General features: G+C 69.2%; 54 protein-coding genes and 1 riboswitch (2 of these 55 only partly in view). Of the genes, 25 read left to right on the forward strand and 29 right to left on the reverse strand.

What is annotated here, in order from left to right:
* On the reverse strand, positions 1-287 hold the 5' portion of the coding sequence (tcuC, locus tag AC1DYK_RS02990; RefSeq protein WP_478164904.1) for a tricarballylate/proton symporter TcuC. The gene continues 1,021 nt to the left of window position 1, outside the view; only the first 287 of its 1,308 coding nucleotides appear in the window; its start codon is at positions 285-287; its stop codon lies beyond the left edge, outside the window.
* Positions 288-579: 292 nt separating this feature from the next.
* On the opposite strand from tcuC, the gene AC1DYK_RS02995 reads away from it, so the two are divergent.
* From AC1DYK_RS02995 to AC1DYK_RS03065, 15 genes are all read left to right on the forward strand, one after another.
* Positions 580-1,563 (forward strand): Bug family tripartite tricarboxylate transporter substrate binding protein, encoded by a 984-nt coding sequence (locus AC1DYK_RS02995; RefSeq protein WP_478165004.1) that lies wholly within the window; start codon positions 580-582, stop codon positions 1,561-1,563.
* A 16-nt stretch (positions 1,564-1,579) separates the two neighbouring features.
* Positions 1,580-2,395 carry an SDR family oxidoreductase gene (locus AC1DYK_RS03000; protein ID WP_478164905.1) on the forward strand — a complete coding sequence of 272 codons (816 nt, stop codon included), beginning with the start codon at positions 1,580-1,582 and terminating at the stop codon, positions 2,393-2,395.
* Positions 2,396-2,420: 25 nt separating this feature from the next.
* Entirely contained in the window at positions 2,421-2,966 is a 546-nt protein-coding gene (locus AC1DYK_RS03005) for a cupin domain-containing protein (RefSeq protein ID WP_478164906.1), read from the forward strand.
* A gap of 106 nt (positions 2,967-3,072) precedes the next feature.
* Entirely contained in the window at positions 3,073-3,945 is an 873-nt protein-coding gene (locus AC1DYK_RS03010; protein ID WP_478164907.1) for an alpha/beta fold hydrolase, read from the forward strand.
* Positions 3,946-3,975: 30 nt separating this feature from the next.
* Complete coding sequence (locus AC1DYK_RS03015; RefSeq protein WP_478091651.1) at positions 3,976-4,821, forward strand: IclR family transcriptional regulator; 846 nt, start codon at positions 3,976-3,978, stop codon at positions 4,819-4,821.
* A gap of 19 nt (positions 4,822-4,840) precedes the next feature.
* The gene (locus AC1DYK_RS03020) at positions 4,841-5,680 is read left to right on the forward strand and encodes an SDR family oxidoreductase (protein ID WP_478164908.1); all 840 of its coding nucleotides are present in this window, start codon (positions 4,841-4,843) and stop codon (positions 5,678-5,680) included.
* Positions 5,673-7,370 carry a thiamine pyrophosphate-binding protein gene (locus AC1DYK_RS03025; RefSeq protein WP_478164909.1) on the forward strand — a complete coding sequence of 566 codons (1,698 nt, stop codon included), beginning with the start codon at positions 5,673-5,675 and terminating at the stop codon, positions 7,368-7,370. The genes AC1DYK_RS03020 and AC1DYK_RS03025 overlap by 8 nt, the downstream gene beginning before the upstream one ends.
* 14 nt (positions 7,371-7,384) lie before the next feature.
* On the forward strand, positions 7,385-8,194 hold the full coding sequence (locus AC1DYK_RS03030) for an aspartate dehydrogenase (protein ID WP_478164910.1): 810 nt from the start codon (positions 7,385-7,387) through the stop codon (positions 8,192-8,194).
* Positions 8,195-8,209: 15 nt separating this feature from the next.
* Positions 8,210-9,688: an aldehyde dehydrogenase gene (locus tag AC1DYK_RS03035; RefSeq protein WP_478164911.1), complete on the forward strand. Its 1,479-nt coding sequence runs from the start codon at positions 8,210-8,212 to the stop codon at positions 9,686-9,688.
* A 124-nt stretch (positions 9,689-9,812) separates the two neighbouring features.
* Entirely contained in the window at positions 9,813-10,784 is a 972-nt protein-coding gene (locus AC1DYK_RS03040) for a VOC family protein (protein WP_478164912.1), read from the forward strand.
* An 11-nt stretch (positions 10,785-10,795) separates the two neighbouring features.
* A complete protein-coding gene (locus AC1DYK_RS03045) occupies positions 10,796-11,794 on the forward strand; it encodes a Bug family tripartite tricarboxylate transporter substrate binding protein (RefSeq protein ID WP_478164913.1) in 999 nt (332 codons plus the stop codon).
* Between the two features lie 85 nt (positions 11,795-11,879).
* Positions 11,880-12,098: a recombinase-like helix-turn-helix domain-containing protein gene (locus AC1DYK_RS03050; RefSeq protein ID WP_478090574.1), complete on the forward strand. Its 219-nt coding sequence runs from the start codon at positions 11,880-11,882 to the stop codon at positions 12,096-12,098.
* A gap of 23 nt (positions 12,099-12,121) precedes the next feature.
* Entirely contained in the window at positions 12,122-13,144 is a 1,023-nt protein-coding gene (locus AC1DYK_RS03055; protein ID WP_478164914.1) for a Rieske 2Fe-2S domain-containing protein, read from the forward strand.
* A 67-nt stretch (positions 13,145-13,211) separates the two neighbouring features.
* Entirely contained in the window at positions 13,212-14,180 is a 969-nt protein-coding gene (locus AC1DYK_RS03060) for a PDR/VanB family oxidoreductase (RefSeq protein ID WP_478164915.1), read from the forward strand.
* 38 nt (positions 14,181-14,218) lie between these two features.
* The gene (locus AC1DYK_RS03065) at positions 14,219-15,520 is read left to right on the forward strand and encodes an MFS transporter (RefSeq protein ID WP_478164916.1); all 1,302 of its coding nucleotides are present in this window, start codon (positions 14,219-14,221) and stop codon (positions 15,518-15,520) included.
* Here the strand turns inward: AC1DYK_RS03065 and AC1DYK_RS03070 are convergent.
* The gene (locus AC1DYK_RS03070) at positions 15,488-16,255 is read right to left on the reverse strand and encodes a class II aldolase/adducin family protein (RefSeq protein WP_478164917.1); all 768 of its coding nucleotides are present in this window, start codon (positions 16,253-16,255) and stop codon (positions 15,488-15,490) included. The two genes, AC1DYK_RS03065 and AC1DYK_RS03070, sit on opposite strands and share 33 nt — an antisense overlap.
* Before the next feature lie 24 nt (positions 16,256-16,279).
* A complete protein-coding gene (locus AC1DYK_RS03075) occupies positions 16,280-16,873 on the reverse strand; it encodes an HD domain-containing protein (RefSeq protein ID WP_478164918.1) in 594 nt (197 codons plus the stop codon).
* A 112-nt stretch (positions 16,874-16,985) separates the two neighbouring features.
* Between AC1DYK_RS03075 and AC1DYK_RS03080 the strand changes: the two genes are divergently transcribed.
* The gene (locus tag AC1DYK_RS03080) at positions 16,986-17,708 is read left to right on the forward strand and encodes a Crp/Fnr family transcriptional regulator (protein WP_478164919.1); all 723 of its coding nucleotides are present in this window, start codon (positions 16,986-16,988) and stop codon (positions 17,706-17,708) included.
* A 12-nt stretch (positions 17,709-17,720) separates the two neighbouring features.
* Here the strand turns inward: AC1DYK_RS03080 and AC1DYK_RS03085 are convergent, their stop codons facing one another.
* A complete protein-coding gene (locus AC1DYK_RS03085; RefSeq protein WP_478164920.1) occupies positions 17,721-18,890 on the reverse strand; it encodes an ABC transporter substrate-binding protein in 1,170 nt (389 codons plus the stop codon).
* A gap of 225 nt (positions 18,891-19,115) precedes the next feature.
* Here AC1DYK_RS03085 and AC1DYK_RS03090 point away from each other — a divergent pair, with 225 nt between their 5' ends.
* Entirely contained in the window at positions 19,116-19,553 is a 438-nt protein-coding gene (locus AC1DYK_RS03090) for a hypothetical protein (protein WP_478164921.1), read from the forward strand.
* A gap of 203 nt (positions 19,554-19,756) precedes the next feature.
* On the opposite strand, the gene trmB is transcribed toward AC1DYK_RS03090, so the two are convergent.
* The 4 genes from trmB to AC1DYK_RS03110 form a co-directional block, all read right to left on the reverse strand.
* Positions 19,757-20,548 (reverse strand): tRNA (guanosine(46)-N7)-methyltransferase TrmB, encoded by a 792-nt coding sequence (gene trmB, locus AC1DYK_RS03095; protein WP_478164922.1) that lies wholly within the window; start codon positions 20,546-20,548, stop codon positions 19,757-19,759.
* Positions 20,506-21,420, reverse strand: coding sequence for a tRNA glutamyl-Q(34) synthetase GluQRS (gluQRS, locus tag AC1DYK_RS03100; protein WP_478164923.1), 915 nt, complete (start codon positions 21,418-21,420; stop codon positions 20,506-20,508). The genes trmB and gluQRS overlap by 43 nt, the downstream gene beginning before the upstream one ends.
* Before the next feature lie 191 nt (positions 21,421-21,611).
* Positions 21,612-22,682, reverse strand: a complete 1,071-nt coding sequence (locus AC1DYK_RS03105; RefSeq protein ID WP_478164924.1) for an NAD(P)/FAD-dependent oxidoreductase — start codon at positions 22,680-22,682, stop codon at positions 21,612-21,614.
* Between the two features lie 60 nt (positions 22,683-22,742).
* A complete protein-coding gene (locus AC1DYK_RS03110; protein ID WP_478156654.1) occupies positions 22,743-23,696 on the reverse strand; it encodes a LysR family transcriptional regulator in 954 nt (317 codons plus the stop codon).
* Positions 23,697-23,841: 145 nt separating this feature from the next.
* On the opposite strand from AC1DYK_RS03110, the gene AC1DYK_RS03115 reads away from it, so the two are divergent.
* From AC1DYK_RS03115 to AC1DYK_RS03130, 4 genes are all read left to right on the forward strand, one after another.
* On the forward strand, positions 23,842-24,543 hold the full coding sequence (locus AC1DYK_RS03115; RefSeq protein ID WP_478164925.1) for a pirin family protein: 702 nt from the start codon (positions 23,842-23,844) through the stop codon (positions 24,541-24,543).
* Between the two features lie 43 nt (positions 24,544-24,586).
* Positions 24,587-25,027 (forward strand): DoxX family protein, encoded by a 441-nt coding sequence (locus AC1DYK_RS03120; RefSeq protein WP_478164926.1) that lies wholly within the window; start codon positions 24,587-24,589, stop codon positions 25,025-25,027.
* Positions 25,028-25,192: 165 nt separating this feature from the next.
* A complete protein-coding gene (locus tag AC1DYK_RS03125; RefSeq protein WP_478164927.1) occupies positions 25,193-25,744 on the forward strand; it encodes a flavodoxin family protein in 552 nt (183 codons plus the stop codon).
* A 142-nt stretch (positions 25,745-25,886) separates the two neighbouring features.
* A complete protein-coding gene (locus AC1DYK_RS03130; RefSeq protein WP_478093276.1) occupies positions 25,887-26,774 on the forward strand; it encodes a pirin family protein in 888 nt (295 codons plus the stop codon).
* Between the two features lie 4 nt (positions 26,775-26,778).
* Here AC1DYK_RS03130 and AC1DYK_RS03135 read toward each other — a convergent pair whose 3' ends face one another.
* The gene (locus AC1DYK_RS03135; RefSeq protein WP_478093274.1) at positions 26,779-27,564 is read right to left on the reverse strand and encodes a sulfurtransferase; all 786 of its coding nucleotides are present in this window, start codon (positions 27,562-27,564) and stop codon (positions 26,779-26,781) included.
* A 62-nt stretch (positions 27,565-27,626) separates the two neighbouring features.
* On the opposite strand from AC1DYK_RS03135, the gene dnaE reads away from it, so the two are divergent.
* Positions 27,627-31,127, forward strand: coding sequence for a DNA polymerase III subunit alpha (gene dnaE, locus AC1DYK_RS03140; protein ID WP_478164928.1), 3,501 nt, complete (start codon positions 27,627-27,629; stop codon positions 31,125-31,127).
* Between the two features lie 13 nt (positions 31,128-31,140).
* Positions 31,141-31,683, forward strand: a complete 543-nt coding sequence (locus AC1DYK_RS03145; protein WP_478164929.1) for a phosphatase PAP2 family protein — start codon at positions 31,141-31,143, stop codon at positions 31,681-31,683.
* Between the two features lie 16 nt (positions 31,684-31,699).
* Here AC1DYK_RS03145 and tolA read toward each other — a convergent pair whose 3' ends face one another.
* The 19 genes from tolA to AC1DYK_RS03240 all read right to left on the reverse strand — a co-directional run bounded on the left by tolA (position 31,700) and on the right by AC1DYK_RS03240 (position 47,486).
* Entirely contained in the window at positions 31,700-32,665 is a 966-nt protein-coding gene (gene tolA, locus AC1DYK_RS03150) for a cell envelope integrity protein TolA (RefSeq protein WP_478164930.1), read from the reverse strand.
* Positions 32,665-33,102: an ExbD/TolR family protein gene (locus AC1DYK_RS03155; protein WP_478091327.1), complete on the reverse strand. Its 438-nt coding sequence runs from the start codon at positions 33,100-33,102 to the stop codon at positions 32,665-32,667. The genes tolA and AC1DYK_RS03155 overlap by 1 nt, the downstream gene beginning before the upstream one ends.
* A 15-nt stretch (positions 33,103-33,117) precedes the next feature.
* Positions 33,118-33,834, reverse strand: coding sequence for a protein TolQ (gene tolQ / locus AC1DYK_RS03160; protein ID WP_478091329.1), 717 nt, complete (start codon positions 33,832-33,834; stop codon positions 33,118-33,120).
* A complete protein-coding gene (ybgC, locus tag AC1DYK_RS03165) occupies positions 33,831-34,292 on the reverse strand; it encodes a tol-pal system-associated acyl-CoA thioesterase (RefSeq protein ID WP_478164931.1) in 462 nt (153 codons plus the stop codon). The genes tolQ and ybgC overlap by 4 nt, the downstream gene beginning before the upstream one ends.
* A complete protein-coding gene (locus AC1DYK_RS03170; protein ID WP_478164932.1) occupies positions 34,292-35,479 on the reverse strand; it encodes a pyridoxal phosphate-dependent aminotransferase in 1,188 nt (395 codons plus the stop codon). Before AC1DYK_RS03170 ends, ybgC begins: the two co-directional genes overlap by 1 nt.
* Positions 35,480-35,495: 16 nt before the next feature.
* Positions 35,496-36,029, reverse strand: coding sequence for a transcription antitermination factor NusB (gene nusB, locus AC1DYK_RS03175; protein WP_478164933.1), 534 nt, complete (start codon positions 36,027-36,029; stop codon positions 35,496-35,498).
* The gene (ribH, locus tag AC1DYK_RS03180; RefSeq protein ID WP_478091335.1) at positions 36,026-36,490 is read right to left on the reverse strand and encodes a 6,7-dimethyl-8-ribityllumazine synthase; all 465 of its coding nucleotides are present in this window, start codon (positions 36,488-36,490) and stop codon (positions 36,026-36,028) included. The genes nusB and ribH overlap by 4 nt, the downstream gene beginning before the upstream one ends.
* A complete protein-coding gene (gene ribBA, locus AC1DYK_RS03185) occupies positions 36,490-37,650 on the reverse strand; it encodes a bifunctional 3,4-dihydroxy-2-butanone-4-phosphate synthase/GTP cyclohydrolase II (RefSeq protein ID WP_478164934.1) in 1,161 nt (386 codons plus the stop codon). Before ribBA ends, ribH begins: the two co-directional genes overlap by 1 nt.
* Entirely contained in the window at positions 37,647-38,300 is a 654-nt protein-coding gene (locus AC1DYK_RS03190; RefSeq protein WP_478164935.1) for a riboflavin synthase, read from the reverse strand. The genes ribBA and AC1DYK_RS03190 overlap by 4 nt, the downstream gene beginning before the upstream one ends.
* 44 nt (positions 38,301-38,344) lie before the next feature.
* The gene (gene ribD, locus AC1DYK_RS03195; RefSeq protein WP_478164936.1) at positions 38,345-39,493 is read right to left on the reverse strand and encodes a bifunctional diaminohydroxyphosphoribosylaminopyrimidine deaminase/5-amino-6-(5-phosphoribosylamino)uracil reductase RibD; all 1,149 of its coding nucleotides are present in this window, start codon (positions 39,491-39,493) and stop codon (positions 38,345-38,347) included.
* Positions 39,494-39,507: 14 nt separating this feature from the next.
* Positions 39,508-39,936: a type IV pilin protein gene (locus AC1DYK_RS03200; RefSeq protein ID WP_478164937.1), complete on the reverse strand. Its 429-nt coding sequence runs from the start codon at positions 39,934-39,936 to the stop codon at positions 39,508-39,510.
* Positions 39,933-42,098: a pilus assembly protein gene (locus tag AC1DYK_RS03205; protein WP_478164938.1), complete on the reverse strand. Its 2,166-nt coding sequence runs from the start codon at positions 42,096-42,098 to the stop codon at positions 39,933-39,935. Before AC1DYK_RS03205 ends, AC1DYK_RS03200 begins: the two co-directional genes overlap by 4 nt.
* A 3-nt stretch (positions 42,099-42,101) precedes the next feature.
* Entirely contained in the window at positions 42,102-42,707 is a 606-nt protein-coding gene (locus AC1DYK_RS03210; protein WP_478164939.1) for a pilus assembly PilX family protein, read from the reverse strand.
* Between the two features lie 9 nt (positions 42,708-42,716).
* Positions 42,717-43,499, reverse strand: coding sequence for a PilW family protein (locus AC1DYK_RS03215; RefSeq protein WP_478164940.1), 783 nt, complete (start codon positions 43,497-43,499; stop codon positions 42,717-42,719).
* Complete coding sequence (locus tag AC1DYK_RS03220; protein ID WP_478164941.1) at positions 43,486-44,028, reverse strand: type IV pilus modification protein PilV; 543 nt, start codon at positions 44,026-44,028, stop codon at positions 43,486-43,488. The genes AC1DYK_RS03215 and AC1DYK_RS03220 overlap by 14 nt, the downstream gene beginning before the upstream one ends.
* On the reverse strand, positions 44,022-44,582 hold the full coding sequence (locus AC1DYK_RS03225) for a GspH/FimT family pseudopilin (RefSeq protein WP_478164942.1): 561 nt from the start codon (positions 44,580-44,582) through the stop codon (positions 44,022-44,024). The genes AC1DYK_RS03220 and AC1DYK_RS03225 overlap by 7 nt, the downstream gene beginning before the upstream one ends.
* A 161-nt stretch (positions 44,583-44,743) precedes the next feature.
* Positions 44,744-45,187: a transcriptional regulator NrdR gene (nrdR, locus tag AC1DYK_RS03230; RefSeq protein ID WP_442282704.1), complete on the reverse strand. Its 444-nt coding sequence runs from the start codon at positions 45,185-45,187 to the stop codon at positions 44,744-44,746.
* Positions 45,188-45,203: 16 nt separating this feature from the next.
* Positions 45,204-46,448: a serine hydroxymethyltransferase gene (glyA, locus tag AC1DYK_RS03235; protein ID WP_478164943.1), complete on the reverse strand. Its 1,245-nt coding sequence runs from the start codon at positions 46,446-46,448 to the stop codon at positions 45,204-45,206.
* 41 nt (positions 46,449-46,489) lie between these two features.
* A riboswitch (ZMP/ZTP riboswitch) is annotated at positions 46,490-46,618 on the reverse strand.
* A 37-nt stretch (positions 46,619-46,655) separates the two neighbouring features.
* Positions 46,656-47,486 carry a lytic transglycosylase domain-containing protein gene (locus AC1DYK_RS03240; RefSeq protein ID WP_478164944.1) on the reverse strand — a complete coding sequence of 277 codons (831 nt, stop codon included), beginning with the start codon at positions 47,484-47,486 and terminating at the stop codon, positions 46,656-46,658.
* Between the two features lie 592 nt (positions 47,487-48,078).
* On the opposite strand from AC1DYK_RS03240, the gene AC1DYK_RS03245 reads away from it, so the two are divergent.
* On the forward strand, positions 48,079-51,906 hold the full coding sequence (locus tag AC1DYK_RS03245) for a DUF748 domain-containing protein (RefSeq protein WP_478164945.1): 3,828 nt from the start codon (positions 48,079-48,081) through the stop codon (positions 51,904-51,906).
* A 90-nt stretch (positions 51,907-51,996) separates the two neighbouring features.
* Positions 51,997-54,828 (forward strand): DUF349 domain-containing protein, encoded by a 2,832-nt coding sequence (locus AC1DYK_RS03250; RefSeq protein ID WP_478164946.1) that lies wholly within the window; start codon positions 51,997-51,999, stop codon positions 54,826-54,828.
* A gap of 36 nt (positions 54,829-54,864) precedes the next feature.
* Here the strand turns inward: AC1DYK_RS03250 and AC1DYK_RS03255 are convergent, their stop codons facing one another.
* On the reverse strand, positions 54,865-55,168 hold the end of the coding sequence (locus AC1DYK_RS03255; RefSeq protein WP_478164947.1) for a M90 family metallopeptidase. 491 nt of this gene lie beyond the right edge of the window; only the last 304 of its 795 coding nucleotides appear in the window; its start codon lies beyond the right edge, outside the window; it ends in the stop codon at positions 54,865-54,867.

The following is a 55,168-nucleotide window of genomic DNA, read 5'->3' on the forward strand; positions in this document are numbered from 1 at the left end:
ATCAGCCCCTTGCGCCGGCCCACCTCGTCGATATAGGCGCCCAGGACGATGGCGCCCAGGGGCCGCATCAGGAAGCCGGCGCCGAAGACCGCGAAGGTCAGCATCAGCGAGGCGAAGTCGCTGCTGGCCGGGAAAAAGACCTTGGAGATGGCGGTGGCGTAGAAGCCGAACAGGAAGAAGTCGAACTGCTCGAGAAAGTTGCCGCTCGTGACGCGCAGCACGGCGCCGAGCTTGGAAGTGCTGGCCGAGGGCGCCGGGTGGCCGCTGGCGAGGGTGGCTGTGCTCATGGGTGTCTCCTGCGAATGTGCGGCCCGCGGCCGCACGGTCCGTCCATCGTAGGAAGGCAAGCTGTCGATCCGCCGTCGGCGCGCTCGGGGTATGTCCCGCCCCTGGACGTCAGGTCTTGCTCAGCGCAGCAGGTGTATGGACGGCCGGCTCCGCAGCAAAACTAAGGGTTACCACCTATGTTTTGCAGGCGCTTCACCTACTATTCTTCCTTCCATCGTTTCATTAATAAATCAGTGTTTTATTAGCGAAACAAAGCGAGTTCTCCCTCCCTTCAAGGAAGCGCCTCCCATGATGAAGAAGACACGCCGCCACGCCCTGGCCTTCGCGCTCTGCACCGCAGCCGCCTGCCTGGCCGGCCCGACCTGGGCCCAGACCTGGCCGACCAAGCCGATCACCCTCGTGGTCGCCTATCCTGCGGGCGGCGATACCGACGCCCTGGCCCGGCTCTTCGCGGAGAAGCTCTCGACCCGACTCGGCCAGCCGGTGGTGGTCGACAACCGGCCCGGCGCCAGCGGCGTGATCGGCAGCAGCTATGTGGCCAAGGCGCCGGCCGACGGCTACACGCTGCTGGTGGCGCCGAGCACCTTCTCGATCGCGCAGATCGTGCTCAAGACCGGCGCGGGCGCCGGCTACGACGTGGTGAACGGCTTCACGCCCATCATCCAGACCGCGCTGATGCCGCTGTTCCTGGTCTCGGGGCCGGCCAGCGGGGCGAAGAGCCTGAAGGACGTGGTGGTCACGGCGAAGAGCAGCCAGGCGCTGTCCTATGCCAGCCCGGGCAGCGGTTCGCCGATGCACATCCTGGGCGAGATGTTCAACAAGACGGCCGGCGTGAACATCAAGCACGTGCCGTACAAGGGCGTGGCGCCGGCGATCAACGATGTGCTGGGCGGCCACGTGCCGCTGACCGTGGTCACGTACGGCCCGATCGCGCCCTACCTGTCGAGCGGCAAGCTGGTGCCGCTGGCGGTCGCCGATCGCGCCCGCTCGTCGCTCGCGCCCAACGTGCCGACGCTGCAGGAGCTGGGCTACAAGGATGTCGAGGTGGTCGCCTGGAACGGGATCTTCGGTCCCAAGGGCCTGCCGCCCGAGATCGTGAAGACGCTCAACGCCCACTTCAACGAGATCCTCAAGATGCCTGACGTCGCCTCCAAGATGGCCACGCTGGGCGCGCTGCCCCTGGGCGGCACGCCCGAGACGCTGGCCAAGACCAACGCCGCCGATTTCGAACGCTTCGGCCGCGTCATCAAAGACCTCGGAATCCAGGCTGATTGATACGGAAGAGACCCTCATGAGCGAACCCAGCGTCACCCCCGATCACCAGAGCCTGCAAGCCCTGCTTGCGGAACTGCCCGCCAACCTGCTCGCCGGCCGCAAGGTCCTGGTGACGGGGGCCGCGCGCGGCCTCGGGCTCGCGTTTGCCAAGTGCATCGCGGCCGCCGGCGCCGGCGTGGTGATGGCCGACATTCTTTCGGACCTGGCGCAGACCGAAGCCGCAGCGCTGCGCGAGGCCGGCTTCACGGCCCATGCGCTGGCGGTCGACTTGTCGGACCCGGCATCGATCGACGCCTGCGCCGCCGCGGCGACCGCGGCGCTCGGCGGTCTCGACGGCCTGGTCAACAACGCCGCCATCACCAATTCGGGCGGCCGCGATGCCGAGGCGCTCGACATCGACACCTGGGACCGCGTGATGAACGTCAACGTGCGCGGCACCTGGCTCATGAGCCGGGCCTGCCGCGGCGCGCTCGCCGCCGGCGGCCGCGGGGCGATCGTCAACCTGGCGTCGGACACCGCGCTGTGGGGCGCGCCGAACCTGCTGGCCTACGCCTCGAGCAAGGGCGCCGTGATCTCGATGACGCGCTCGCTGGCGCGCGAGTGGGGCGGCGAGGGCATCACGGTCAACGCCGTGGCGCCCGGCCTCACGCTGGTCGAGGCGACCGAATACGTGCCGCTGGCCCGCCACCAGAAATACCTCGAAGGCCGCGCGATCCCGCGCGAGCAGCAGGCGGCCGACGTCTGCGGCGCGATGCTCTTTTCCCTTTCGGGCCTGTCGCGCTTCGTGACCGGCCAGCTGCTCGCCGTCAACGGCGGCTTCGTGATGCATTGATTTTTTCCGACCAAGGAGTTTTCCGATGAGCGATTTGTCCGAACAACAGAAGATCGACGCCGCCGCCACTACCCTGGCGCAGCCTGAAGGCAGCAGCCTGCAGCAATGGATGGAAACGCGCATCGCGCGCTATTCGACCCGCAAGTACGACTGGGACGCGCTCAAGTTCCAGGCCGACTTCGACCCCAAGTTCCGCCGCGCCCAGATGCGCTACGTGGGCACCGGGGGCACCGGCGTCGCCCAGGACGTGAACACCGTGCCGGCCGAGAACTTCACCTTCTCGACCATGGTGATCCCGGCCGGCCACGAAGGCCCGCCGCACCTGCACACCGACGTGGAGGAAGTGTTCTTCCTGATCCGCGGCAAGCTCAAGGTGATCATCGAGAAGGACGGCGAGCGCTTCGAGACCATCATGACCGACCGCGACCTGATCTCGGTGCCGCCCGGCGTCTACCGCGAGGAGATCAACATCGGCGACGAGGACGCGCTGATGTGCGTGATGCTGGGCGCCAAGAAGCCGGTGACGCCGACCTATCCCGCGGACCATCCGCTGGCCAAGATCAAAAGGTGACGCACACCCCCAGGCTTGCCCACTTCGTGTGACCGCCCACCCCCTCGCCGGGGGCAATACCAGCGGCCCGGCAAAGCCGGTTCCGCGGTATTCCTGGAATGACACCATGACCGACGCCCTTTCCATCGAGCAACAGATCCTGCCGCCGTCCGAACTGACGCGCCTCGAGGCGCGCTTCCCGGCGCGCCCCTTGGCGCTGCGTGACGGCAGCGTGATGTCGGTGCGCGAGTGCGGCGCGGGGCCGGTGCTGGTCTGCCTGCACGGCATCGGCTCGGGCGCCGCTTCCTGGCTCGACACCGCGCTGCTGCTCTCACCGCAGGCGCGCGTGATCGCCTGGGACGCGCCCGGCTACGGCGCATCGACGCCGCTGGCACCCTCGGCGCCGAAGGCCGCCGACTACGCCGAGCGGCTCGGCGCGATGCTCGATGCCCTCGGCGTCGCCCGCTGCACCCTGGTCGGTCATTCGCTCGGCGCGTTGACTGCCGCTGCGGCCGCCCGGCCCGGTTCGGCGCTGGCGGCGCGCATCGAGCGGCTGGTGCTGATCAGTCCGGCGGGTGGCTACGGCGCCCCCGAGCGCGCCGAAACCCGCCAGCGCGTGCGCACCCAGCGGCTCGACAGCCTGGCGCGCGCCGGCGTTGCAGGCATGGCCGCGCAAGCCGATGCCCGGCTGCTGTCCGCCAACGCGAGCGAACAGGCGCGCCAGTGGGTGCGCTGGAACATGGCGCGCCTGAACGAGGGCGGCTACCGCCAGGCGGTCGAGCTGCTGTGCGGCGGCGAGCTGCTGGCCGACCTGCCGCCGGCGATGCCGGTGCGCGTGGCCTGCGGCGCGCTCGACATCGTCACGCCGCCCGCCGGCTGCGCCGAAGTGGCCGAGAAGTGCGGCGTGGCGCTCGAGCTGATCGCCGATGCGGGCCATGCGAGCTACGTCGAGCGGCCGGAAGCCGTCGCGGCGCTGCTGCGCGACGTTCTGGCATCCTGAAGACGATCCAGACAACAACCCAGAGGCACCATGGCTACCAACGACATCGATCCGATCGACGAAGGCGCGGACCGCTACAACGTTCCCGCGCTCGAGCGCGGGCTGCGCCTGCTGTGCGAGTTCAGCCGCGAGAACCGCTCGCTCTCGGCGCCCGAACTGGCGCGCCGCTTCGACCTGCCGCGCTCGACCGTGTTCCGGCTCCTGACCACGCTCGAGAACATGGGCTTCCTCGAGCGCGCCGAAGGCGGGCGCGACTACCGCCTCGGGCTGTCGGTGCTGCGCCTGGGCTTCGAATACCTGGCCTCGCTGGAGCTCACGCAGCTCGGGACGCCGCTGCTGCAGCGCCTGTGCGACGACCTGCGCACGCCGTGCAACCTGGTGGTGCGCGACGGCCGATCGATCGTCTACGTGGCGAAGGTCGCTCCGCCCACGCCGTTCGCGAGCTCGGTGACCGTCGGCACGCGGCTGCCCGCGCACGCCACGGTGCTCGGCCGCGTCCTGCTCGAAGACCTGACGCTGGTACAACTGCGCGCGCTCTATCCCGAAGGCCGGCTCGAGTCCTTCTCGCCGAGCACGCCGGTCTCGGTCGACCAGTTGTTCGACATGGTCCAGGCCGACCGCCAGCGCGGCTACGTGCTGGGCGAAGGTTTCTTCGAATCCAACATTTCCACCATCGCCGCGCCGGTGCGCGACCACAGCGGCCACATCGTGGCGGCGCTGGGCGCGACCATTACCTCGGGCCACATCGAGGAAAGCCGGATGGACGAGATGGTGCAGCGCGTGCGCCAGAGCGCCGACGAGATCTCCGGCCTGCTGAACTACTCGCCGGCCCCCGCGGGCCGGGTGATTCCGCTTCGCGGCAGCGACCGCGCCTGAGCGCAGCCGACTAGAGAAAATGACGATGCCTCACCTGTCCTCGAACTTCTTCGCCGCCGATGCGCTGGCCGGCCGCGTGGCCGTGGTCACCGGCGGCTCCTCCGGCATCGGCCTGGCGACCGTCGAGCTGCTGCTGGACTGCGGCGCCGCGGTGGCGCTGTGCGGCCGCAACGCCGAGCGGCTCGACCGCGCGGTGGCCGGCCTGCGCGCCGCGCGTCCCGAGGCCCGCCTCTTCGCCCGCACCTGCGACGTGCTCGATGCGGCTTCGGTGAAGCGTTTCGCCGCCGAGAGCGAAGCCGCACTCGGCCCGGCCTCGATGCTGATCAACAACGCGGGGCAGGGGCGGGTGTCCACCTTCGCCGACACCGACGACCAGGCCTGGAGCGACGAGCTGCACCTGAAGTTCTTCTCGGTGATCCACCCGACGCGCGCCTTCCTGCCGCAGCTCACGGCGCAGCGCGCGGTGCTCGGCGATGCGGCGATCGTCTGCGCCAATTCGCTGCTCGCGCGCCAGCCCGAGCCGCACATGGTCGCCACCTCGGCGGCCCGCGCCGGCCTGCTGAGCCTGGTGCGCTCGATGGCCACCGAGTTCGCGCCGCAGGGCGTGCGGGTCAACGGCATCCTGATCGGCCTGGTCGAGTCGGGCCAGTGGCGCCGCCGCTTCGAGGCCCGTGCGCAGACCGAGCTCGACTGGGCCGCCTGGAGCGGCCAGCTCGCGCACGACAAACACATCCCGCTGGGTCGCCTGGGGCTTCCGATCGAAGCCGCGCGCGCGATTCTTTTCCTCGCTTCACCGCTCGCGTCCTATACGACGGGCAGCCACATCGACATTTCCGGAGGCCATTCCCGCCATGCATAACCCCCACAACACCGTCACGGTCGGCGCCGTCGTCGCCGCCTTCCTCGAGCAATGCGGCGTCAAGGCGGCGTTCGGCGTCATCTCGATCCACAACATGCCGATCCTCGATGCCTTCGCGCAGCGCGGCGCGATCCGCTTCATCTCGTCGCGGGGCGAAGCGGGTGCCGGCAACATGGCCGACGCCTATGCGCGCTCCACCGCGAGCCTGGGCGTGTGCGTGACCAGCACCGGCCCGGCGGCGGGCAACATCGCCGGCAGCATGGTCGAGGCGCTGACCGCCGGCGCGCCGCTCCTGCACCTCACGGGCCAGATCGAGACGCCCTACATCGACCGCGGCATGTCGTACATCCACGAGGCACCGGACCAGCTCACGATGCTCAAGGCCATCTCCAAGGCTGCCTTCCGCGTGCGCAGCGTCGAGACCGTGCTCGGGACCCTGAAGCGCGCGGTGCAGGTCGCGATGACCGCGCCCACCGGCCCCGTCAGCGTGGAGATTCCGATCGACATCCAGTCCGCGCTCACCACCATGCCGGCCGACCTGTCGCCGCTGCCGATCGAGGCCGCCGTGCCGTCGAAGGCCGGCCTCGACGCCCTGGCCGCGAGCCTTGCCAAGGCCAGGCGCCCCTTGCTGTGGGTCGGCGGCGGTGCGCGCCACGCCCGTGCGGCCATCCAGCGCCTGCAGAAGCTCGGCTTCGGCGTGGTCACTACCACCCAGGGCCGCGGCACGGTGCCCGAGGACGATGCCGGCTCGCTCGGCGCCTACAACATCCAGAAGCCGGTCGAGTCCCTCTACCAGACCTGCGATGCGATGCTGGTGGTCGGCTCGCGCCTGCGCGGCAACGAGACGCTCAAGTACGAGCTGAAGCTCCCGCGCCCCCTGTACCGCATCGATGCCGATGCCGCCGCCGAGGGCCGCTGCTATGCCTCCGAGGCCTTCGTCTGCGGCGATTCCGCGCTGGCACTCGAAGGCCTCGCCGATCGCCTCGAAGCCGCGAAGTACCAGGCCGACCCCCAGCTGCTGGTCGACCTGCGCGCCGCGCACGACCAGGCCGTCGCGACGCTGCGCGACGGCCTCGGCCCGTACGCCGAACTGGTTCGCCAGATCCAGTCGGTGGCCGGCCGCAGTTTCAACTGGGTGCGCGACGTGACCGTCTCCAACAGCACCTGGGGCAACCGCGAGCTGCGCATCTTCGAACCCAGCGCCGGCGTCCACGCCACGGGCGGCGGCATCGGCCAGGGCATGCCCATGGCCATCGGCGCGGCCATCGGCGCGGTGGTGACCGGTTCGGGCCGCAAGACCTTCTGCCTGGCCGGCGACGGCGGCTTCATCCTGAACCTGGGCGAGCTGGCCTGCATGGTGCAGGAGAAGGCCCCCATGGTGATCGTGCTGATGAACGACAAGAGCTATGGGGTCATCAAGAACATCCAGGACGCGCAGTACGGCGGCCGCCAGTGCTACGCCGAGCTGCATACGCCCGACTACGACCTGCTGTGCCAGTCGATCGCCCTGCCGCACGCCCGCGTGCAGAAGCTGGCCGACCTGCCGGCCCGCCTGGACGAGGCGCTGGCGACCGACGGTCCCTTCCTGCTCGAGATCGACATGCTGTCCATCGGCGGCTTCAAGAGCACCTTCGCGGGTCCGCCGACCAACACGATCACGCAGATTCCTGCGCTCGGCACGGCCAAGTGAGCGGAGCCCTTCGCATGTCCGCCATCACGCGCATTGCACTCGTCGGCTGCGGCGCCATCGGTGCCTCGATGCTCGAACTGCTCCAGGCCGACACGGCGCTGGAGGTCAAGGCCATCGTCGTGCCGGCCGAGGCCTTCGCTGCGGCGCAGGCCACGGCCCAGCGGCTCGCACCGCGCGCGCAGGTCGTGTCGTCGGTTCCGCTCGAAGGCATCGACCTGGTCGTCGAGGCCGCGGGCCATGCGGCGATCGAGGCGCATGTGCTGCCGGCCCTGCAGCGCGGCACGCCCTGCGTGGTCGCTTCCGTGGGCGCGCTGTCGGCCCAGGGCTTCGCCGAAAAGCTGGAAGCCGCCGCGCTCGCGGGCGGCACGCAGGTCCAATTGATCCCCGGTGCGATCGGCGCCATCGATGCGCTGGCCGCAGCCCGCATCGGCGGCCTCGACGAGGTGCGCTACACCGGCCGCAAGCCGCCGCGCGCCTGGAAGGGCACGCCGGCCGAGCAGGGCCGCGATCTCGATGCGCTGACGAGCGAGATCGTGATCTTCGAAGGCAGCGCGCGCGAAGCCGCGACGCTCTACCCGAAAAACGCCAACGTGGCCGCCACCGTGTCGCTCGCCGGCCTCGGGCTGGACCGCACCCTGGTGCGCCTGATCGCCGATCCGGCGGTGGCCGACAACGTCCACGTGGTCGAGGCCCAAGGCGCCTTCGGCAGCTTCGAACTCACGATGCGCAACAAGCCGCTCGCAGCCAATCCAAAGACCTCCGCGCTGACGGTCTACAGCGCCGTGCGTGCACTGCGCAACCGTGGCGCGGCCATGGCGATCTGAAACCAGGGAACCCCGATGATTTCCTCCGAACTCCTTCCCCTCAACATCGCAGGCGTTTGGCGCCTGGGCGGCGGCGACGTCTACGAGAGCCTCTATCCGGCCACCGGCGAGCCGATCGCGCGCCTCAGGGCCGCGAGCCTGGCCGATGTCGACGAAGCCATCACGCGCGCGCACCACGCCTTCCTGACCAGCGGCTGGGCGCAGATGCTGCCGCACCAGCGCGCGACGGTGCTGCACCGCGTGGCGCAGCTGATCCGCGAGCAGGCCGAGACCCTGGCGCAGAAGCAGCGCCTGGACAACGGCAAGCCGATCAGCGAGACCCGCAACCTGGTGGCCAGCGCCGCCGGCACCTTCCAGTTCTTCGCGGCTGCGCTCGAGACGCTCGAGGACACCATCACGCCGTCTCGCGGCCCCTTCGTCACGATGAGCGTGCACGAGCCGATGGGCGTGGTGGCGGCGATCACGCCGTGGAATTCGCCGATCGCGAGCGAGGCCCAGAAGCTGGCGCCGGCGCTGGCCGCGGGCAACGCGGTGGTGGTCAAGCCGGCCGAGGTGACGCCCCTGATGGCGCTCGAGCTGGCCCGCATCTGCGAGGAGGCCGGCGTGCCCAAGGGCATCGTCAGCGTGCTGCCGGGCAAGGGCTCGGTGATCGGCGATGCGATCACCAAGCATCCGCTGGTCAAGCGCGTGTCCTTCACCGGCGGCACCACCACGGGCCGGCACATTGCGCACATCGCGGCCGACAAGATGATGCCGGTCTCGCTCGAGCTCGGCGGCAAGTCGCCGACCATGGTGCTCGACGACGCCGACCTCGACCACGCGGTCAACGGCGTGCTCTACGGCATCTTCAGCTCTTCGGGCGAATCCTGTATCGCGGGCTCGCGCCTGTTTGTCGCGCGTTCGATCTACGACGAGTTCCTGACCCGCCTGGCCGAAGGCGCCAATGCGCTGCGCGTGGGCGACCCGGCCGCCGAGAACACCCAGATGGGCCCGCTGATCACGGCCAAGCACCGCGAGGGCATCGAGCGCTACGTGGAGCTCGGCGTGTCCGAAGGCGGGCGCATCCGAACCGGCGGCGTGCGGCCGCATGGCAACGGCCTGGAGCGCGGCTACTTCTACACCCCGACGATCCTCGAAGGCCTCACCAACAGCGCGCGCATCAGCCAGGAGGAGATCTTCGGCCCGGTGCTGGTGGCGATGCCCTTCGACAACGAAGAGGAACTGATCAAGCAGGCCAACGACAGCGTCTACGCGCTGGCCGCGGGCGTCTGGAGCCGCGACTTCAAGCGCGCCTGGCGGCTCGGCCGCGCGGTGCAGGCCGGCACGGTCTGGGTCAACACCTACAAGCAGTTCTCGGTCTCGACCCCGTTCGGCGGCTGGCGCGACAGCGGCCTGGGCCGCGAGAAGGGCCGCGAGGGCATCTTCCAGTACATGGAGCAGAAGAGCATGTACTGGGGCACCAACGAGCAGCCGCTCCCTTGGGCAGGCCTATGACACACCCCCAGGTTGGCTCACTTCGTGTAGCCGCCCACCCCCTTGCAGGGGGCAACACCAGCGGCCCGGCAAAGCCGGTTCCGCGGTATTCCTGGAACTGAAGAGTGCGATTGGAGATTTTGATATGAGCGTTTTGGGCATCGACCAAGTCACCTATGCGGCCGACGACCTCGCGGTCTGCCGCAGCTTCTTCCAGGACTGGGGCCTCGTGCTCAAGTCCGAGGCCGCCGACGAACTGGTCTTCGAATGCCTCAACGGCTGCAAGGTGGTCGTCGCGGCGTTGGACAAGCCGGGCCTGCCGGCCGGCATGGAAGAAGGCCCGACCCTGCGCGAGGTGGTGTGGGGCGTCGAAAGCGACGCCGACCTGGCACGCTATGCGGCCGCGATCGCCAAGGACCCCGGCTTCGTCGACGTCACGGTCGACGGCGCGCGCCGCATCGGCTGCATCGACCCGAACGGCCTGGCCGTGCGCTTGCAGGTCAGCCGCAAGCATGCGGTCGAGATCGAGTGCGGCGCGATGAACACCTGGAACGACAAGCCGCGCGTGAACCAGCCGGCGCCGGTGTACGAGCGCGCCACGCCGATCGAGGTCGGCCACGTGGTGTTCTTCGTCAGCGACGTCAAGACCACCGGTGCCTTCTATGCGAACCGCTTCGGCTTCGTCTCTTCCGACAGCTACCCGAACCGCGGCGCCTTCATGCGCTGCGCAGCGGAAGGCGGCCACCACGACCTGTTCCTGCTGCAGCTGCCCTCGGGCAAGCGCGGCCTCAACCACGTGGCCTTCACCGTGCGCGACATCCACGAGGTGTTCGGCGGCGGCCTGCATTTCTCGCGCCGCGGCTGGGAAACGCAGCTCGGCCCGGGCCGCCATCCGGTCTCCTCCGCCTACTTCTGGTACTTCAAGAACCCGGCCGGCGGCCTGATCGAGTACTACGCCGACGAGGACCAGTTGACGGCCGAATGGCAGCCGCGCGAGTTCGAGCCGGGCCCGACCGTGTTCGCCGAATGGGCGGTCGATGGCGGCCTCGACGGCCATACGCGCCGGCAGAAGAACGCCGAAGGCCCCAAGGGGGCCTTCCTGACCGAAAAGAAGTGAGTGCCATCCCGATGACACGACGCACTTCCATTCCGCGCCTTCTTTTCGGCACCGCCTTGCTGGCGTTCGCGGCCATCACGTCCGCGCAGGCGCAGAGCGATGCCCAGAAGCAGCTGGCCGCCGACCGCTTCACCATCGTCTCGCCGTTCCCGCCGGGCGGCCCGGTCGACACGCTGGCGCGGGTGCTCTCCGAAGGGCTCGCCAAGCGCTACGGTCAACCGGCCGTGGTCGAGAATCTCGCGGGCGCAGCCGGCAACATCGGCATCGACAAGGTCAAGCGCGCCAAGGGCGACGGCCACACGCTGCTGGTGGTGCCGGCCGGCAACCTCACGATCAACCCGACCCTGATGCCGAACTTTCCGTTCGACATCGCCAAGGACTTCGTGCCGGTCACGATGCTCGCCACTGCGCCCAATGTGCTGGTGGCGACGCCGGCGTCCGGCTTCAAGACCGCCAAGGAGGTCGTCGCCCAGGCCAAGGCCAAGCCCGGCACCCTGTCCTATGCGTCGCCCGGCGTCGGCAGCGGCCTGCACCTGGCGGGCGAACTGTTCAAGCAGCAGGCCGGTGTCGACCTGCTGCACGTGCCCTACAAGGGCACCGCGCCGGCGCTCAACGACGTGCTCGGCGGCGTGGTGCCGCTGATGTTCAGCAACCTGCCGGCCACGCTGCCCTTCATCAAGAGCGGCAAGCTGGTCGCGCTCGGCGTGACCGAGGCCAAGCGCAGCCCGGTCGCGCCCGAGATCCCGACGCTGGCCGAGCAGGGCATCCAGGGCGTGAACGTGACCTCCTGGTATGGCCTGCTGGCACCGGCCGGGACGCCGCCCGCGGTCGCCGAGCAGCTCGCCAGGGACGCCGCCGAGATCCTCGCCGCGCCGGACGTGCGCGAGCGCCTCAAGGCGCAGGGCATGACCGACGCATCGATGAAGCCGGCCGAATTCGCCACGGCCATTCGCGACGAGACCGCGGTGTGGGCCAGGATCATCAAGGCCCGCAACATCGTGGCCGAGTGAGCCTGAGAGGGATCCCATGGCCACCACCGCACACGACTTCCGGCGCCCACTTTTGAACCACCTTCTTCCACCGATGGAGCGAACCATGACCGACCGTTATCTCGATCCCCACCAGGCGCGCGAGCGCACCCCCACCACCTACGAGGACCTGCTCGGCGATGCGATCGAGCGCGCCTTCGCGGCCGGCGTCCACGACCTCGCCGGCCTGGTCGAGCGGCTCAACGACAGCGGCCTGGCCAGCCCCAGCGGCAAGGCCTGGACCGAGGCCATCTACCGCGAAGAGATGGCGACGCTCGGCGCCTGAGCACCCATTCGAAAGGACCCATCATGACCACCCCCCACGCTGAACCGGTCGATCAACTGCTCGAGATCGGCCTGAAGGATCTCTGGTATCCGATCTGCCCCTCGGGCTTCATCAAGGAGTCGCCCGTCTCGCTGCGCCGCCTGGGCCGCAAGTTCGCGTTCTGGCGCGACCATGGCGGCAAGCTGCACGCGCTGGAAGACCGCTGCCCGCACCGCGGTGCGCCGCTGTCGCAGGGCGTGATCCTGGGCGACCGTCTCTCCTGCCCGTACCACGGGGTCGAGGTGCGCTGCGACGGCGTCGCCGTCCGCGTGCCGGGCAGCCCCGGCTGCAAGCTCGAGGGATCGCAGTCCACGCGCTTCTTCCACGTCGAGGAGCGTGCCGGCGCCGTCTGGCTCTACAACTCGAAGGAGTCGGTCGAGACGCCGCCGCCGCTGGTGCTGCCCGAACAGCTGACCGACGACGCGCAGTACTCCAGCTTCCTCTGCTACGCCGAGTGGAAGGGCGACTACCGCTACGTGCTGGACAACGTGATGGACCCGATGCACGGCACCTACCTGCACAAGCAGTCGCACTCGATGGCCGAAGGCGACTCGACCGCCAAGTTCGGCATCCGCGCGACCGACACCGGCTTCGTGTTCGAGAAGGAAGGCCAGCGCAACGTCAACTTCGACTGGACCGAGTGGGCCGACACCGGCCTGCACTGGATGCGCCTCGAGATCCCGTACCCCAAGACCGGCGGGCCGGGCGGCAACTTCATCATCATCGGCAGCTACACGCCGATCTCGCCGACGCTCTCGTGCGCCTTCCATTGGCGCGTGCGCAAGCTGCCGGTGGGCTGGGAGCGCGACACCTGGCGCTTCCTCTACAAGAACCGGCTCGAGGCGCGCCACTGGCACGTGCTCGAACAGGATCGCGTGCTGATCGAGAACATGGAGCCCGACGCCAACCAGCACGAGCAGCTCTATCAGCACGACCTCGGCATCGTGCGCCTGCGCCGCCACATGCGCGGGCTGGCACAGCAGCAGCTCGAAGGCACGGCCGCCTGATGACCGCGCCGGCCGCCATGGCGCTGCGGCGCATCGCTTACTGACAACGTTTCTTCGAGGTTCCGCCATGTCTTCCCCCACGCTGAACGCCCTGGTGCACACGATGCGCTACGAAGCGGACGGCATCGTCAGCGTCGAGTTCCGCCCGGCCACGCCGGCGGTGGACTTCCCCGCCTTCGAGGCCGGCTCCCACATCGACCTGCACCTGCCCAACGGGCTGGTGCGCAGCTACTCGCTGTGCAACCCGGCCAGCGACCGCCAGCGCTACGTCGTCGGCGTGCTGAACGACCGCAAGAGCCGCGGCGGATCGCGCTACGTGCACCAGCAGCTGCGCGTGGGCATGACGCTCGCGATCTCGCACCCACGCAACAACTTCAAGCTCGAAGAGAGCGCCGGCCGTTCGGTGCTGGTGGCGGGCGGCATCGGCGTGACGCCGATCTGGTGCATGCTCCAGCGGCTCGCGGCCATCGGCCAGCCGGTCGAGCTGATCTATTGCGCGCGCTCGCGCAAGGAGTCCGCGTTCTGCGAGGCCATTGCGGCCCTGGCGGCCGAGAAGTCGATCCCGCTGACCTGGCATTTCGACGAAGAGCAGGGCGGCCCGCCCGATCTCGCGGCGCTGCTCGGCGGCAAGGGAAACGACAGCCACTACTACTGCTGCGGCCCGACGCCGATGCTCGACGGCTTCGAGAAGACCTGCGCGCAGCTGGGCTACCCGAATGCCCACATCGAACGCTTCGCGGCCTTGCACGTCGAAGCGCCGAGCACGACCCAGAGCTACATGGTCGAGTGCGCGAAGAGCGGCAAGACGGTCGAGGTGCCGCCCGGCAAGTCGATCCTGGACAGCCTGATCGACGCCGGCCTGAACCCTGACCACAGCTGCAAGGAAGGCGTCTGCGGCGCCTGCGAAACCAAGGTGCTCGACGGCGAGATCGACCACCACGACGGCATCCTGACCAAGCTGGAACGGGCATCGAACAAGACCATGATGATCTGCGTCTCCGGCTGCAAGCGCGGCCCGCTGGTGCTGGACATCTAGGCCCCCGGCTCCCGTTGCCCCTGGCAGGAACCTGAACCATGCGCCCCAGAGCATTCCGTTGGTATGGCGTCATCACGCTGTTCGTGATCGTCGCCATCTCCTATGTCGACCGGATCAACATCGCGGTGCTGATCACCGATGCCTCGTTCCTGCACCACATCGGCATCGCACCGGGCGACCGCGTCAGCCAGGGCCTGCTGGCCACGGCCTTCATGGTCGGGTACGGCGTCTCGGCTTTCGTGCTGACGCCGTTCTGCGCGGCGCTGTTCGGGGTCCGCCGGAGCCTGATCCTCGGGCTGGTGCTGTGGGGCGTGGTCACCTTCATCACGCCGTGGTTCAACGGCTACGGCATGCTGCTGGCGTCGCGGATTCTGCTCGGCGTGTCCGAAGGGCCGCTGTTCTCGCTGGCTTCGTCCTACATCAAGGCGCATTTCGAGAGTCACGAGAACGGCAAGCCGAATTCCTTCGTCAACATGGGCACCGGCCTGGGCCTCGCGCTCGGCTATCCGTTGATCGGCTTCCTGCTGGCCAGCTTCGACTGGCAGATGTCCTTCCATGCGCTCGGGGTGCTGAACATCGTGCTGGGCATCCCGCTGGTGCTCGCCTTCGTGAAGATGCCCGCGGCCTATGCCGGCCTGGCGAAGCCCAAGTCCTTCGGCGACGCCATGGGCCGGGTCGGCGAGATCGTCAAGGGCGCATTGCACACGCGCTACCTGGTGCTGGTCACGGTGCTGACCTCGGCCACGCTGGCCTACCTCTGGGGCAGCAGCAACTGGCTGCCGGCCTACCTCAAGGAGGTGCGCGGCTTCTCGCTCAAGGAGATGGGCTGGCTCGCCTCGCTGCCGCAGTACGCCACGGTGCTCGCGGTGCTGCTGGGCGGCATTCTCATCGACAAGATCGAACGCCAGCGCGTGCCCTTCATCTTCATGGCCGCGAGCGCGGGCGTGGCGCTGTCGGTGCTGATGGCGATCAACGTGCACGACCCCTACGCGGCGGCCTACTGCCTGATCGCGGCCAATTTCTGCTGGGGCCTGCAGAGCCCGGCGATCCCGAGCACCGTGCAGTACTGCGCCCGGCCCGAGCATGTGGCCAGCGCCTTCGGCGTCGTCAACGGCACCGGCAGCCTGGTCGCAGGCTTCATGCCGGCGCTGATGGGCGGTGTGATCAGCGCGGTGTCGGCCGGCCCCGGCGCTTCGGGCGGCGCGGCGCACGGCTTCTTCGCCGGCTTCGCGCTGCTGATCGGGACCCAGCTGGTGGTGTTCGCCTGCGGCTTCGTGCTGTGGTGGCGCGAGCGCAGGCTGATGGGCTCAGTCCTTGTAGCTGCCGTCGACCCGGTCTAGCTTGCGGATCAGCGAGGGCCAGACGAAGGCCCCGCCGAGGCCGCCGGTCTGCACTTTCATCGCCTGGCCCACGCCGTCGACGATGCGCGGATCGACCTGCGTGAGCTCGCCGCCGCCGGACTGCGCCGCGATCTGGATCTGGCAGGTGTTCTCGAAGGTGTACATGCTGAGGAAGGCGTCGGCCACGGTCTTGCCGACGGTCAAGAGGCCGTGGTTGCGCAGCATCAGGAAGTTGGCGCGACCCATGTCGGCCTGCAGCCGCGGCTTCTCGTCGTCGCGGAAGGCCACGCCTTCGTAGTCGTGATAGGCCAGCGAGGCCAGCACGAAGGTCGACTGCTGGCTGATCGGCAGCACGCCGTTCTTTTGCGCGCTGACCGCGATGCCGGCGCGCGTGTGGGTGTGCAGCACGCACTGCACGTCCTCGCGCGCCGCATGCACCGCGCTGTGGATCACGAAGCCGGCCGGGTTCACCGGGTAGGGCGAGTCGATCACCTTGTTGCAGTCCTGGTCGACCTTGATCAGGCTCGAGGCCGTGATCTCGTCGAACATCAGGCCGTACGGATTGATCAGGAAATGATGTTCCGGGCCGGGCACGCGGGCGCTGATGTGCGTGAAGACGAGGTCGCTCCAGCCGTAGAGCGCGACCAGCCGGTAGCAGGCCGCGAGGTCGACGCGCAACTGCCATTCTTCGGGGCTGACGAGTTTCTGGATGTCGCTGGGCGCGGTGGCGTTCATGGGGTTCTCCTGGAAAAAGGGGATTCAGGCGGTGGTCGGCGCGGGCTGCTTCGCGGCCTTGTAGATGCTCTGCCGCGGCTGCGCCATCAGGCGCCTGAGCATCGGCTCGAATTCGCCGATCGGCAAGGTCTCGGCCTTCGGGTCGAAGGCCGGGTTGTCGTAGAGCTCGCAGAACTCGGCCGTGCGATCGAAGCACGGATGGCTGCGGAAGTTCTCGCGCAGGTCGCGGTCCAGCCCGATGTGATGGAAGAAATAGTGGCCCTGGAAGATGCCGTGGTGCGCCACCATCCAGTGGTTCTCGTCGCTCACGAAGGGCTTGAGGATCGCCGCCGCGATGTCCGGATGGTTCATCGTGCCGAGCGTGTCGCCGATGTCGTGCAGCAATGCGCACATCACGTACTCCTCGTCGCGGCCGTCGCGCAGCGCGCGCGTCGCGGTTTGCAGCGAATGGCTGTAGCGGTCGATCGGAAAGCCGCCGTAGTCGCCTTCGAGGATCTGCAGGTGCTTGATCACGCGCTCGGGCAGGCCCTGCGTGAACTGCATGAATTCGCTGCCGATCAGTTGCCAGTCCTGCTGGGTGCTGTCCTGCATGCGGACGAAGTTCGCTCTTGCATTCATCGGTGGTCTCCGTGGGATTTGCGGCCCACTGTAGACCTCGCGTGGGCGCTCAACTGTCAAAAACCAGACAATGGGGCGCTCTGGTAAACCCCCGAACCCGAATCCGCGCCGAATGCCCCAGCCCCCCAGACCGCGTCTGTCCGCCGCGCACCGCGCCGCCATGGAGGCCAACCCCTGGTTCGCCTCGATGCCGCGCGCGCAGCGCGAAGGCCTGCTCGCGACGGCTGAGTTGATCCACCTGCGCCGCGGCGCGATGGTGTTCCGCCAGGGAGACCCGGTGCATGCGGCGGGTGCCGGCTTCTTCGGACTGGCCGGCGGCTCGATCAAGATTTCGACCCTGCGCCAGGACGGCCGCGAAGCCATCCTGGCCGTGCTCGAGCCCGGCAACTGGTTCGGCGAGATCAGCCTGATCGACGGTTCGCCGCGGACGCACGATGCCACCGCACTGAGTGCGCTGGACCTGCTGGTGGTGCCTTTCGAGGCCTTCGCCCAGCAGATGCAGGGCGCCGCCTTCGCCCGCGCCGTCGCGGCCCTGCTCGCAGCGCGCGTGCGCGGGCTGTACGGGCTGATGGAGGACGCCACCTTGCGCGGCCTGCGCGCCCGGGTGGCACGCCGGCTGCTGGCACTCGCGCGCGGCGACGCGACCCAGTCGCCGGAGCCGCGCGCCTGCGTCTCGCTGCCCCAGGAGGCGCTGGCGATGATGCTCGGCGTGACCCGGCAGACCTTGTCGAAGGAACTCAATGCGCTGGCGAAGGAGCGCATGATCGCGCTGGGCTACGGCCGCATCGAGCTGCTGTCGCCGCAGGCGTTGCAGCGCTTGGGAAGCACGAGCTAGGGGCGACCCCGCTCAGCGCAGCACGCGCCCGTCCTTCGTGATGCTGATCAGATCGATGGCGCGCCCCGGGTCGCGCAGGCCCGGGCGCAGGTTGATGCGGAAGCCGCCGACGTCGTAGTCCGTCATGCCCGTCATCACGCGCTGCAGCGCGGCGGGTGTGAAGCCCTTGCCGGCCCGGCGCACCGCCTCGGCTGCGGCCTTGGTGGCGATGAAGCCCTCGAGGCCTTCGTACGAGGGCGTCTGATCCGAGTTGTCGAGCGCCGCGAGGTACTCCTTGACGATCGGGATCGCCGAGGAACGCGGCGAAGGCACGACCTGCGAGATCACGATGCCGCCGATGTCCTTGCCGAGCTCCGCGTAGAGCGGGTCGATGCCGACGATCGAAAATGCGGTGAAGCTGCCGGCATAGCCGCTCTTGCGCAGCCGGCGGATCACGTCGGCCGTCGTGGCCGAGAGCGACACCAGCACGATGGCCTGCGGCGACTGTTTCTGCACCGCCGCGAGCGCCGCGTCCACCTTGACGCCCGCCGGCGGCACCAGCGCGGTCGCCACCAGCGGCGCCAGCTTGAGTTCGGACATCGCCTGCTGCACCGATGCCAGGCCGGCGCGGCCCATCGCGTCGTCGTCGCCGATCAGGGCGATGCGGTTTTGCCCGACCGTGGCGCACTGGCGCACGATCTTGAAGGCCTCGTCCGCCATGCTGGGCCGGACGTGGAACACGTTGGGGTAGGCGGCGCCGCGCAGGTTGTCCGCCGCGGCGAAGGGGGCGAACAGCACGCTGCCCTGTTGCGCCGCGACCGCCGCCCCGGCTTCGCTGCTGGCGGTGCCGACGAAGCCGAACAGCAGGTCTGCCTTGTTCGTGTCCAGAAGGGTGCGCGCATTGGCGGCGGCGCGGCCGGCGTCGTAGCCGTCGTCCAACTGCACCAGCTTCAGCTGGAGACCGCTGGCGGCGCTGCTCTCGTTGAACTCGGTCGCGTAAAGCCGGCAGCCGGCCGCGAAAGCCAGCCCGATCTCGCTGGCCGCGCCGGTCAGGGGCACCGATTGACCGAGGATCACGGTGCGCGCCGCGGGGGCGCGTGCCACCCCTTGGGCGTGGCCGGGCCGGGTGGCGGCCAGTCCGCTGCCGCCCAGCAGCAGCGCTGCGCCGGTCTTCGCCATCCAGGTCCTGCGAGTGAGAGTCATCGGAAGCCTTTCGCTACAACTAACAAAAAATGTAGCGACTTCGATGTCTCAAACGAAGGTACTAAGTCACGTTACGCGCCGAGGTCATGGCAATGAGGGGCCGACGTCGCTGGACTGCGACCAGATTTGTTAACTTTTGTATATTGGTTGTGGCATTTTGCACAGCGGAAATGCGGCTTCCGCTGTCAAATCCTGGCTGACCCGGAATAGTCCCTGCTGGATGAAATGAAGCACACGTCAACCGAAATCGCCTTGTTGGAAAGCGCGCTGGTCGCCATCGAGAAGGTGCTCGCCCACGCCGACAGCAAACTCGAAGGCCCCGTTTACCTGGGCCCGACCGCCAACCTGCCGCTGGAGGCTCTGCGGACCGCTGCGCAGACCGAGGCGCAGCGATTCAGCGCCAGCGCTGCCCAGACCGCGGCCAACATCTGCCTGAGCTCGGCCGCGGCTCTGGTCGACGTCAGCCAGGCGCTGCTGAACCGCTGCGGCGACCGGATCGATCACGAACTCGAGCGCGAGTGGCAGGCACTGATCACGCACACCAGGATCGCCAGCCGCACGGCCTTGCGGGCGGCGCTCGTCATGGCGGCCCAGCAGAACCTGCCGCAGGCGCAGAGGCGCGCGCCGGGACAAGCCGACGACCTGCCCACCCTGGCGCATTGAGCGCCAAGCCGGCGCCGGGCCGCCAGCGCGGCGAAGTCCGCGCTTCGCGCTGACGGGCGGCCTGCTGACTCCCCCTCGGGGGGCAGCGACCCACACGAAGTGGGGGAGCGTGGGGGCCAGGCCGGCGCCGGGCCGCCCCAAGGCGGCCTGCGGCCCCCTCGGGGGGCAGCGACCCACACGAAGTGGGGGAGCGTGGGGGCCAGTCAGGCGCGTTCGAACACCACGTCCCACACGCCGTGGCCCAGCTTGAGGCCGCGGTTCTCGAACTTGGTCAGGGGCCGGTAGTCCGGCTTGGGCGCATAGCCCGCGGCGCTGTTGCGCAACAGCGGCTCGGCCGACAGCACCTCGAGCATCTGCTCGGCGTAGGGCTGCCAGTCGGTGGCGCAGTGCAGGTAGCCGCCGGGCGCCAGCCGGTCGGCCAGCTTGCGCACGAAGGGCGGCTGGATCAGGCGGCGCTTGTTGTGCCGGGTCTTGTGCCATGGGTCCGGAAAGAACACGTGCACGCCCGCCAGCGAACCCGGCGGCAGCATGTGATCGAGGACGTCGACCGCATCGTGGGCGCAGATGCGGATGTTCTGCAGCTGCTGTTCGCCGATGCGCTTGAGCAGCGCGCCGACGCCGGGCTCGTGCACTTCGCAGCACAGGAAGTTCTTCTCGGGCATCAGCGCCGCGATGTGCGCGGTCGCCTCGCCCATGCCGAAGCCGATCTCGAGCACGGTCGGCGCCTGGCGGCCGAAGGCGGCGTCGAAGTCCAGCGGCTCGGCGCGGTAGGGCAGCAGGAACTGCGGGCCGAACTGCTCGTAGGCGCGCGCCTGGCCCTCGGTGGTTCGGCCGCCGCGCTTGACGAAGCTCTTGAGGCGGCGGTGCAGCGGATGCGCCTCGCCGGTGGGTTTGTCGCCCGCGGGCGGATCGGCCGGCGGGTCGTGGGGGAGGTCGGTGGTAGAGCTTGGGGTCACGGCGGCGGATTGTAGAGATCGCGCCAATGGGCCACCCATTGCGCGAGCGCTTCGCCCGCGGTGGCAGCGCCGGTCGGCCCGAGACCGAGCACCTGCGCGGCGGCCTGCAGCGCGGCCAGCGCGTCGGCGGGGGTGGCCAGCGCGAGCGCTGCCGCACCGTTCTGCTTGGACAGCTTGTCGCCGTCGGCGCCCAGCACCAGCGGGGTGTGCAGGTAGCTCGGCGTCGGCAGTCCGAGCGCCCGCTGCAGCAGGATCTGGCGCGCCGTGTTGTCCGCCAGGTCCTGTCCGCGCACCACGTCGGTCACGCCCTGGTCGGCGTCGTCGACCACCACCGCCAACTGGTAGGCCCACGGGCCATCGGCGCGCCGGAGCACGAAGTCGCCGACCTCGCGGCCGACGGCCTGCTGCTGCCGGCCGAGCCGGCGGTCGTCCCACTGCAGCAGTCCGGACCCCTGGGCGGCCTCGAACTTTGCGGCGGCGAAGCGCCAGGCGCGCGCCGGCTTGCCGTGCAGGCCCTCACGGCAGGTGCCGGGATAGACGCGCTCGCCGTGGCGCGCATGCGCCACGCCGCGCGCCGCCAGCGCCCGTTCGATGTCCTTGCGGGTGCAGCTGCAGGGGTAGGCCCAGCCCGCCGCCTTGAGGTCGTCGAGGGCGCTCGCGTAGAGCGGGGTGCGCCGGGTCTGCCAGGCCGGCGGCGCGTCCGGGACCAGGCCGCAGGCGGCCAGTTGCGCGAGGATCCGTTCGCCCATGCCCGGCAGGCAGCGCTCGGTGTCGGCATCCTCGATGCGCACCAGCCAGCGCGCCTGGGGACCGCGGGCGCGGACGTCGAGCCAGCTCGCGAGCGCCGCGACCAGCGAACCGGCATGCAGCGGCCCGGTCGGAGAAGGCGCAAAACGGCCGATCCGGGTCATGACCCTGACGGGTAGGTCAGACGCCGCCGGGCCGCCCCAAGGCGGCTGTGGCGCCCTCGGGGGGCAGCGACCCACGAGGCGTGACAGCGGCGCAATCCGATGCCAGGGATACCGCGGAACCGGCTTCGCCGGGCCGCTGGTATCGCCCCCTTGAGGGGGCAGCGCCGCAGGCGCTTCGGGGGTGTTTCATTTCAAGCTGCTTTGAGCGCCAGCGTCAGGCCCGAGAGGAAGGCGTCCTCGACCCGGTGCCCGGTGCACCAGTCGCCGGCGACGCCGAGGCGAGCCTTGGCGTCCCACAGGTGCGGCTTGCCCGCCGGCACCTGGGTCTGCGCCTCGGCCCAGCAGCGGGCCTCGGCATGCGCAGGCTCGGCCCGGATGCCGGTGATCTCGGCGAAGGCGCGCAGCAGCTTGGCCCTGACGCGCGCGGCGTCGTCGCGCAGGTGCTCGTGCGACCAGGCGGCGCTGGCCTGCAGCGTCCAGCGCTCGATCGGATCGCGGCCGGGCTTGGACGACTCGCGCGCGAGCCAGGCCACGCGATGGTGCGCGCTGCGCGCGGCGTTCCATTGGGGGCCGAGGTGAGAGAGGGTGGGCTGGTTGGCCTGAGGGAAGGCGATCATCAGCGTCCAGCAGGGCGCGATGCGAACCGGCTCGATCCGGCGGCTCAAATCGGCGGACAGGCCGCCGTCGCCGAGCAGGGCGCGCGTGCGCGCCGGCGGCACCGCCAGCAGCACGGCATCGAAGCCCGAGTACACATGCTGCGAATCGTCGACGCCGGCGGTGCGCAACTGCCAGCGCTTGGCGTCCAGCGCATCGCGCTCGATCTGCGTCACCTGGGTGCGCGTCAGCAGCGCGTCGCCCAGCGGCGCCGCCCAGTGGGCGACCAGGGCGTCCATGCCGGGCTGGGCCACGAAATGGGACTCGCGGGAGGGCAGGGCGGCTTCGGCGACGCGGCCATGGGCGTCGAGCACGCGCACCAGGTTGGCGCTCCAGGGCTTGCAGATCTTCGGGGTGGTTTCCAGCACGCGCGCGAAACGCGGGTCGCGCACGGTGAAGTACTGCGCGCCGCTGTCGAAGCGGCCGAAGGGCGTGGCCTCGCTGGCCATGCGGCCGCCGGCGGTGGCTTCACGTTCGAACACGGTCACCTGGTGACCGGCCTGCACCAGCGTGCGGGCACAAGCCACGCCGGCGATGCCGGCGCCGACGACGGCGTAGTGGCGAGTGGCGGTGGATCGGTGGCGGTCGGCAGCGGGGCGGATGGTCATGGCGGTCTCTTTGTCGGGTGGCGGGCCATGTGACTCTAACCGGGTTGGCGGGCGCGCCGGCTAGCGGCCGCGGTGGCGCTCCAGCAACGCGAGGCGCGTTCCCTCATGCTCGAAGCGCTCGAGCCACCACTGCATCGCGCGCCCCGGGCTGCCGGCGCTGCGCACGCGCCAGGCGCAGTGCATGGTGGCGACCGGCGGCACGCGCCCGGTGCGGCGTTCGACCAGGTGCCCGGCCTCGATGTACGGCCGGGCCATGGGTTCGGGCAGGAAGCCGCCGCCCAATCCGTGCAACTGGGCCGCCAGCTTGGCCTGCATGGTCGGCACCGTGAGCACGTCCTGCCCGCCGACCAGGTTGACCGTCATGCCCGGGCCGGACCGCGCCGAGTCGGCTGCGGCCACGGCGCGATGCTGGCGCAGCACCGCATCGCTGAGCGGCTCGGGAAGTCGCGCCAGCGGATGGTGCGGCGCCACCGCGTAGACGAAGCGCAGCTCGCCCAGCGGGCGGCTGCGGATCCCCGTGGCCGTGAAGGCCAGGTTGGCGGCGTCGAGCACCGCGCCCACGGCCAGATCGGCTTCGCCGCTGGTCAGCGCCTCGAGGGTGCCCAGCAGCGTCTCGTCGCGCAGCTTGAGCCGCGTCGGCGGATCGAGGGCGAAGAACGCGTTCACCAGATCGAGCAGCGGATCGCGCGCGATCACGCTGTCCACCGCGATCGTGAGCATCGGCTCCCAGCCGGTGGCGATGCGCTTGACCCGGTTGGCGACCGCGTCGATCTCGCTCAGCAGCCGGGCCGATTCGCGCAGCAGCTCCACCCCGGCTTCGGTGACCCGTGCCTGGCGCCCGCTGCGGTCGAACAGCAGCACGTCGAGCGCATCCTCGATCAGGCGGACCCGATAGCTCAGCGCGCTGGGCACCAGGTTCAGCGAGCGGGCCGCGGCGGCGAAGCTGCCCGTGCTGGCCACGGTCTGCAGCATCGCGAACGCATCGGGCGTCAGCACGTCACGGGCAGTAGGCATGGCGGTCGATCATTCAAAAAAATTGAATGATGCCATCAAAGCAGAACGTCTTGAGGCCGGGGCGCGGGGCCTAAAGTTCCACACATCCGCTGCGCACAGGGCGCGGCATTCGAAGCGCCCTCCACGAGAGGGCAGGAGTTCGACGATGTTGCAAGTCCGTAAATCCCAGGAACGAGGCTATGCCGACCACGGCTGGCTGCGCTCCTTTCACAGTTTCTCCTTTGCGGGTTACTACGATCCGGCCCACATGGGCTTCGGCAACCTGCGCGTGATCAACGAGGATCGCGTCGCCGCGGGTGCCGGCTTCGGGACCCATGGCCACAAGGACATGGAAATCATCAGCTACGTGCTGTCGGGCGAACTGGCGCACAAGGACAGCATGGGCAACGTGGAATCGATCCCGCCCGGCGACGTCCAGCGCATGAGCGCGGGCCGCGGCGTGATGCACAGCGAGTTCAACCACAAGGCCGACCAGACCACGCACTTCCTGCAGATCTGGATCGAGCCCAACGTGCGCGGCATCGCGCCGGGGTACGAGCAGAAGACCTTCCCGGCCGAGGAGAAGCGCGGCAAGCTGCGCCTCGTCGCTTCGCCCGACGGCGCCGACGGTTCGGTGCTGGTGCATGCGGATGCGCGGCTGTTCGCGGGCCTGCTCGACGGCGACGAGCAAGCCAGCCTGGCGCTGGACCCGAAGCGCAAGAGCTACGTGCATCTCGTGCGCGGCGAACTCGAGGCCAATGGCACGAAGCTGGCTTGCGGCGATGCGGCCCTGCTCGAAGGCGAAACCCGGCTGACGCTCGGCGCCGCCAAGGATGCCGAAGTGCTCGTGTTCGATCTCGCGGCCTGAATCTGTTTTGTTCTTAGTTTTCATCAACCCAGGAGTCCATCCCATGTCCACCACCACCGCTTCCACCTTCACGGCCCCGGCCAACGCCGGCGCAGCCCAAGATTCGCTGGCGCTCCTCGGCCGCGTGCTGCTGGCGCTGCTTTTCATTCCGGCAGGTTTCGCCAAGCTGACCGGCTTCGCGGGTACCGCCGGCTATATCGCCTCGGTCGGCCTGCCGCTGCCGCAACTCGGCGCGGCGATCGCGATCGCCGTCGAGCTCGGTCTCGGCGTCCTGCTCCTGGTCGGTTTCAAGACCCGCCTGTCGGCTGTCGTCATTGCGCTGTTCACGGTGGCGGCCGCGATCTTCTTCCACAACTACTGGGCCCTGCCGGCCGAGAAGGCGTACGTCAACCAGCTGATGTTCTTCAAGAACATCGCGATCGCCGGTGGCCTGTTCGCGATCGCGGCCTTCGGTGCCGGTCGCTTCTCCATCGATAAGAAGTAGCTCGCCCCCAGGTTGCCCGCACTTCGTGTCGGGCGCCCACCCCCTACCGGGGGCAACACCAGCGGACTGGCAAAGCCAGATCCGCGGTGTTTCACCGACGGGCCTGGCTGCGCCGGCCGGGGTTTGCGTACGATGCGCAATCAGTAATTGACACGGGAAAATCTGATGGCGGACATCGTTGTGGTCTTTCATTCGGGCTACGGCCACACGCAGCGCGTCGCGCAGGCGGTGGCCGACGGCGCGGGAGCCCATTTACTGGCGATCGACGCCGATGGCAATCTTCCGCCCCATGGCTGGGAACTGCTGGCGGCGGCGGACGCGATCATCATGGGCGCGCCCACCTACATGGGTGGCCCGAGCTGGCAGTTCAAGAAATTCGCGGACGCCTCTTCCAAGGTCTGGTACGTCCAGGGCTGGAAGAACAAGCTCTTCGCGGGCTTCAGCAACAGCGCCGCCATGAACGGCGACAAGGACGCCACGCTGACCTACCTGTGGCACCTGGCCATGCAGCACAGCGGCCTCTGGGTCAGCCTCGGCATCATGCCGGCCAACAGCAAGGCGGCCCGGCGCGACTCGATCAACTACGTCGGCGGCTACAACGGCCTGCTGACCACCTCGCCCTCCGATGCGAGCCCGGCCGAGATGGCACGGGGCGACCTCGACACCGCGATCGCATTTGGCGAACGCGTGGCCGAGGTGGCAAGATTACAACGATGAAACACCCCCGAAGCGCCTGCGGCGCTGCCCCCTCGAGGGGGCGATACCAGCGGCCCTGCGAAGCCGGTTCCGCGGTATCCCTGGAATGGACCCGTGCCGGGTTCATGGGGTGGAAAACGCAACCCTTTATCAAGGAATCACGATGACCGCACCGCTCCTGCTTCAACCGCACGACAAGGATCTGGGCGGCGGCTTCAACGTCCGGCGCCTGCTGCCGTCGGCGAAGCGCCGCTCGGTCGGCCCCTTCGTCTTCTTCGACCATTTCGGGCCGGCCACCGAGACGCCCGGAAAGGCGCATGACGTGCGGCCGCATCCGCACATCGGCCTGGCCACCGTCACTTACCTCTTCGAGGGCGCGATGATGCATCGCGACAGCCTCGGCAGCGTGCAGGAGATCCGTCCCGGCGCGATCAACTGGATGACCGCGGGGCGCGGCATCGTGCATTCGGAGCGCAAGCCCGAGTCGCTGCTCGACGCCACCTATGTGAACCACGGGCTCCAGCTCTGGGCTGCCTTGCCGCAGGCCCACGAAGAGGTCGAGCCCAGCTTCGTGCACACCGAGGCGGCGGACATTCCGGCACTGGACGTGCAGGGCGTGCCGGTCCGGGTGCTGGTCGGCGAAGCCTTCGGCGTCCGCTCGCCGGTCGCGACCTTGTCGCAGACCCTGTATCTCGACCTCGCGCTGCCGGCGGGCGCGCGCTTCGAGCTGCCGGCGCTGGCGCCCGAGCTGGCGATCTATCCGGTCGACGGCGACCTCACGCTCGACGGCATGCCGGTGGCGCGGCACACCATGGCGATGCTGCCCGAAGGCGCAGGCGGCATGCTGGCGGCGGAGCGTGCGGTCCGTCTCGTGGTGATCGGCGGCGAGCCGCTCGACGGCCCGCGCTTCATCACCTGGAACTTCGTCTCGAGCCGGCGCGAGCGCATCCTCGAGGCGGGCGCCGAGTGGGCCGCCCAGCGCCTGGGACAGGTGCCCGGCGAGACCGAATTCATCCCGCTGCCGGGGCATCCGTTCCAGGTGCAGTCTTAGGAATTCAGCGCTTGATCGCCAGGTCCGGGTCTTCCTGCGCCCGGGCGCTGGCGCGGTTCGAACGCGCGCTCAAGTCGGGCGCCAGGGACTCCCGGCCATCGAACACGAAGCATTCGCCGTGGTAGTGCGCACCGCCGACCTGCTCGAAGTACTTGAGGATCCCGCCTTCGAGTTGCAGCACGTCGGCGACGCCTTCCTCGCGCATCAGGATCGCGGCCTTCTCGCAGCGGATGCCGCCGGTGCAGAAGCTCACGACCGTCTTGCCGGCGAACGCTTGCGCATGTCGGGTCAGCGCCTTCGGGAATTCGGTGAACTTGCTGATCCGCCAGTCGATCGCGCCATCGAACGTGCCGTGATCGACCTCGAAGGCATTTCGCGTGTCGAGCAGCGCGATCGGCTTGCCGGCATCGTCGTGCCCCTGGTCGAGCCAGCGCTTCAGGGTCGGCGCATCCACGCCCGGCGCGCGGCCCGCGGCCGGCTGGATCGCGGGATGGTCCATCCGGATGATCTCGCGCTTCCGCTTGACCAGCATGCGCCGGAACGGCTGCGCCTGCGACCAGCTCTCCTTGGCCTCCAGATCGGCGAAGCGCGGATCGGCGCGCAGTTCGCCCAGGAACGCCCGGACGTGGTCCTTTTCCCCTGCGAGAAACAGGTTGATGCCCTCGGGCGCGAGCAGGATGGTGCCCTTGAGCGCCAGCGCATGGGTGCGGGCACGCAAGTGCTCGCGCAGGTCGGCGCCGTCGTCGATGCCGACGAACTTGTAAGCCGCGATATTGAGTATTTCTTGCACGGGAGGCGATTGTAGGGATGCCCGCATCACATCGTGGAGGCGGCGTTTTCTACAATGACCGGATGTTCGTTCACCTGCGCCTGCACACCGAGTTTTCCGTCGTCGACGGTACCAACCGCATCGATGAAGTCGTCAAGGCCGCGGCCGCCGACGGCCAGCCTTCGCTGGCGATCACCGACCTCAACAACCTCTTCGGCGCCGTCAAGTTCTACAAGGAGGCGCGCGGCAAGGGCGTCAAGCCGGTGCTCGGCACCGAGGTCTTCGTCGAAGGCCTGGGCGCCGAGCCCGGCGCCCTCACGCGCATCGTGCTGCTGGTGCAGAACAAGGAGGGCTACCTGAACCTGTCCGAGCTGCTGGCGCGCGCCTGGACCCAGAACGTCGGCCGGGGCCAGGCCCAGGCCGCCTGCAAGCTGGCCTGGCTCGAAGAATTGCAGGGCGGGCTGATCGCGCTCTCGGGCGCGCAGGCCGGACCGCTCGGCGCGCCGCTGCTGCAAGGCCAGGAGGAGCGCGCCGCGGAGATCGCGCTGCAGCTCGCCGGCCTGTTCCCGCATCGCTTCTACATCGAGCTCCAGCGCGCCGGACGGCCCGAGGACGAGCCGCACGTGATCGCGGCCGTGAAGCTCGCCGCCCGCCTGCGCTTGCCCGTGGTCGCGACGCATCCGGTGCAGTTCGCCACCGCCGACGACTACGAGGCGCACGAGGCGCGCGTCTGCATCTCCGAGGGCGAGATCCTCGGCAACCCGCGCCGGGTGCGCAAGTTCACGCGCGAGCAGTACTTCAAGTCGTCGGCCGAGATGGCCGCGCTCTTCGCCGATGTGCCGAGCGCGCTCGCCAACACGGTCGAGATCGCCAAGCGCTGCAACCTCACGCTGGTGCTCGGCAAGCCGCAGCTGCCGAACTTCCCGACGCCCAACGGCATGCCGATCGAGGAGTACTTCCGCGTCGCCTCCTTCGAAGGGCTGGAACAGCGCCTCGCCCACCTGTACCCCGAGGCCGCGAAGCGCGATGGCGAGCGGCCACGCTACGTCGAGCGGCTCGAGTTCGAGATCAACACGATCTTGAAGATGGGTTTCCCGGGCTACTTCCTGATCGTCGGCGACTTCATCAACTGGGCCAAGAAGAACGGCTGCCCGGTCGGCCCGGGACGGGGTTCGGGCGCCGGTTCGCTGGTCGCCTATGCGCTCAAGATCACCGACCTCGACCCACTCGAATACAAGCTGCTGTTCGAGCGTTTCCTGAACCCCGAGCGGGTCTCGATGCCCGACTTCGACATCGACTTCTGCCAGGGCAACCGCGACCGCGTCATCGACTACGTCAAGGACAAGTACGGCCGCGACGCGGTGAGCCAGATCGCCACCTTCGGCACCATGGCCGCACGCGCCGCGATCCGCGACGTCGGCCGCGTGCTCGACATGAGCTACATGTTCTGCGACGGCATCAGCAAGCTGATCCCGAACAAGCCGGGCAAGCCGGTGACGATCCAGTACCCGCCCGCGGACCTGTCGGAGGCCGACCGCGAAAAGTACGCGATCGCGGCCGAGCCGCAGCTCGCGGCCCGGATCGAGAAGGAGGAAGAAGTCCGCATGCTGGTCGAGCTGGCGCAGAAGCTCGAAGGCATGACGCGCAACATCGGCATGCACGCCGGCGGCGTGCTGATCGCGCCGGGCAAGCTGACCGACTTCTGCCCGCTCTACCAGCAGCCGGGCAGCGACTCGGCCGTGAGCCAGTACGACAAGGACGACGTCGAGGCGGTCGGCCTGGTGAAGTTCGACTTTCTGGGCCTGGCCACGCTGACGATCCTGGAGATCGCCAAGGACTTCATCGTCGCGCGCCACAAGGGCCAGGAGAACTTCGCCTTCGAGAACATTCCGCTGAACGACGTGCCCACGTACAAGCTCTTTTCCGAGGGCAAGACCGAGGCCGTGTTCCAGTTCGAATCGCGCGGCATGCAGGGCATGCTGAAGGACGCGCGGCCGACCCGGCTCGAGGATCTGATCGCGCTCAATGCGCTGTACCGGCCGGGCCCGATGGACCTGATCCCGAGCTTCGTGGCGCGCAAGCACGGGCGCGAGCCGGTCGAGTATCCGCATCCGCTGGTGGCCGAAATGCTCTCCGAGACCTACGGCATCATGGTCTACCAGGAGCAGGTGATGCAGACCGCGCAGATCCTGGGCGGCTACTCGCTCGGCGGCGCCGACCTGCTGCGCCGCGCGATGGGCAAGAAGAAGGCCGAGGAGATGGCCGAGCACCGCGAGATCTTCCGCAAGGGTGCCGCCAAGAACGACATCGACCAGAAGAAGGCCGACGAGATCTTCGACCTGATGGAGAAGTTCGCGGGCTACGGCTTCAACAAGTCGCATGCGGCCGCGTATTCGCTGCTGGCCTATCACACCGGCTGGCTCAAGGTCCACTACACGGCCGAGTTCTTCTGCGCCAACATGACCGTCGAAATGGACGACACCGACAAGCTCAAGGTGCTGTTCGAGGACGCGCAGAAGAACTTCGGCATCACGTTCGAGCCGCCGGACGTGAACCGCGGCAACTACCGCTTCGAGCCGGTCAACGACAAGGTCATCCGCTACGGGCTCGGCGCGGTCAAGGGTACGGGCCAACTGGCGGTCGAGGCGATCGTCAAGGCGCGCGAAGAAGGCGGCCCGTTCACGAGCCTGTTCGACTTCTGTGTGCGCGTGGACCGCCAGCGCATCAACAAGCGCACGGTCGAGGCGCTGATCAAGGCCGGCGCCTTCGATTCGCTGCAGCAGAACCGGGCCTCGCTGATCGCCTCGGTCGACCGGGCCTTCGAGTTCGCCAGCGCGACCCAGGCGAACGCGGCGCAGGTCGACATCTTCGGCGACAGCGAGCACGGCTCGGCGACGCAGGAGCCCGACATGGTCGACGCCACGCCGTGGGGCGTGAAGGAGCGCCTGACCTACGAGAAGACCGCCGTCGGCTTCTACCTGTCGGGCCACCTGTTCGACGAGGTCGCACACGAGGTGCGGCGCTTCTGCAAGCGCGAGATCGACGACCTGCTCGACAGCCGCGACCAACAGGTGATCGCGGGCATCGTGAGCGACTTCCGCATGATCAACGGCCAGCGCGGCCGGCTCGCCATCTTCAAGCTCGACGACAAGTCGGGCGCCATCGATGCGACGGCCGACGATGCGCTGTTCAACGCCAACCGCAACGTGCTCAAGGACGACGAACTGGTGATCGTGAGCGGACGCCTGCAACCGGGCCGCGGCGGCTTCGAGGCCCGCTTCCAGGTCCAGCAGGTGTGGGACCTGGCGACGGCGCGCTGCCGCTTCGGCAAGTTCCTGCGCGTGGCGATCAACGGCAAGGCGCCCGACATCGCGCGGCTGGTGAAGGATTTTCCGCCGCGCACCGAGCAGAGCGAGCACGGCGAACTGCTGCAGGGGCTGGGCGTGCGCCTGTCGCTGGCACGCGGCGGGGCGCAGGTCGAGCTGCAACTGGGCGAGCGGGCGAAGTTCTTTCCGACCGATGCGGCACTGGCGAGCTGGACGGCTCAGGCCGAGGCGGGCAAGGCGTCGGTGGTCTACGAATAGCTGAACCGCGGCCATGATTGCGCTGGACCAGAAGCTGTTCCTGCTGCTGAACGCGGACGCGGGTGCTCGGAGGTGGCTGGTCGAGGCGGGGTACTTCCTGTCCGTCCACGCCCATTGGCTGTTGCTGGCGCTCCTGGCGGGTCTGGCGATTCATCGATGGCGGCCCCTGGTCAGGCCCGTCATGGCCGCCGTGCTGGCGATCCTGCTGGGCAGCCTGGCCTGCGAACTCATTGCGCTGGTGTGGGATCGGCCACGCCCCTTCGAGATCGGCCTGGGCTACCAGCACCTGCCGCACGGTCCGAGCCCGTCCTTCCCGAGCAGCCACGCCACCGCCTACGGTGCCTTGGCATTCTCGTTTCTGCTCGTGCCGCACTACCGGTCGGTGGGCGGCCTCCTGCTTGGGCTCACGGGCCTCGTGGCCATCTCACGGGTGGTCGTCGGCGTGCACTACCCGCTGGACATCGCGATCGGCGTGGCGATCGGATGCCTTTCGGCGATCGCCGCGCACGCCTTGATCGATCGGCTGGCCGGGCCGCGGCTCGCGTCGGATGCGTGAGGCCTGAGCGCGGCCTTCAGCGCTTGGGCCGCAGCGTCACGATCAGCCTCGGCGGCACCGTGCCGTCGATGTCGCGCGGCAGCTTCTCTGTCTTCTGCAGCGCGCGCAGGGCGGCATCGTCCCAGTTCGCCAGGCCGCTGGACTTGACCAGTGCCGGCGTGCCGACGATGGTGCCGTCGGGCGCCAGCCGGACGTCGAATTCGGCGCCCGGATTGCCGCTGACCAGGTCGGCGTCGGGGAAGACCACGTTGGGCCGCACGGCCGCAGCGACCTTGCCGCCGTAGCTGCCCGAGGGGCCCGACGACTTGGCGGCGGCGCCTTCGCCGCCCGAGCCCGCCATCGCCTGCATGCGCTTGAGCGTGGCCGCGCGGTCGGCCGCGGCCTGGGCCGCCTGCTTGGTCTCGGCTTCTTTCTTTTTCGCGGCTTCGGCCTGCTTGGCCTCGGCCTCCTGCTTGCGCTTCTGCTCGGCCAGCTTCTTCTGTTCTTCTTTCTTGCGCTCGGCCTCGTCCTCGGCGCGCTCGCGGGCCTCGGCTTCGCGCTTTTCCTGCGCCGCCTTCTTCGCCGCTTCGAGCTTCTTTTGCTGCTGGGCCTGCTGTTCGAGCTCGCGCTCGCGTTCCTTCTGCTCCTTCAGCTTCTTCTCGCGTTCGAGCGCGATGTCGGGCTGCTTGGGAACCGGCGTCGGTTCCGGTGGCCGTACCGCCTGGGGTGGCGGCGGAGGCGGCGGGGGCGGCGGCGGTGCCGGCGTGGGGGTCGGGGCCGGCGGTACGGGCACCGGCGCGACGGCGCGCGGCGCGGCCTGCTGGATGGTCGAGGACCACAGCTCGGCCTCGACCGCGTCGTTCTCGGCCTCGCGCCGCCAGTTCACTCCCCAGGTCAGCGCCGCGATCAGCAGGGCATGGGCGATCAGCGCCAGCGCCACGGCGCGCGGGGTGCCGCGCTGCGGCGGCGGCGCGAATTCGGGACGGTCGGCGGCCAGCGACATCACTTCGCGCCGGTGGTCTGGACCGAGAGGCCGACGCGCTCGATGCCGCTGCGTTTCAACTGGTTCATCGCCTTCACCACGGTCTCGTACTTGACGGTCTTGTCGGCGCTGATGACCACCGGCCGGTCGGCGTCGCCGCCCTGGGCGGTCTTGGCGGCCGCGCCGATCTGCGTCATCGGGATCGAGCTGCCGCCGGTGCCGGTGGACGAATCCTTCTTGATCTGCACTTCGTCATCGCTCTTGATCACGATCTCGATCGGGCGGTCGGGCTGCTTGTTGGCCTTGTCGACGGTGGGCAGGTTGATGACGCTCGGCGTGATCAGCGGCGCCGTGACCATGAAGATGATCAGCAGCACCAGCATGACGTCGATGAACGGGACCATGTTGATCTCGTTGATCGTGCGGCGGCCGCGGCCGCGGGAGGACATGGCGGGCATGGTGCGGTGCTCCGTTCAGCGGCCGCCGGCCGGGGTCACAGTGGCCGGGTTCACGTGGGCCGTCAGGTTGCGCTGCAGGATGTTCGAGAACTCCTCGATGAAGGTCTCGAGCGCGATCGCGATCTTGTCGATCTCGCGCGCGAAGCGGTTGTAGGCGACGACCGCGGGGATCGCCGCGAACAGGCCGATCGCGGTGGCGACCAGTGCCTCGGCGATGCCAGGCGCCACGGTCGAGAGCGTCACCTGGGCCAGCGCGGCCAGGCCGGTGAAGGCGTGCATGATCCCCCAGACCGTGCCGAACAGGCCGACATAGGGAGAGACGGAGCCGACCGTCGCCAGGAAGGACAGGTTCTGCTCGACCGCATCGAGTTCGCGCTGGTAGCTGGCGCGCATGGCGCGGCGTGCGCCGTCGAGCAGGGTGGCGGCATCCGAGACGTGGCGCTCGCGCAGCTTCTGGTATTCACGCATGCCGGAGGCGAAGATGCGCTCCATCGGGCCGGCGAACTTGGCGTTCTGCGCGGCCGAGGAGAACAGCTCGTTCAGGCTGGTGCCGGACCAGAAGTCGCGTTCGAAGTCATCGTTCAACGAGCGCGTGCGCTTGAGCGCGAAGTACTTGCGGAAGATCGCTGCCCAGCTGGCAACGGAGACCAGGATCAGCAGCAGCACCACGAGCTGCACCGGCAGGCTGGCGTGGATCAGGAGGGAGAGGATCGACAGGTCTTGTTGATTCATGGCTTGAGAGGTTGAGACATGGAACCGGCAAAGTGCTCGAGGGTTCCCGAAACTTGGCGCGGGATGCGTGCGGGACGCAAGCTGGCCGCATCGACCCAGCCGATGCGAATCGTCCCCTCGCACAGCAGGGCGGGTCCAGCCGCCACGTCGGGTGCGGCTTGCTCTGATTTTGATAGCACGCGCTGGGCGATTATCAGTGACGCCGAGCCGATCTGGCGCAGCTCGGCTGTAACCAGCAGTTCGTCGTCGAGCCGGGCCGGGCGGTGGTACTTGAGCTGGGTCTCGCTGACCACGAAAATGCCGCCGGTGTCCTCGCGCAGCTGGCGTTGCGCAATGCCCATCGAGCGCAGCCACTCGGTGCGGGCGCGCTCCATGAACTTGAGGTAGTTGGCATAGAACACGATGCCGCCGGCATCGGTGTCCTCCCAGTAGACGCGGATGTTGAGCGCAAAACTCATCAGGCACCGGCCCAGGCGCGCAGCCGGGCGATCGATTCCTCGAGGTGTGCCATCGAGCTGGCGGTCGAGAAACGGATGAAGCGCCCGGTCTCGGCGGCACCGAAGTCGCGGCCCGGCGTGACCGCGACATGGGCCTGCTTCATGGCCTCGAAGGCGAAATCCCAGCTGCCCGAGATGCCGAGCTTCCCGGCGAACGAGGAACAGTCGGCCCAGGCGTAAAAAGCACCATCGGGCATCACCGGCACCTCGAGACCGAGCACCTGGAGCTGCGGGATGAACCAGTCGCGGCGCGCCTTGAATTCGGCCCGCCGGCGTTCGTATTCGGCAATGCTGTCGGCTTCGAAGCAGGCGAGCGCCGCGTACTGCGACACCGTGCTGGCGCAGATGAAGAGGTTCTGCGCCAGGCGCTCCACGGCCGGCACCAGTGCATCGGGCACCACCAGCCAGCCGAGGCGCCAGCCGGTCATGTTGAAGTACTTGCTGAAGCTGTTGATGCTGATCACCTGGTCGTCGATCGCCAGCGCCGTCTGGCCGAAGGCATCGTCGTACGACAGGCCGAGATAGATCTCGTCGATCAGCGTGATGCCGCCGCGCGCGCTCACGACCTCGTGGATGCGGCGCAGTTCGTCGGGCGCGATCGAGGTGCCGGTCGGATTCGACGGCGAGGCCAGCAGCACGCCGCGGGTGCGTTCGGTCCAGGCGGCCTCGACCTTGGCGGCGCTGAGCTGGAAGCGCTCGGCCGCGGTGGTCGGCACCAGCACGGCACGGCCGTCGGCCGCGGTCACGAAGTGGCGGTTGCAGGGATAGCTCGGGTCCGGCAGCAGCATCTCGTCGCCGGCCTCGATCAGGGCCAGGCAGGCGAGTTGCAGGGCCGCCGAGGCGCCGGCCGTGATCACGATGCGGCGCGCCGGCACGTCGACCTTGAAGCGCTCGGCGTACCAGCCGCTGATGCGCTCGCGCAAGTGATCGAGGCCGGTGGCCTGCGTGTACTGCGTGGCGCCGGCGCGCACCGCGCGCGCGGCCGCTTCCTGCACCAGGGGCGGCGCGGTGAAGTCGGGCTCGCCGATGTTCAGGAAGATCATCGGCCGGTCGGTGTGCGCGATCTCGCGCGCGAGCTTCGAGGCCGCCTTGGCCACTTCCATCACGTAGAAGGGCTCGATGCGCTCAGCGCGCCGGGAAATTCTCATGAGATCCCCTGGGCCATCATGGCTTCGCCTTGCCCGTCAGCCGGTCGGCTTCGACCTCCTGCGGCCGCAGCGTCGGCGCCAGGCCATTGAGCACCGCGTTGACATACTTGTGGCCGTCGGTGCCGCCGAATTCCTTGGTCAGCTCGATGCACTCGTTGAGCACCACGCGCCAGGGCACGTCGAGGCAATTCTGGAACTCGTAGACGCCGATCCACATCACGGCATGCTCGACGGGCGAGATCTCCTCGAGCTTGCGGTCGAGCAGCGGCACGATCAGCGCGTCGAGTTCGGCCGCGCCTTCGATCGAGCCGTGCAGCAGCGCATCGTAGTGCGCCGCGTCGGCCTTGTGGAAGCCGGCCAGGTCGCGCGTGAACTGGTCGATGGACGCCGCATCGTTGCGACCCACGAGATGCTGGTAGAGCGCCTGCAGCGCGAACTCGCGCGCCCGGCTGCGGTTCGACTTGGCGGAGGCCTTGCGGGCCCCCGTGCTGGTGAGCCCGGTGCGGGTCTGGCGCGGCTTGCCGCTGGATGCTTTGGTGTCGTCGGTCATGAAAGGGTGGCGAGCAGCCGCGCCATCTCGACCGCCACGCGCGCGGCGTCGCGGCCCTTGTCGGTCTGTCGCGCCACGGCCTGTTCGAGGTTTTCGGTGGTGAGGATCGCGTTCGCGATCGGGATGCGGTAGTCCAGCGCCAGCCGGCTCACGCTGGCGCCGGATTCGTTGGCCACCAGCTCGAAGTGGTAGGTCTCGCCGCGGATGATGCAGCCGAGCGCGACCAGCGCGTGGTAGCGCTGGCGCTCGGCCAGCGCCTGCAGCGCCACCGGGACTTCGAGTGCGCCCGGCACGCTCAGGTGCTCGATGTCGGCCTCGGCGACGCCGAGCGCCGCCAGCTCGGCGCGGCAGGCCGTAGCCAGCGCATCCGTGATGTCTTCGTTGAAGCGCGCCTGCACGATCCCGATGCGCAGTCCCTTGCCGTCGAGCGCGACGTCGGCGCCCTTGTTCGCGTGTTGCATCAGGTCTCGTCTTTCGTGATGTAGCCGGCGATTTCAAGACCGTACCCGGCTGCCATGCTCGGCATGCGGCGCGGCGTGCCAAGGAGGTTCATCTTGTGGACCCCGCACTCGCGCAGGATCTGGGCGCCGATGCCGTAGCTGCGCAGGTCCATGCGGCCGCGCTCCGGCGCCTGCGCCGGGCGTGCGGTGCCGTCGAATTGCGACAGCAGTTCGGCGCCGGTCTCACCGCAGTTCAGCAGCACGGCCACGCCCTGGCCCTGGGTGGCGATATGGGCCAGGCTGGCGTCGAGGCTCCACGAATGCAGGCCGCGATTGACTTCGAGCGCGTCGAGCACCGAGAGCGGCTCGTGCACGCGCACGTCCACCGTGTCGCCGGCATTCCACTTGCCGCGCACCAGCGCCAGGTGCACGCCGCGGCTGGGCTTGTCCTTGAACGCATGCGCCGTGAACGGGCCCCAGGCGGTCTGGATCTCGCGGCAGCCGACCTTCTCGATCAGCGTTTCGGTGTGGCTGCGGTGTTCGATCAGGGCCGCGATGGTGCCGATCTTGATGTCGTGCTCGGCCGCGAAGAGCTGCAGGTCGGGCAGGCGCGCCATGGTGCCGTCCTCGTTCATCACCTCGCAGATCACCGAAGCCGGCGAGCAGCCGGCCATGGCCGCGAGATCGCAACCCGCCTCGGTATGGCCGGCGCGCATCAGCACGCCGCCATCGACCGCCTGCAGCGGGAAGATGTGGCCGGGCTGGACCAGGTCGGAGGCGACGGCGTCGGGCGCCACCGCCGCCTGCACCGTGCGCGAGCGGTCGGCCGCCGAGATGCCGGTGGTCACGCCTTCGGCGGCCTCGATCGAGACCGTGAAGGCGGTCGAATGCTTGGCGCCGTTGCGCGCCACCATCGGCGGCAGTTGCAGCCGCTCGCACATCTCGCGCGACAAGGTGAGGCAGATCAGGCCGCGCGCATGGCGCGCCATGAAGTTGATCGCCTCGGGCGTCACGTGGTCGGCGGCGAGCACGATGTCGCCCTCGTTCTCGCGGTCTTCCTCGTCGACCAGGATCACCATCCGGCCGGCGCGCAGCTCGGCCACGATCTCCTCGACCGGGGAAATGGGCGCGGGCGCACGGCCGCTGCGCGGGGCGCCGATCGGCGTGACGGAGGCGTTCATGGGGTGCTGTCTTTCTGGGGTGGTTGGATGACGCCGGCCTGGAGCATGCGCTCCACGTAGCGGGCGACGGTGTCGATTTCGAGGTTGACCCGGCTGCCGGGCTTCAGGCCGCCGAGTGCGGTGTTCTCCACCGTGTGTGGGATCAGGTTGATGCTGACTTCGCTGCCGTCCGGGCCGTCGCTGACGCTGTTGACCGTCAGGCTCACGCCGTTGACCGTGATCGAGCCCTTGTAGGCGAGGAAGCGGGCCAGCGCGGGCGGAGCGAGCACGCGCAGTTCCCAGCTCTCGCCGACGGCTGCGAAGCGATTCACGATGCCGATGCCGTCGACGTGGCCGGAGACGATGTGGCCGCCCAGGCGGTCGCTGGCGCGCAGCGCCTTCTCGAGATTCACGCGCGTCGCGGCATCGGAAAGGCCGGCCGTCTTGTCCAGCGATTCGGCGGAGATGTCGATGGTGAACTGCTTTTGGGCCGGATCGAGCGTGGTGACGGTCATGCAGGCACCGTTGAGCGCGATGCTGTCGCCGAGCCCCACGTCGTCCAGATAGCCGTCGGGCACCGCAATGCTGAGCCGCTTGCCGTGGGATGAAGAGCTGCCGAGGTCGTGGACGGCGGCGATGCGCCCCACGCCGGTAATGATTCCGGTGAACATGAGCGCATTTTCGCAGAGATGCGGGTCGGTCTTTCGACGCGGTCCTAAAAGTGATCCCGGCCGGCGACCCGGGCGACGATCCGGAGGTCCGGTCCGATGGCCTCGAAGGACTGGAATTCAAGCGCCAGCGCGGCGCCGAGCGATGTCAGGGGGCCGCCCGCATGGGGATGGCTGGCGATGCCCAGGCCGTCGCCGATGAACTTCGGCGCCAGGTAGATCAGCAGTTCGTCGACCAGGCCTTCGCGCATCAGCGAGCCATTGAGCTTGTGGCCGGCCTCGACGTGAAGCTCGTTGACTTCGCGCCGGGCGAGGTCGCCGAGCAGGGCCGGGAGGTCGACCTTGCCGGCGGCATCGGCCAGGCAGTGCACGGTGGCGCCGCGCGCCTCGAGCGCGCGGGCCCTGTCGTCGTTGCGCGCGGCCGCGTAGATCCAGACCGGACGATCCTGGATGTCGAACAGGCGCGCGTCGGGCGGCGTCTGCAGGCGGCTGTCGACGATCACCAGGGGCGGCTGGCGCACGGTGTCGACCCCGCGCACGTCGAGCCGGGGGTCGTCCTCGATCACCGTGCCCACGCCGGTCAGGATGGCGCCGGCGCGGGCCCGCCAGGCGTGGCCGTCGGCACGCGCCGCCTCGGCGGTGATCCACTGGCTGCTGCCGTTCTCGAGCGCGGTCCTGCCGTCGAGCGATGCCGCCGCCTTGAGGCGAACCCAGGGGGTCTTGCGGATCATGCGGCTGAGGAAACCGATGTTCAGTTCGCGCGCTTCGTCAGCCTGGGGGCCGATCTCGACCTTGACGCCGGCGGCGCGCAGGCGCTCGAAGCCCTGGCCCGACACCAGCGGGTTCGGGTCGGCGATCGAGGCGACGACCCTGGCGATGCCGGCCTGGACCAGTGCGTCGCAGCAAGGGCCGGTGCGGCCGTGGTGGGCACAGGGCTCGAGTGTCACGAAGGCGGTCGCGCCAGTCGTCGATTCGCCGCGCGCCGCTGCATCGCGCAGCGCCATCACTTCGGCGTGTGGGCCGCCGGTTCGCTGCGTCTGGCCGCTGCCGACGATGCGGCCGTCGGCCGCCAGGATGACGCAGCCGACCGCGGGATTCGGCGGTGCCGTGGTGCTGGCCGCGCGGGCCAGCGAGAGGGCGAGGCGCATCGCCTCGTCGGCGGACAGCGGCAGGGATGGGGAGGGCGTCGGGATCATGCTCGGGTGGGGCTTCAGCGGTTCCAGCACTCCGCCTTGAGTTCGTCCGAAGCGTCGGGAACGGCGAGCCCCCGCACACCGGCCTGGTCGAGCGTGTAGCCGCCGCACCGGTCGGCGGCCTGGGCGCCCTGGGGACGTGCGGTCAAAGTGTAGCCGCTGCCTTGCGCGTCCGCGGGCTCGAAGCCGATCCGATAGGCGCCCGAGGGCACGCGCTGGAGCGTTTCCGGAAAGCCGGCGGCGTCCGCCGGATAGAGGCCCGTGGCCGTCGCGACGCGTTCGAGCCAGTGAGCCGCCCGCAGCAGTCCGGCGCGGGCCTCGGCGCGCAGGCTGCGCTGCAGGTAGGCCTGGTAGGCCGGCAGCGCGACCGCCGCCAGGACGGCGATCAGCGCCACGACCACCAGCACCTCGGTCAGCGTGAAGCCGCGCCGACGCCGGGCAGTCATTGCAGCTGGCGCCAACTCGGGCGCAGCAGGATGCTGTCCAGCTGCTGCACGGGCGGCGCCACCGGCATGCCGGGCGCGGACACCGCGGTCTCGAGCTTGCCGTTGCGGATGCCCACGCTCAGGCCGGCCTCCACGCGCGAGGGCTGGCCGCTGCTCGTGCGCGGCAGGTGGGCGTAGAGCGTCGACCGGGGGGCCGAGCCATTGAGGATGTCGAGGGTGGTGCGGTAGCGGCGGGCGGGCGGCGGCGGGAAATCGGTGCCTGCGCTCGCGCGGACCGCCGGCACCTGGCTCCAGACATCGATCAGGTCGCCCTCGAACCAGCCCGGGTTCTGCAGCACCCGCTCGCCCGGCAGTGGCAGATCGAGGAACCAGCCTCGCCGTGCTTCGCTGCCTGTGTACGGCACCGGATGGGAGGAGAGGGTGCCCGCGCCCTGGGCGTCCAGTTGCACGGTCTGGGCTGCCAGTCGGCTTCGGCCGTCGGTGACCGGGCCCTGGCCCGCTCCGAATTCCAGCGACGCCTCGCCCGCAGGTCGCTCGGCTGCATTGCGGCGCAGGATCGGCGTATCGTCATGGATGCCGTAGATCGTCTGCACCTGGCGCTCCGAGCCGTCGTCGGGCGCGCTTCGGCGGCCGGTCCCGAAGGCGATCTGCAGGCCGCCCTGGGGGTGGGGCTTCCAGACCGGCGCCGTGGTGATCGGCTGGTGCGCGGCCGCCGCCGATGCGTCGCGGGCCACGAACAGCGCAACGCCGCCGAAGGCCGTCTTCCAGCCGCGGGCGGCGGTCGAACGAAGGTCGAATTTCCACAGGTTGCCGAGCAGGTCGCCCGCATAGGCGACGTCGGCCGTGCCGTTGCCGTCGAGGTCGATCAGACGCGGCATGGCGAGCCCGTTGTCCCCGGCCGGGGAAGCGGTGATCTTGAGCAATTCCCGGTCGCGGTCGAGGTACTGGATCAGCAGCACCGCCTTGCCGTGGGCGCTGCGGGGGCCATTGCCGATGACCAGGGCCCAGCGACCGTCGTTCAGCTGGGTGATCTGCCGGCTGATCGAGGGATCGCCGGGTTCGGTCACGGGCTCGCCCAGGATCTCGCCGATGTCTTCGTCCATGGCGTCGGTGCCGGTGCGGTCCAGGACCACCCATCGGGCGGCCCCGGCGCTGTCGAACGCAGCCGGGTCGCTGACGTCGAGGACGAAGTAGCCCTTGCCCCCGGCGCCGAGGAAGCCCGCGAGGTAGGTTCGCCAGAGACCGGGATCGCCGCTGCCCGGGCCACCGAGGTACAGATCGCCGGCCAGCGGCGAGCCATCGACGAGGAGCTGGGGTCGGTCGTCCGGCCGTGTGAGCTGGGCCAGCCGGCCGTGCAGGCCATCGGGCACGTACGCGATTCTCTCCTCGCCGGTGGCGGCGTCGAAGCCGTGCAGCATGCCGTCGTTGGCGCCGACATAGAGCATCGATGGCCGCTGGCTCAGGGCGCGGCGGAAGCCCGCATGAGCTTCCATTGCGTGGGCGGCCGGCGGCGGCCCCGCCTGGTGCCACAGCTTCGAATTCACGATGGCGCCATGCCGGGAGGTGCGGCGGCGCAAGGGCCCGCCCGGTGTGCCGCCCTGTTCCTTGCTGCGGTCTCCGCGCAGGTAGGCCAGGCGATCCTTCGCCATCGCCTCGTCCGCGGCAGCGGGAGCGCTGCCGTCGCCGAGGGCCATGAGTGCCGTCCGCTGCGCCTCGGACAGCGCGCCCCATTCCCAGGCGATGCCGGTCGCCGGCGCTCCGCCGCCCGGACTTCGGGCCGAGAGCACGACGCGCGATGCGGGCCAGTCGCTGCCGCGGGCATCCATCAGGGAGGCCGTGGAGCGCGGGCGTGCCGGCCGGGCCGCGCTGGCGTCGCTGGCCGTGGTCGCGGGCATGACGCCCCACAGCCCGGCCGTATCGAGGGTCGCGCTCCCGGACCGGAGCCGGTAGCCGGTGATCGATCCGGTCCAGCCGGGCGGGTCGAAGGCGGCCACGAACAACGCGGCCTCGTGGCGGCTCGAACGCGCACTGGCGGCCAGCGAGCTCATCTGCGCGGTCGCCCGCAGCCCTTCCGGCTGCGCGTCGAGCACCTGGGCCGGCAAGACGCAGGCCTGGATCGCCGCGGCGAATCCGCCGGCCTGCACTGCGAATCTCCATCTCATGGTTCAGGACCTCGTCTTCTTGCGCACCAGCGTGCTCTGGATCGCCGCCTGGGTCGTCGGCTCGCGCCCGTTCGCCACCACGGTGATCCGGTAAATGAAGGGCAGGGCGGGGTCGGGCGTGAAACGCTCGGCGACGCCGCCCGCTGTCGCCGCCGCCGTGTCGCAGGGCAGCAACTCGACCCAGTACCAGCCGGGCGGCCGGGAGACCGCGACTTTCTTCATGCGCTCCAGCGCGATGCGGTCGGTCCAGAAGCGCGGCGGCACCTGGTCGGGGATGCAGATGCCCGCGGCGCACGAGGGACTGCGCTGGCCGAGCAGTTCCTGCAGCGCGAACAGTTCGGCAGGGCTGTCGGGATAGTGGCGCGCGTCGTTCGAAGCATCGGGCATGCCGGCCCCTTCGCCCAGGATGTCGGACTCGGCGTCGCGCAGGATTTCCTGCGCGGCCTCGAAGGCGCGCTGGAAATCGCTGTCGTTGCCGGTCGCCGCCTCGTCCAGCAGCGCAGTGCGGGAGGCCGTGAGCACCAGCATCGTGACCAGCAGGACGGTGACCATCATCACCAGCAGAGAGAAGCCGCGCTGTGGTGGCCATGCGGAGAGCGTCGCGTGCATGCCGCGTTCCTACCGGGTGCGCAGACGGAAGAGGTTGCGAAAGACCAGGTGCGTGCGGCCGGCACGCGGCTTGTCGGCATCGTCGCAGCCGCGGTAGTCTTTGAACGCGCCCGCGCTGATCTCGCTGCCCCGCAGATCCAGGCAGACCTCGATGGCGGTGACTGCGGCCCACCGCTTGGCGCGCTGGACGGCACCCGCATCCATGACCTGGATGCCGCTGCCGGTATCGACCCGGTAGCCGAGCTGGAAGTCCGCGACGTTGCCGATCACCGGTTGCAGGCCTTTGGCGCTGCGGCACATCAACTGTCCCTTGGCGTCGAGCGAAAAGGTGGCGCTGATCAGGTTCTCGGTTTCGACGTTGGCGCCGATGCAGTCGTACTGGGCCCAGATCCTCGGAGAGCCGGTGGCGGCAGGCCAGCGCGCGCGTGTGGCGGCCACCGAGACGCTGTCGCTGGCGCCGTCCGCGCCTTCGGTGCCGGAAATCACCGCCACGGCGTCCCCGGTCCCGGCGGCGTCGGGCGCGAAGGCGTGCAGCCCGCTGGTTTCGTCGCGCACGGGCTCCAGCGAGCCGGCCTGGCGCAGTTGCTGGCCGATGACGTGCAGCGCATACGAGCCCTGCTGCTGCAACTGGCCCAGTTCGCTGACGCTGGCGGCCGCGCTGCGCGCCAGCAACAGCGCGGCGAAAGCGGTTGCGATCACCAGCAGGCCGATCGCCATGCCCGCGAGCAGTTCGATCAGGCTCAGGCCCTGTTGCCGATGGCGCAGGCCAGGGTGCGCATCAGGGGTGGACATGGGCCAGATGACACAGGAGGCCAGCGGGACAACGCACACCGGCGGCCAGGCCGTCAATCCGGAAAGGCGCGTCGAGCGCCGGGTCGGACGGGCCATTCGCGTTGGCGTGCCAGGCGACCATCACGCCCAGTTGCCGCGGGCTGTCGCTCATCTCGAACACCACGCTGCGGCCCAGGGGCAGTGCGTTCGCGACCGCCTGCTTCCAGCGGGCGATGTCCCAGCGCGCGAGCGCTGTCGGTTCGCAGGCGGTCGTGCGGCAATCCGGGTGCGGAGGAGGTGGCAGGTCCCAGTGCGCTGCTTCGGCCGGCAGCGGGTGCATGTGCCCGGGATGGGTGCGAACGCGCTCGGCGAGATCCTCGATCAGGCGGATGGCCTGCGTCCGGTGGACGCTGGTCCGGGCATCGGCCAGGGCGCGCAGCTGCACACCGAGCAAGCCGAAGGCGACCAGCACAAGGAGGGTGAGCGACACCAGGGATTCGAGCAGCGTGATGCCGCGCTGCTCGCGGAACCGGCCAGCGTGCTTCAGCATTTGTCGGTCCCTTGGAGGGTCTGGAGCCGGCCGGCGGAGGACATGCACAGCACCCGCGCGGCGGTGCGGTCGGTGCTGCCCGGGGGCCTCAGCGTGAACCTGAAGGCGCCCAGGTTATGGAAGCGGCCCCATCGGTTCAGGTTCAGGTAGGTCGAGGGGCTGGGCACGCTCACCGTCGCCTCGACGCCGCGCAACGGTGGCCAGGCCTGGATCAGCGCCTCGCCCGGATCGCCGTCGTCGTGGCCGTCCGCGAAGACCATCCAGCCGCAGCTCCAGTCCTGGTCGCTGCGGGGCGCGCATCCGCTGGCCGATGCCCGGCGCAGGGTGACGCGGCCGCCGCGCCGCAGCGCTTCCGACCGCGCGACATGGATCGCGGACCGGAGGTCTTCTTCGGCGCTGCGCAGCCGATAGCGCTCAAGGGTCCGGCCGAAGCCCGGCATCGCGAGCCCGGCAAGGATCGCGACGATCGCGAGCACTATCAGCAGCTCGACCAGCGTGAAGCCGGCCAGGGGCGTATCGGGCAGCGAAAGCTGAAGTGAGACGGCGCGGGGCATGACGCTTCGAATGCTAGAAGCGCCAGCACCTCCGCGTGACTTCCGACGGCTCGCCGGCCCGGTCTTCGGGCCAGGCGGTCGGACGGCGGCCGAGAACGACGATTCGCGACAAAGTTGGCAGCAATCCAAACGCGCCCGGCGGGCTCAAGGCCCGGCGCGGCTCAGATATCCCTGAGCAACTGCCTGAATTCGTCGACGTCCTCGAAACTCCGGTACACCGACGCGAAGCGCACGTAGGCCACCTTGTCGAGCCGCTTGAGTTCCCGCATCACCAGTTCGCCGACCTTGGTCGACTCGATCTCGCGCAGCCCGCTGGACAGCAGTTTCTGCTCGATGCGCAGCAGCGCGTTGTCGATCTGCTCGATGCTCACCGGCCGCTTGCGCAGCGCCAGCATCATCGAGGCGCGCACCTTGGCGGTGTTGAAGTCGGCGCGGCTGCCGTCCTTCTTGACCACGACCGGGAAGTTGACGTCCGGCCGCTCATAGGTGGTGAAGCGCTTGTCGCAGGCGCCGCATTGGCGCCGGCGCCGCACGAAGTCGCCGTCTTCCGACACCCGGGTCTCGACGACCTGGGTTTCGAGGTGACCGCAGAAGGGGCACTTCATGCAGGGCGGCTCGTGTTCAGGCGTAAACCGGGAAGCGGCTGGTCAGCGCATGCACCTTGGCGCGCACCGCGTCGATGTTCGCCGCATCGCGCGGGTTCTCGAGCACGTCGGCGATCAGGTTGGCGGTGGCACGCGCTTCCTCGTCCTTGAAACCGCGGGTGGTCATCGCCGGCGTGCCGATGCGCACGCCGCTGGTGACCATCGGCTTCTCGGGGTCGTTCGGGATCGCGTTCTTGTTGATCGTCATGTGGGCCGCGCCCAGCACCGCCTCGGCTTCCTTGCCGGTGATGCCCTTGGCACGCAGGTCGACCAGCATCACGTGGCTCTCGGTGCGTCCGCTGACGATGCGCAGGCCGCGCTCGGTCAGCGTCTCGGCGACGATCTGCGCGTTCTTGACCACCTGCTGCTGGTAAGCCTTGAATTCCGGCGACAGCGCTTCCTTGAAGGCCACGGCCTTGGCCGCGATCACGTGCATCAGCGGGCCGCCCTGCAGGCCCGGGAAGATGGCGCTGTTGATCGCCTTCTCGTGCTGCGACTTCATCAGGATGATGCCGCCGCGCGGGCCGCGCAGGCTCTTGTGGGTGGTGGAGGTCACCACGTCCGCGTGCGGAACCGGGTTGGGGTAGACGCCTGCGGCCACGAGTCCCGCGTAGTGCGCGATGTCGACCATGAAGATCGCGCCGACGTCCTTGGCCACCTTGGCGAAGCGCTCGAAGTCGATGCGCAGCGAATAGGCCGAGGCGCCCGCGATGATGAGCTTGGGCATCGCATCTCGCGCCTTGCGCTCCATCGCGTCGTAGTCGATCTCTTCCTTGGCGTCCAGGCCGTAGCTCACCACGTTGAACCACTTGCCGCTCATGTTGAGCGGCATGCCGTGGGTCAGATGGCCGCCTTCGGCCAGGCTCATGCCCATGATGGTGTCGCCGGGCTTCAGGAAGGCCAGCATCACGGCTTCGTTGGCCGAGGCGCCGCAGTGCGGCTGCACGTTGGCGGCATCGGCGCCGAACAGCTGCTTGACGCGGTCGATGGCCAGTTGCTCGGCCACGTCGACGTGCTCGCAGCCGCCGTAGTAGCGGCGGCCGGGGTAGCCCTCGGCGTATTTGTTGGTGAGCTGAGAGCCCTGGGCGGCCATGACGGCCGGCGAGGCGTAGTTCTCGCTCGCGATCAGCTCGATGTGATGTTCCTGACGGGCGTTCTCGGCCTGGATGGCAGCCCAGATTTCAGGATCGGTCTGTTCGACCAGGATGTTGCGGTGGTACATGGCAGTCCTTCAAGACAATGGTCCTTGTTCTTCAACCAAACAAGGGCTGCCCAGGCGAACGGCTGAACACCTGCCACGAAGACCGCAGGCGGCACGCTTCCCAGTGGTAGTCCACGTCAGCGCAATGCACCTGAAAAGGGTTGCGCCTATCGCCAGTCGCGTGCCGGCCGAGTGTAGCCGACAGCGAGAACCGCCGCGGCCAAAGACCTAGGATTCCCCCAGCAGGGCCACTTGCGGATCGGGTTCGACGCGCTTCGGCGCCGGCGGCACGACCACCTGGACCGGGTTGGCCCGCAGCGTCGGCGGCGTGGCCGCCGGGGTGCGGCCGGCCGCGACCTGCCGCAGCCGCTCGTGCTCGGCCAGCACCTTGCCCGCATAGCCGCCGTCGTCCGCCAGGTTGGCGGCGCCGACGTAGTAGCGCAGGCCGCCTTCGAGGGAGCCGGCGCGGGCGATGCATTCCTGCAGCACCTTCACGCCCACGCGCATGTTGGTCACGGGGTCGAAGGCGGTCAAGGTGCCGCCGGCGCTTTCGTACTTCTCGCCATGGACGCGGGTCATGACCTGCATCAGGCCCTGTGCGCCCACCTGGCTCTGGGCGAAGGGGTTGAAGCTGGATTCGACCGCCATGATCGCGAGGATCAAGGTCGGGTCGAGCTTGGTCTTCTTGCCGAGCTCGAAGGCTTCGGCCACCAGGGCGCTCAGCGGCTCGGCCGCCACGCGGTATTTCTTGCTCAACCAGTAGGCGACGGCGGCCTGCTGCTTCGGCAGCACGTGCGGGCTGGCCGCGGTGGTGCGCTCGATCGCGGTGGGTTCGAGGTCGGTGGCTTCGGGCACGGGCTTGCGCGACTGCAGCCAGCCCATCAGCTGTTCCTCGCCGGTCTGGCGCAGGTCCGGGCGGGCAGCCAGCGCCAGCACTGCGAACACGGTCGCCAGCCCCAGCAGGGCGAAGCTGTTGTGGGTGATTTCGAAGAAGCCGTCGACCACGTCGGACACGAAGGTCCGTAGCCCGCGGGCTGTGGCATCGAACGCTTGTTGCATCGCTCTTCCTTTCTGTGCGGCACCCGTTCGCAACGTCAAGGGGACGAAAGCAGAAAGGGGAGCGGCGCTTGGATTGGTACGAATCAGGTCCGCGCGAAATGGGGAGAGAGCGCGGCCGCCTGATCAAGCCGGCAGATGCCGGCAGCGGATTCGGAGAGCCCGGCCGCCTTGCGATCCGGGAAAGGTTGGCATTCTAGGAGTGGCTAAATACCCGGTCAAGAATAACAATTTGGTTTGTTATTCTAATTCCGATGTAAAAAGATGTATGAAATAGTACGCGAATCGACGCGGCAAGCTTCATTGAAAACGCGATTTGCAAACCCTTCGCGCAGCGCTTAGGCTGAACATGCCTGAGCTTTCAGGCGTCTACCAAGGTCCAGTAGCCGAAGGAGTCATCCGACGGTTCAGCGGCTGAGGCCCAACGGTGGCAATCTCTTGCTGCCAGCATGACCGGAACGATTGAACTTCTGGTCGAGCGAAAGGATGGCATGGGCGTTGCGCCCGCCATCGAGCCCGGTGGCACGACTTCGCGTCGGGTCGCCGGGCTTTCTCATTTGGGCATCGCTTGGCGTTTGGGGCACACTCCCGCTCGATGAATGCTGCTTTGCTGAAACAGAACAAATGGGTGCGGCGCGGGGTCCTGGCATTGCTGATCCTGCTTTCCGTCTGGTTGATTGCCTGGCTCGCGGTGCCGCCGATCGTCAAGGCGCAGGTGCAAAAGATCGCCAGCGAGAAGCTGGGCCGGCAGGTCACGGTGGGCAAGATCGACTTCAAGCCCTGGACGCTCGAGGTCGCGGTGCACGACCTGCGCATCGCCACCGCCGACGGCAGTCAGCCGCAGGTGGCGGTGAAGCGGATCTACGCCGATGCCGAACTGCAGTCGATCCTGCGCCTGGCGCCGGTGATCGACGCGATCAGGATCGAGGCGCCCTCGATCCAGCTGTCGCACCTGGCCGATGGCCGCTATGACATCGACGACATCCTGGCCAGGCTCACGCCCGCGCCGGAGCCGCCCGATGCGCCCAAGAAGGAACCGCCGCGTTTCGCCATCTACAACATCGCAATCACCGACGGTGCTGTCGATTTCACCGATGCAACGGTCAAGCGCAGGCATGAGCTGCGCGATTTCGCCCTCAGCGTGCCTTTTCTCAGCAACCTGGCCTCCCAGCGCGAGATCAAGACCGAACCGAAGCTGGCTTTCGTCCTGAATGGCAGCAAGTTCGATTCGGCGGCGCAGTCGACGCCCTTTGCCGACAACCGCAAGACCGACGCGCACATCAACTTCCAGGGGCTGGATCTGGTGCCCTACCTGGGCTACATCCCGGGCGGCCTGCCGGTGGCGCTGCAGGCGGGCAAGCTCGATGCCGACCTCAGGATCGATTTCGAGCAAGCCGCCACCACAGGACTCAAGATCACCGGCAGCATCGCCGCGAACGGCATCAAGCTGGCCGATTCGAAGGGGCGCGACCTGCTGGGCTTCGATTCGCTGAAGATCGCGCTGGCCGACGTCCGGCCACTGGAGCGGGCGGTCCACCTGGGCGAAGTGGCGCTGGCCGGGCCGGACCTCGTCGTGGCGCGCGACGCGGCCGGACGGCTCAACCTGCTGGCGACCGACCCTGCGACCGGGGCGAGCGAGAAGGTGGCGGCGGTCCCGGTCTCGGCGCCGGCGGACGACGGCGCGGCCAAGGTGCCCGAGCCGCTGGCCTGGCGGGTCCAGGTCGACAAGGTGGCGCTGAGCGATGGCCGGATCGGCTGGCGCGACCAGACCACCCAGCCCGCCGCCGCCATCGACGTGAAGCAACTGGCGGTCGAGGTCCACGCCGTGGCCTGGCCGATGGAGAAACCGGCCACCTTCAGCGGCTCGAGCTCGATCGGCGGCGCTGCGCTCAAGTTCAACGGCGAGGCCACCGACAAGCAAGCCAAGGTCAGCACCGAGGTGGATGCGCTGCCGCTGTCGCTGGCCGCGCCCTACCTGGCCCAGAGCCTCGAACCCACGCTGGACGGCAAGCTGAGCGGCAAGATCGATGTCGAGTGGAGCGGCCCCGATCTCAGGTTCAAGGCCCGCAGCGTGGTCGCCGAGGGACTGGCGCTGACCCAGGAGAAGACCGCGCTGGCGAGCGTCGGCCGCTTCGAACTGGTCGATGCCGAAGTCGACATGACGAAGCACACGCTGGCGATCGCCTCGTTCACCGCTTCGAACCCGAAGATGCGCATCGAGCGCGACGACCAGAAGCGCTGGATGTTCGAGCGCTGGCTGAAGGCGCCTGCGGGCAACAGCCAGGGCGTGGCCGAGAATGCGAAGGTCGCAGCGCCCAGGAGTCCGAAGGCGGGCGAGGGGGCGGTGCCGCCGGGCGCCAACACGACGCCGTGGGCGCTGGCCATCGGCACGCTGGCGGTCGACAACGGCACGCTGTCCTATGCCGACAATGCCGGCGCCACGCCGGTGGCCTTCGAGATCAGCGCGCTCAAGCTGAACGCGCAGAAGGTCACGCCGAACACCGCCACGGTGTCGCCGCTCAAGCTGTCCGGGCGCATCGCCGCCGGTCGCGCGGAGCCTGGCCGCTTCGAGTACGACGGCAATCTGGTGCTCAAGCCGATCGCGGCCGAAGGCCGGCTGGTGCTGGCTTCGATGCCGGCCCATGCCTTCAAGGCCTACTACGCGGATGCACTCAATATAGACATCCGCCGCGCCTTCGCGAGCTACCGGGGCACGGTCAAGGTCGCGACCCTGCCCGCGGGCATGAGCGTGCGCCTGGCCGGTGACACGGCCATCGACGATTTCCGTGCCAACAGCGTGGTGCTGACGCAGGCGCCGGGCCTCTCGACCAACCGGCAACTGCTGAGCTGGAAGACCCTGGGCCTGCGCGGCCTGGAGGTGAACATGGTGCCGGGCACGCCGCTCAAGGTCGATGTGCGCGAGACCTCGCTGAGCGACTTCTTCGCCCGCGTCATCATCGATCCGACCGGCAAGCTCAATCTGCTGTACCTGGTCAAGAAGCCCGGTCAGCCGGTGGAGGCGGAAGCGGCGGCTACCGAAGTCGAAACCAAGCGCACCCTGTCGGGCACCACCACGACCACCAGCCGCCCACGCTCGGCGCGCTCCTCCGCTCGGGTGCCGCCAGCGGCGCCGCCGGCGGAGCTGATGGTCGGCGGCGGTGCCGCAGCCCCGGCCCCAGCGCCGGTGGCGGCCGCGGCGCCGGCCGMGGCCGACAGCGGCCCGGCACCGGTCATCACCTTCGGGCCCATGAGCCTCGTCAACGGCCGGATCGACTTCTCCGACCTGTTCATCAAGCCCAACTACTCGGCCGACCTGACCGAGCTGACCGGCAAGCTGAGCGCCTTTTCGTCCAAGCCCCAGGGCGACAAGCCGGTCCTGGCCGACCTCGAACTGCGCGGCAAGGCCCAGCAGACGGCGTCGCTCGAGATCACCGGCAAGCTCAACCCGCTGGTCAAGCCGCTCGAACTCGACATCACGGCCCGGATGAAGGAGCTCGACCTGCCGCCGCTGTCGCCCTACACGATCCGTTTCGCGGGCCACGGCATCGAGCGCGGCAAGCTCAGCATGGACGTCAACTACAAGATCGCGCCCGACGGCACGCTGACCGCGGCCAACAAGCTGGTGCTGAACCAGCTGCAGTTCGGCGAACCGGTCGAAGGCGCGCCGGCCAGCCTGCCGGTGCGGCTGGCCGTGGCGCTGCTGGCCGACCGCAACGGCGTGATCGACATCGACCTGCCGCTGCGGGGGTCGATCAACGACCCGGAGTTCAGCGTCGGCCCGCTGATCCTGAAGGCGATCGTCAATCTGATCGCCAAGGCCGCCACCGCGCCCTTCGCCTTGCTGACCGGTGGGTTCGGCGGCGGCGGCGGCGACGCCAGCACGATCGCCTTCGCGCCGGGCAGCTCGGAGCTGTCCCAGGAGGCGAAGGAAAACCTCGACAAGGTGGCCAAGGCGCTGAACGACCGTCCGGCCCTGCAGATGACGGTGATCGGCACCTCGAGCCTCGAGAAGGAGCGCGACGCCTACCAGCGCCAGCGCCTGCGCGCGTTGACGCAGGTCGAGAAGCGCCGCATCGCGGTGCGTGCCGGCAAGGATGCGGCCGAGGTCGGTCCGGTCACCGACGCCGAGTATCCGGAGTTGCTGGCCGCGGTCTACAAGCGTTCGGAGGTCACCAAGCCGCGCAACATGGTCGGCCTGGCCAAGGACCTGCCGACCCAGGAGATGGAAAATCTGCTGCTGGCCAGCATCGCGGTCGACGAGGAATCGATGCGGCAACTGGCCGTGGAGCGCGGCGCCGCGGCGCGCGACTACCTGCTGGCGCAGAAGCTGCCCAGTGAGCGCCTGTTCCTCGGCGCGGTGCGCACCAAGGCCGAAGGTGCCGACTGGAAACCCGGTGCCGAACTGAAACTGGCGACCCGTTGACCCGGATCGCCGCAAGTCGGTGAAAATGGAGCCCTGCGCCGGCAAATGCCGGCGCCTCGCTTTTCCCCTAAAGATAACGACATTCGCTCAGTGACTTCAACTTCCTCCAAGCCTCACGACCTCCAGTCCCTCGATACCTTGACCGGAGGCGCCTTCACCGCGCCCACCTCGGGCGAGCGCGCCCAGCGCATCCGGGACTGGCTCGCGGCCAACCCGTCGCCCGAGCAGATGCAGGACGTCTTCAAGGAGCTGAGCGGACGCGACAAGGGCGCCGCCCGGCTGTTGCGCGAGAAGCTCGACGAGCTCAAGCGCGCCAAGGGGCAGGAGGCGATCGCCGTCGAATGGGCGCACAAGGCCGAGGCCCTGCTGGCCCAGCCGAAGCTCAACATCGCCGATGCGCTGGCCTGGCAGCGTGATGCCGCCAAGGCCGGTGCGCCGCTCTCGCGCGAGCCGCTTGCAGGCTTCAAGGCCCGGCTGGCCGAGCGCGTGAAGGGGATCGAGGACCTGCAGCATCGCGCGCAGGTGCATCGCGAGGCGGCGGTGCTGCTGGCGCAGCGCTTCGAAGTGCTCTCAACCAAGAGCTGGCGCGATGCCCAGGGGGTCGAGGAGGCGCTGCGCGCCGACGTCGCCCACTGGCAGCAGCAGGCGGCCGAGATCACGGCCGACCCCAACTGGAGCAGTCTGGACGCCCGTTTCGCGCCGCAACTCGAATCCTCCAAGGCGCAGCTGCTGGTGGTTTCCGAAGCCTTCAACGGTGCACTGGCGCTGGCCGTGGCTGCGGCGGCGGACGCCGCCGCGCCGCTGCCGCCGGTGCCCGTGTGGGCCGACGAATTGCGCGTGGCCCGTGGCGGCACGGCCGAAGCCGCGCCCGCCGCAGCGGCCAGGCCGGCGGCTCCCAAGGTCGATCCGGAGAAGCGTGCAGCGGCGCAGGATGCGGTGCAGGCCGCGCTCGCCAAGCTCGAGCAGGAAACCGCCGAGGGGCATGGCAAGGCCAGCGCCGGCGCGGCGGCCGCGCTGCGCGCGGTGCTCAAGGAACACGGCAAGCTGGTCGAGGCGCCGCTCGAGGCCCGGGTCCATGCGGCCCTGGTGGCGGCGGGCGAGCTCGAGGGCTGGCAGCGCTGGAGCGCCGACAAGGTGCGCGAAGACCTGGTCGCCAAGGCCGAGGGCCTGCTGAAGCGGCCCGAAGGCCAGGCGCTCGGGGGACGCAAGATGCAGGAGACCCTGCGCGCCCTGCGCGAGCAATGGAAGCAATCCGACCAGGGCGGCGTACCCAACCACGCGCTCTGGAAGCGTTTCGATGAAGCCTGCAACGAAGCCCACAAGGTCGTCGAGGCCTGGCTCGAGAAGGTCCGCGCCGATGCCGCAGAGCACCGCGCGCTGCGCACCGCGTTGATCGAGGAAGTCAAGGCCTGGGCCGCGGAGCATGCCCAGGCGTCGGATCTGAAGGCGCATAACCGCGCGCTGCATCAGTTCGCCGATCGCTGGCGCGATGCAGGCCACGTGGGAGAAAAGGTCTTTGCCGAGCTGCAGGCCCAGTGGAACGAGGCCTTCGGCGCCGCCCGCGCGCCTTTCGAAACGGCGCAAAAAGCCAGCGTCGAGCGCCGCCAGGCCATGATCGCCGAGGCGGCCGAACTCGGCGCGGCGCCGATGCTGCGCATCGATGCGGTCAAGGCGCTGCAGCAGCGCTGGCAGCAGGAGGCGCAATCGGTGCCGCTGGATCGCCGCCACGAGCAAAAGCTCTGGGATGCCTTCCGGGCTCCGATCGACGAGGCCTTCAATCGCAAGACGGCCGAGCGCGAAAAAGTCTCGGCCGCGATGAGCGATCACGATCGTCACGTGCTGGATGCCTCCAAGGCGCTCGAGGCGGCCAACAGCACGGGTGATGCGCAGAAGATCCGCGCCGCGGTGGCCCAGCTTGAAGCCGCGCTGCGCGGAGAAGCGCCACCGCCGGCGCCCAAGGCCGCAGCGCCGGCAGCGGCCGCGGCCGCCGACGGACCCGCCATGGGAGCGACCGAAGTGGTGGCCCCGGGCCAGGCTGCGGCCGAATTCGGCGAGAGCGCCGAGCAGGCGCCCGCACCCGAGGACGCCGAGGCGCTGCCTGTCGCTGCGTCCGCGGACGCAGCTGCGCCCGCGCCCGACCTCGTCGCCCCGGCCGATGGGGCCGATCCTTCCGCCCGCTCCGACGCCGAAGCGGTGCCGGCCAGCCCGGCGCCCGCGCCGAAGCCGGCCCCGAAGCCGGTGATCGCCGTGCGCGGCGACGACCGGCCCGGCAACAAGAAGGCCGATGCCGTGCCCGCAGGACGCGGCGGCAAGTTCGGCGACCGACGCGATGGCCGCGGCCCCGGAGGCCCGGGTGGCCGTACCGGTGACCGGCCGCCGCGTCCCGGCGACCGGGGTGCGCCGGCCGGCGGCGGACGCTTCGGCGACCGCCCGCCGCGCTTCGAGGATCGCGGCCCCCGCTTGGGCGATGCTGCTTTCCGGGCTCAGCGCGAAGCGCTCGAGCGCGCCGATTTCGCGCTGCGCAAGCTGGCTTCGCAAGCCCATGGCGAAGCGCTCACGCAGGTGCTCGGCGCCTGGGAAAAGCGCGATGCCGCGCAGCTGCCCAGCGTCCAGGAACTGGGCCGCGCGGTGACGCCGGCGGTGCGCAGCGGCTGGTCGCAGGCCCTGGGCACCGCGCCCTCGGCCCCGTCGGCCGAAGCGGCCGAGGCGCTGTTGCGGCTTGAAATGGCGGCGGAAGTGCCGACGCCGGCCGAGCAGCTGGACGCCCGTCGCGCCTTGCAGCTCAAGCTCCTGACCCGGCGCGGCGACCCGACACCCGAACAGACCTGGGGCCAGGACGCCGGCAAGGTGCTGGCCGCCAACCACGATGCGGTCTCGGCACGCCGGCTTCAGAACGCCCTCAAGGCGCTGCTGCGCAAGTGATGGCGGCACGGTTGCCCCGGGCGGGGCGACCGCTGCTCAGCGGCTCTGAGGCGCGGTGAAAAACGCGTCGAACATCTGCACCAGCGCGCCCAACTCGGCCTGCAGCGCTGCGCGGTTCACGAAGTAGGCCTCGCACGCCACGGCGAAGAACTCGGCCGGCGACTGGGCCCCGTAGGGGTCCAGCCAAGGCTCCTCGCCGCCGAAACGCTCGGCCAGGATGGCTTTCTCGCGCAGGGCCTCATAGGCCGGCTGCAGCACCGCGAACCAGGCGCTGCGTGCCTCTCGCGCGCTGCACGTGCCCAGGAAGCCCGGCGGCAGTGGCGGACAGCCATCGGCCGTG

Source organism: Variovorax sp. P2_H12, assembly GCF_056403395.1.

Coding starts and splice junctions, on each gene's coding strand:
- AC1DYK_RS03080 (WP_478164919.1), top strand. CDS start 16,986: ATGCCCCAGCCCCCCAGACCGCGTCTGTCCGCCGCGCACCGCGCCGCC.
- AC1DYK_RS03145 (WP_478164929.1), top strand. CDS start 31,141: ATGATTGCGCTGGACCAGAAGCTGTTCCTGCTGCTGAACGCGGACGCG.
- AC1DYK_RS03030 (WP_478164910.1), top strand. CDS start 7,385: ATGTCCGCCATCACGCGCATTGCACTCGTCGGCTGCGGCGCCATCGGT.
- AC1DYK_RS03090 (WP_478164921.1), top strand. CDS start 19,116: ATGAAGCACACGTCAACCGAAATCGCCTTGTTGGAAAGCGCGCTGGTC.
- nusB (WP_478164933.1), bottom strand. CDS start 36,029: ATGACCGACGACACCAAAGCATCCAGCGGCAAGCCGCGCCAGACCCGC.
- trmB (WP_478164922.1), bottom strand. CDS start 20,548: ATGGGTGGCCCATTGGCGCGATCTCTACAATCCGCCGCCGTGACCCCA.
- AC1DYK_RS03065 (WP_478164916.1), top strand. CDS start 14,219: ATGCGCCCCAGAGCATTCCGTTGGTATGGCGTCATCACGCTGTTCGTG.
- AC1DYK_RS03060 (WP_478164915.1), top strand. CDS start 13,212: ATGTCTTCCCCCACGCTGAACGCCCTGGTGCACACGATGCGCTACGAA.
- AC1DYK_RS03025 (WP_478164909.1), top strand. CDS start 5,673: ATGCATAACCCCCACAACACCGTCACGGTCGGCGCCGTCGTCGCCGCC.
- AC1DYK_RS03055 (WP_478164914.1), top strand. CDS start 12,122: ATGACCACCCCCCACGCTGAACCGGTCGATCAACTGCTCGAGATCGGC.
- AC1DYK_RS03225 (WP_478164942.1), bottom strand. CDS start 44,582: ATGCCCCGCGCCGTCTCACTTCAGCTTTCGCTGCCCGATACGCCCCTG.
- tolQ (WP_478091329.1), bottom strand. CDS start 33,834: ATGAATCAACAAGACCTGTCGATCCTCTCCCTCCTGATCCACGCCAGC.
- AC1DYK_RS03035 (WP_478164911.1), top strand. CDS start 8,210: ATGATTTCCTCCGAACTCCTTCCCCTCAACATCGCAGGCGTTTGGCGC.
- AC1DYK_RS02995 (WP_478165004.1), top strand. CDS start 580: ATGAAGAAGACACGCCGCCACGCCCTGGCCTTCGCGCTCTGCACCGCA.
- AC1DYK_RS03115 (WP_478164925.1), top strand. CDS start 23,842: ATGTTGCAAGTCCGTAAATCCCAGGAACGAGGCTATGCCGACCACGGC.
- AC1DYK_RS03155 (WP_478091327.1), bottom strand. CDS start 33,102: ATGCCCGCCATGTCCTCCCGCGGCCGCGGCCGCCGCACGATCAACGAG.
- AC1DYK_RS03050 (WP_478090574.1), top strand. CDS start 11,880: ATGACCGACCGTTATCTCGATCCCCACCAGGCGCGCGAGCGCACCCCC.
- AC1DYK_RS03120 (WP_478164926.1), top strand. CDS start 24,587: ATGTCCACCACCACCGCTTCCACCTTCACGGCCCCGGCCAACGCCGGC.
- AC1DYK_RS03010 (WP_478164907.1), top strand. CDS start 3,073: ATGACCGACGCCCTTTCCATCGAGCAACAGATCCTGCCGCCGTCCGAA.
- AC1DYK_RS03220 (WP_478164941.1), bottom strand. CDS start 44,028: ATGCTGAAGCACGCTGGCCGGTTCCGCGAGCAGCGCGGCATCACGCTG.
- AC1DYK_RS03130 (WP_478093276.1), top strand. CDS start 25,887: ATGACCGCACCGCTCCTGCTTCAACCGCACGACAAGGATCTGGGCGGC.
- nrdR (WP_442282704.1), bottom strand. CDS start 45,187: ATGAAGTGCCCCTTCTGCGGTCACCTCGAAACCCAGGTCGTCGAGACC.
- glyA (WP_478164943.1), bottom strand. CDS start 46,448: ATGTACCACCGCAACATCCTGGTCGAACAGACCGATCCTGAAATCTGG.
- ybgC (WP_478164931.1), bottom strand. CDS start 34,292: ATGAGTTTTGCGCTCAACATCCGCGTCTACTGGGAGGACACCGATGCC.
- tolA (WP_478164930.1), bottom strand. CDS start 32,665: ATGTCGCTGGCCGCCGACCGTCCCGAATTCGCGCCGCCGCCGCAGCGC.
- dnaE (WP_478164928.1), top strand. CDS start 27,627: ATGTTCGTTCACCTGCGCCTGCACACCGAGTTTTCCGTCGTCGACGGT.
- gluQRS (WP_478164923.1), bottom strand. CDS start 21,420: ATGACCCGGATCGGCCGTTTTGCGCCTTCTCCGACCGGGCCGCTGCAT.
- AC1DYK_RS03040 (WP_478164912.1), top strand. CDS start 9,813: ATGAGCGTTTTGGGCATCGACCAAGTCACCTATGCGGCCGACGACCTC.
- AC1DYK_RS03125 (WP_478164927.1), top strand. CDS start 25,193: ATGGCGGACATCGTTGTGGTCTTTCATTCGGGCTACGGCCACACGCAG.
- AC1DYK_RS03015 (WP_478091651.1), top strand. CDS start 3,976: ATGGCTACCAACGACATCGATCCGATCGACGAAGGCGCGGACCGCTAC.
- ribH (WP_478091335.1), bottom strand. CDS start 36,490: ATGCAACACGCGAACAAGGGCGCCGACGTCGCGCTCGACGGCAAGGGA.
- AC1DYK_RS03075 (WP_478164918.1), bottom strand. CDS start 16,873: ATGAATGCAAGAGCGAACTTCGTCCGCATGCAGGACAGCACCCAGCAG.
- AC1DYK_RS03200 (WP_478164937.1), bottom strand. CDS start 39,936: ATGACTGCCCGGCGTCGGCGCGGCTTCACGCTGACCGAGGTGCTGGTG.
- AC1DYK_RS03190 (WP_478164935.1), bottom strand. CDS start 38,300: ATGTTCACCGGAATCATTACCGGCGTGGGGCGCATCGCCGCCGTCCAC.
- AC1DYK_RS03170 (WP_478164932.1), bottom strand. CDS start 35,479: ATGAGAATTTCCCGGCGCGCTGAGCGCATCGAGCCCTTCTACGTGATG.
- ribD (WP_478164936.1), bottom strand. CDS start 39,493: ATGATCCCGACGCCCTCCCCATCCCTGCCGCTGTCCGCCGACGAGGCG.
- AC1DYK_RS03020 (WP_478164908.1), top strand. CDS start 4,841: ATGACGATGCCTCACCTGTCCTCGAACTTCTTCGCCGCCGATGCGCTG.
- ribBA (WP_478164934.1), bottom strand. CDS start 37,650: ATGAACGCCTCCGTCACGCCGATCGGCGCCCCGCGCAGCGGCCGTGCG.
- AC1DYK_RS03210 (WP_478164939.1), bottom strand. CDS start 42,707: ATGCACGCGACGCTCTCCGCATGGCCACCACAGCGCGGCTTCTCTCTG.
- AC1DYK_RS03240 (WP_478164944.1), bottom strand. CDS start 47,486: ATGCAACAAGCGTTCGATGCCACAGCCCGCGGGCTACGGACCTTCGTG.
- AC1DYK_RS03110 (WP_478156654.1), bottom strand. CDS start 23,696: ATGCCTACTGCCCGTGACGTGCTGACGCCCGATGCGTTCGCGATGCTG.
- AC1DYK_RS03000 (WP_478164905.1), top strand. CDS start 1,580: ATGAGCGAACCCAGCGTCACCCCCGATCACCAGAGCCTGCAAGCCCTG.
- AC1DYK_RS03205 (WP_478164938.1), bottom strand. CDS start 42,098: ATGAGATGGAGATTCGCAGTGCAGGCCGGCGGATTCGCCGCGGCGATC.
- AC1DYK_RS03070 (WP_478164917.1), bottom strand. CDS start 16,255: ATGAACGCCACCGCGCCCAGCGACATCCAGAAACTCGTCAGCCCCGAA.
- AC1DYK_RS03005 (WP_478164906.1), top strand. CDS start 2,421: ATGAGCGATTTGTCCGAACAACAGAAGATCGACGCCGCCGCCACTACC.
- AC1DYK_RS03215 (WP_478164940.1), bottom strand. CDS start 43,499: ATGTCCACCCCTGATGCGCACCCTGGCCTGCGCCATCGGCAACAGGGC.
- AC1DYK_RS03045 (WP_478164913.1), top strand. CDS start 10,796: ATGACACGACGCACTTCCATTCCGCGCCTTCTTTTCGGCACCGCCTTG.
- AC1DYK_RS03085 (WP_478164920.1), bottom strand. CDS start 18,890: ATGACTCTCACTCGCAGGACCTGGATGGCGAAGACCGGCGCAGCGCTG.
- AC1DYK_RS03105 (WP_478164924.1), bottom strand. CDS start 22,682: ATGACCATCCGCCCCGCTGCCGACCGCCACCGATCCACCGCCACTCGC.